Here is a 56,379-nt window from a genome sequence, read left to right on the forward strand (position 1 = left end):
GCGGTCAGTGCCAGCGCTTCGGCGATCGTCGACAACGACCCGATCGGATCGTCCGGGTTGAGTTCCGACTGGCCGGCGATGTTGGTGACCAACCGCGCCAACGGAGCATTCGCCGGGGCATCGCAAGCGAGATCGCCAGGCGTGCACGCCGACAGATAGCGCCCCGCGATGGCCTGGTACGACGTGTCCTCAACGTCGCCGACAGGGGCGATACCGCCGCCCGGCGCGTTGGTCGTCGACACCGCCACGACCTTGGACACGTTCGCGCCGCTGGTCCCCGGCACCGGGTCAGGAGAGGTCTGCCCCGGCTTACCGGGGAACAACGGCGCACCCTCAGGTCGGCCGGGATCGCCGAGATTGGCTAACAGAGCCAGCTTGTCGGCGCCGATCGCTGCTTTGCCACCGACGATGTCGTTCAAAACGATCCGAGTGACGTGAGCGCCCTGGGAGTAACCGACCAGACCGAACTTCGTGGCCGGACACGCGGCGGCCTTGTCTTTGATCCAGGACAAGGTCTTGGCGACTGCGCCCTGAACGGACTGCTCGTACGGGACCTTTCCGCCAGCCACAGCACCACCGAAGCCAGCGTCATAGGGTACATACGCACGGTCCATGTCCCCGCGCGCGGCCGTGATCGCCGGATGGAGTACCTGGGACAGGAACCCCGCGTCCTTGGACGGATCAGCGTCTGGCGACGACTGGCCGGTGCCCTGCACCGCGTACACCATCAGACCCGGGCAACCCCCCGGCTGCGCTGGCGCCGCCGACACGTTCCCGACCCCGACACTGGCCAGGGCGATAACCGCCGTAGCCATCACCGCCAAGGCCGCCCCCCAGGGCGAGCGTCGCGAGTCCTGTCCACCCCTCTGGACAGGATCAATCACCTCTACACTGGTCACCGGGCCGGCCCCCCATCGAAAGACAGGGAGCTGACCCCTCCGGCGACCACACGCGAGCCGTTCGACGGCAAATCAATCGCGCTCGCGTGCAGTCGCCAACCACCGCTCCGGAGAGGGACTGTTCGACGGCAATCTGACCGTCCCTCTCCGGAGCCTGGGACCCGTGCCATCGATCGAAAGTCGACAGCAACACGCCCAGACCAATCTGGCCCACGAGGATCGGGCTCAAGAAGGTTCGTCATGCGAGTCCTTCACTCCAAGGGTTTCCTCGAAGCTGTAGGAGCAGCCCACCCCAGACGACCGTTGTCAGCCCATACCCGCAGGTACACTGCTCAACGCCCGCCTCGATGCCCGCACATACCGCATCGAGCTGGTATTCACCCGGTCCGGACGCCGTTCGAGTCGCCAAACTTTGCAGCGTCCGGGCCGGGGTCAAACTCGTAGTCTGAGACCCTGTGTCTAATTGCTGTGCATGTGTATCTCCAGTGCATAAGCTGCTCTATTGGCGGCTCAACCCTACAAACGGCTTTCATTATCCGAGCGCCAGTCCGAACTATAACCCGATGCTAAACCGAATGTAAACCGACGGTAGCCTTGCACTAGTGACATTTGGGGAGGGGGCTGCCCCGGAACGGGTCCACGGCGCTTAGAGTGCGGGTGTGGCCGATGCTTTGCGCTTTGGGCGCCTCGTGCAGCGGCGCCGGCAGGAACTGGGACTGTCGCAAGCCGACATAAGCCTCGCCGGCGGGCCGAGTGACGCGACTGTGCGACGCCTCGAGCAGGGTTTGATGGCTAAACCGCGGTTCGTCACGTTGACTAAGCTGGACGCTCCGCTGCGGTGGTCCGCGGGAAGCGCCGCTCGCGCTTTCGAGGGAGGAGATCCGAAACCTCTGCGAGATGAGCCCACGACCGATCTGGCCGCGGGCACGAATGACCCGATCTCTTCTCGCCCCACACGTCCCCTGACGCCCTCTGCGTACGGAGTGTTCATTCGAACCGACGCGCTGGCCGAACTGACTCGGAAGGTGCGCGCTGTCGATGACCTGTCGCCTTCGCTCGCCGAGGACCAGCGCGTTGTGGTGTCGAATCTTCGTCATGCGACCGACAGATTGACCCGAGCGTGGATAATCAGGCAGGCAGAAATAGCGCGTCGCGACGGCACTCTCGCTGATCTGATCCTCGTTCTTGATGATCATCTGCGAATGCCGCCGCCGGAAGGCGAGTCCGCCTCAGACAGCGATGACCTCAACTACTTGAGGTGGCTAGCCGGCTACTCGATGTCGATGCCTCAGGTTCGGCGATACGAAACGCGTTTCGCTGAGTTCGTAGCGAGTCAGTCAGAGCAGGTTGACTGACACGGAGTCGGTGCTCTCCTCATGCGTTGCTAGGTTCGGTGGCCCTGCGGGTCGGGTTGGTCTAATACAACCTCCAACCCGACCCGAGAGCACTATCCGGCAAAACCAGTCTTTAGGCCGCGCAGTCTTTGTTCATCGCGTCGCGCCACAAGACGCCATTGGTGGTGGCAAACCGAAGGTACACCGATACTAGACCGAAATGAAGGGTAAACACCCTGCGCGTCCGTCGAACGCGGGCGAATCCGAGGCTCGCCTGCGGCGGTACGGTTTGGCAATCCCTTGCGTGACCGTTGCGTCGTTTCGTTACGTCTACAGACCTTAGACGCTCTTCGTCGACCATCACTATCGAACTGCGGTGATCGCGCGGACCGGTCGCCCCCTACCCCGCGTGACTGCTGCGACGCCGCGGGTTTGGGTGTGCAGCTCGTGCCAGCGAACCGCCGTACCGGCCGGTAGGGATGAACCGTCCGAGGGGTTGGGCGTACCGGCTTACTCTGAATCCACTGATTCAGACTGGAGGTGGGCTTCTAGAGCTGCCCTGCACAGCTGCGAGCGATTCTCGGCACCGACTTCGACAACTAAGCGGTCTATGACAGTCAGGTTGCGACCCAGCATCCGGAACGTCAGGGAAGATCGCTCCTCTTCGGGTCTGGCTTCGATTCGTACGAACAGCCCATCGTCGTGGTGCTGGCGTTTGAGCTTCTCTACTAACGCCGGCAAGCGGTCATGATTGGCGACAATCGCGTCCATCAATGTCCCGGCGATAGTTGTTTCGTTCTGTTTGTTGTGCGCCTTGGTGGCTGTGCAGAGTGGCGTGGGAAGCGAGAGGGTGACTGGCACCAGCATCTCGTCTGGGCGGGTTTCGACGCGTTTCGGGCGTCGGGTACCTCGCGAGATAGGCCGAGTGGACGCTGCCGGTTGCGGTCGATCGTGCGGTAGCGCTGGGCCGTCGGGTACAGCTGGGATCGCCGCTGGTGCTGCGGCAGGAGCAGATGGCCTACGGGGCGGCGGCCCCGGGACGCCGCCGGTCCTCGCGAGACCGGTTACAGGCTTGCGATCGGTGGCCATCAGGCGGGTGCTCCTTCGTGTGTCGGCTCTGCGGAGGAATCTTGCTCGGTCTCGCGTCGGTCGATCTCCTGGAGGATCTCCTGGGCGAGGAGGACGTAGTCTTCAGCGAGAGACGGCGCGGTGCCTGGCACACGGTCGGGCCGTCTGCCTTCCTTGAGGGCCTTCCAGTACGGCTCGGCGTTGTCGACTTGCTCGGCCAGCTCGTGGGCGAGCAAACCCTTCTCCCGTACCTGAACCGAGGTCATGGTGCTATGGCGCACAACGGAATTGAACAGCGGGGCCACTCCTCCTAGCGCTGCGTCTAGCTTGGCTCGCGCCTCTCTACGAATGGCTTTCGCAGCGACCTCGATGCCGAAAAGCACGGCGCCCAGGACCTCGATGTCGGGGTTTGTTGACCTGGCACTAACCATTTCGTCAGCGAGCTTCTGCAGGCCGTCGATGCTCGAGTCGTCCGGTTTTGTCGGGATGACGATCCAACGTGTCGCAGCCAGTGCCAACCGTAGAAGATGGGGTCGTGTAGGTGGGGTATCGATAATTATAAGGTCATAGTCAGCTGCGATGGGAGTTAACGCATCTGCAAGTTGCCTGTGTGAACCTGGCGAACGCTGAGAACGTCCGATCAGTATCGCTTCCAGATCGTCGAGTCTGCTCCCACCCGGAAGTACGTCCAGATTGGGTCGGTAGTTGACCAGACTGGGTCGTAGTGCCTTCTCCTGCATGATCGCGTCAAAGATTTGTTGTCCAGAATCCCCGGACCCATCAATCTCGTAGCCTAGGTCGCGTCCCGCGTTGCCCTGCGGATCGAGCTCAATGAACAGGACGTGCCAGCCGGCGGCAGCGGCCAAACCAGCGACATTTGTCGCCGTGGACGTCTTACCGACGCCACCCTTGCCGTTTGCGATCGTGACAACCCGAGACAGTGCGGGTTGAGATAGGTGTTGCACTGAGTCCTCCAATGGGGTGGTGCGCATGGACCGCAGGAAGGCGGTACCTCCCGGGCGCTTTGGGGTCCGCTATGCGCAGAGGATAACAGCGCACATCGGTTCGCGCGGTGTACGACACGCTACGGACGACTTTGCGTTCTACCGCGAGGTCTCCCGTGCGCGACGCCGCAGATACTCACTTGAGCTTGGCAATGATCGAGGCGTTAACAACGACGATGTACCTGGTGGGCGGGCGACATCTACGTCCTGCGTTACGTATAGACATAACTGCTTAGACAGAGCTGCCATCACCGCGCAAGGGTATGTGTTCAGTAGTTCGGTGTGTACATCGATCTTCGTGTACCGCATCAGCGGAGCCGGTAAACGGAGAAACAGTTAGACGCACAACGCTTGCAACGTGAAACAAGTTATGGCGGTGCATGCGGACATGAGTGCTCTGTGTCGCATAGGTCGCCTTGCGAGCGCACGCAAGCAGCCCAGTACTTAGCACTTCACAGCAACGTGTACTGAGTGCGACATGGGCTTTCGTAATCGGGTGGGTACGTTCGTTGCTGCAGCGCAGCGTATGGGGGTAAGGACGCTGCGGCCCATCCCGTACATCGGTGCGGCACTTCACGCTGTATGTATGGCGCGCCGAAAAGTGCAAGGTACGTCCAGGTAGACGTAGGAACGTATTTGTCGGCGTGCGGTCTGACTGGTGGCGGCCATTAACGCAGAAGGTCCGAGCAGCAACCAACGAGGGTGCACTTCCTCGGATGTCGTAGTGCGTGTTAGAAGGCCCATTGGGGGGCGTAGGGCGCAGCTCCGTGACCACAGTGTTGTCCCGATTCATCTAGACGGTCTTGTCGACTGCACTGAGCGCGTGGCTGCGCGCCTTGCAGCGTGAAGTAATGCGTGCATTATTACGACCTGAACAGGCTGTTTGTGCGCATGCGGGTCGCCATCGACGCGGTCGGTAGCCACGTTTGCGGGGAACGAAAGTCGGAAACCAGGATCGCGGATGCGATACCCAGGACGAACAAAAGCTTCGTGTCTGCGCCCGAGAGAGTTTCGCGCTCTCGACTAGGCCCTTGAAAGACCAAGGCGCCCGGTGGCATAGCCACGCAGCTCGGCTGTCGACCGAGTGGCTTGTGAACCGACAGCTCAACGAAGCGGTCCCCGCGCAGACTTGCGCGTCTGAGTGACCTGACCCGGTGGGACGGCTTTGACCATCCGCGACACGGGTGCACAAAGTCATAAAGACATGAGACCACAGCGCAGCTCGTCACGACGAGTTTCGTCCCACCAATGATGACTGGGGCTCGCGTCCGCCTTGCTCGATCGCTGGTCTACCTCGCCGCAGCCATCCGCTAACATGTGACAGCGGTCCTCGAAGTCTGTGGATTGGCCGGGCGGACCCCTTTTTGGGTCACGACACCGACATAGGCCCACAACTGAACCGGGCTCACTCAGGATGACCTGATGCTGACCGGGGAACCAGTGCCACAACTACAAGCGGCAGCTCAAGGCGGGCACCTAAACTCCGTGCTCTACGTAGATCACCGAGTCGTTTCACTCCCCCGGGGGCACCGGTGTCGCCCGCCGGCCCCTCGAGTTCGGCCGCTAGGCCCAGTGCCACCAGGCTCTCGGCACTTCGGGAGACTTGCTGAGTGATGGCTGCGGCGGGGTTCCGAGAACTGAGGCGACGTCGTCACCAACCGGATGACAGCCGTATGGGTCGGCCGTATGGGCCGGCGGGAGATGTTCGATTCTGAAGGTGGGCGATCGCGTACCGACGACCCGTTGGGCTGAGGAAGCAAGAATGAACGCTTAGTGCGGCTGACAGGAGTCCTGGCAATCGCGCTGAGACGGCAGACTTACGTAAACGACTCCAGATCGCACCGTGACGAGCTGTCACCCATTTTGGCCCTAGGGGATAGGAAAACTCAATTTCGTCGTTCTGCGGGGAACTGGGAGGCGGTTTCGATTTGCGCAGGTCAACGGTGCGCAAATGCTGTCGTGATCCGGTAACTGTAGTCACGCGCTGGCTCTCGACGCGCACCGCTGGCCGGTGGGGGAGCGGAGAACCGCGGCGGAGTAGATCTTCTGACCCAATCGGCGAACTACTGATGGCCCGCTTGAGGCGCGCCTGTGACTCAGTCGGTGCCGCTTCTACCGACAGGCCGACGGCTTGTCGATGCCTGCCGGTTAGCCCGCTCTATGTTGCTGCTGCGAGGGCTGCGCAGCACGAACTGCGTCCAGCAAGCGAGTGAACTCGCTTGCCAGAACACTCCCGTCTGAAAGCCCCAGGAGCACACCTTCCGCGCGGGCAACGGCTGTGTCTAAGCCAGCGACTGACGAGGGCTCCGGGTTGGACTTGGGTGACGCGGACGAATCGAACGCCGCAAGGTCGCGTTCGAGCATCTGCGCCATCTCGCGATGATGCTGAAGTTGCGCGGAAATTCGTCGAGCGGCGTTCTCGGCGGAGCGCCGGCAGGCATCCGAGCAATAGATTCGAGGCCGACCACGACCCGCGGTCCTACGAAACTCCTTTCGGCACTGCGGGTCAGCGCAGTACGCCGTCACTACCGGAGCTTTGGTCGACCGGTTCTCGATAGCTGCCGGAACTGGCGTGGGTGCGCCAAGGCGCCCACGCCGGCCGTCAGCGGACCGATCCATCCACCCAGTGTGGCATAAATTCGCGCGAAAATACAGCCGCACAACGCAGGTGACCTGCGGAGATGCGAGAACCGCCCTACTCGATGTCCCCTGACCCGCCGTCCAGCACCAACATAAAATCGCGCGGAATTAGCGCTCATACAATTACACCGATGTGATTCGAGCCGACGAGGGGGTGTGATGACTGCAGGACGCGCAGGCAGCACCGGTCCTAGGGTGGCCGCTGCACCGCGGCTCGATCGTCCCTGCGGAAGATCGTGCTCGAGCTTGCGCAGTTCTTCAGCCCAGCACCACGATCGGCCCCTACTCCCGACGACGGTCGATCAACGCCGGTGCCGCGCCTTCGACGCGAACCAGATCTTTCCTACCCTGCGCCACCTTCACGCTGCGCGCCTAGCATCGCCAACCCAGAAGGGAGCCTCCGAACCTTCCGAACGCTGACATCTGAATAACGCGCGAGGTCCAACACAAGGACCCCCCGATTACCAGTCGGAGGGTCCTTGATCTGAAGTTTCGAGACTGAGTTACCAGCTCGGTCTCACGGGCTCTCGCCCATCCCCGAAGGGACTGTCTTGCCGGACAGATCTCAGGGTAGCGTGCGCCCTCTAGGAGTGCCCGCAATCCCTGTGCTCCGCGTGTCGCACAACCACACGCGGGGAATCGACTGCATTCGTCCGCAGCACTCACCCACTAGTGGGTGGACATGCTGAGTGAATGGAGGCAGTGGTCGCCCCGCTCCACAGTGCGTGTCGACGCAACAAATGAACACAGATACCGATCAGCACCATGGCCAGAACGAATGCCACCGGTGCCTATCGCGACGTATCTAGCGGACCGCCATTCCCGGTACACGCTGCTCGCATTCGACCTGGATGCAGGACCGTACGGTCCCGAGGCCGTTGCTGTGGATGCCAACGTACTTACCGGCGTCCTAACCGACTTGGGTGTGAGCCACCTGCAAGTGCAGTCGGGGCCCTCAGGAGGGCGGCACATCTGGGTGCGCGTCATTGACCCAGGGATACCCGCGGAGAAAGTCGCCGACCTTGCTCGTAGGCTGCGCGCGCACCTTCCAACCCTCGACATCTCTCCGCTTACCAACCCCGTGTCGGGCGCAGTTCGGATCCCCGGGTCTGTGCACCGGTCGGGCGGCAACGCGACGCCACTATTGACCGGACGGGAACTGGGCAACGCCGTCAGGGACATGCAGGCTCGGCCGGCGCCACCCGACCTAGCTGAGTGGCTGATAGCGAGGTTCCCAACAACCGCGCGGCAAAACTCCACGCAGCGCACTACGACTATCGGCCTACGTCTGGTCGGGCAGGGGCCTGCCACACGGGTTGATCGCGCGCGAACCGAACTATCCTCAACTACGGCTGAGCGCCTAGCCACGCGGCTCACAGCCGCCGACGATCGCTCGTCACACGCGTGGTCGATCATGCTCGGGATGGCCGCTAGCGGTTGGTGTTGGACTGATGTGCTTCAACATCTGCACAAGCCTGGACTCGTCCGCTTGCGCGAAGACCTCCGCCAGAACGAGGCGCACGCCCTCACGCAATGGCATAAAGCACTGCGTACTGCTGCCGAGACAGCGTGGCCAAGAGCGCAAGGCGACCACACCGTCGACGACCCAGTCCGCACTCACATTGAGGCTGTCTTCGCTGCAGCGAACTCAGATCCCGCAACTTGGGCACGGAAGGGGTGGGCCAGTGCTGAACGGGTCCTGCACAGCCTCCTCGTTGTGTGCGCTCAGGCGCACACAACGACCGTGAACATCGACGTTCGCCGGCTAGCCGAAGCCGCTAACGTTCACGCCGCAACAGCATCGAGGGCACTTCACCGCCTCCAGGCAGAAGGCTGGATCAGACGAGTCGCTGAGGCGCAGGGGACAGAGTCGGCAACCTGGGAGCTCGCACATGTTGCGTTTGACACAGCTGCAACACAAGGGGAAACACGCCCCCCGTTTGCCAGCTCCACCCTGCGACTCCACCATGCCCACCACGACATCTGGGTTTGGCGAGAAGGTCTAGGCGGAATCGCCGAGAGGATCCATGCAGCCTGGCAGGGTGGTCACGTATCCGTGATCGGTCTTGTGAGTGCCACGGGTTACTCCAGCCGGTGCGTCCGTGCGTGGCTTCGCTACTTCCGGGAGCTGAACCTACTGACTCCCTCCAGGGATAGGTGGGACGAAGTAGCCGTCGCATTCGGATCTTACGGCGCAATGGTCCGACGGGCACAGAGCCATCTCGTCGATCGACTGGTTCGCGACTGGTGGGATGAAGAACTTAGCTGGCGAAAGCAAAGAGGGAAGCGAAGGTATCGAGGTCCGGGCAGAGTGGCAACGGATCCGCAAGCGATCGCACTGCCAATCGCAGCGCCCTCGCGGACACGGTATGGGCGGTTCCCGACGCGGCCCAACGGGAAGGTCGACTATCCGTTGGCTCGTTCGTTGGTGCGTAGTCACATGCAGACAAGTAACGCTGCTTAGGTGTCACCGCGATCATCAGGACTCTGCGTGACAGTCCGACATCACGCCACAGCGAAGTTCCCGCGGGGTCTAAAGAGATAGTGCTGGGCCGGATTGGACGCCTGCTCACGCTGGCACACCTCCGTTGGCGGGCCGTTGATGATCGGCCGGGTGTCGGGTGTCGGGCGTCGAAACTCGGGAACCTTTAGGTGACTACACAGCAACTGACGGGTGTAAGGGTCGCCGCAGCGGCCACCTCTCACCCGATTGGAGAACCAACCTATGGCAACAACTTCGACTCGTCTGCTCGCCGGCGCTGTGCTTGCAGCGGGCCTCGCGGGCCTCGGAGCGGGTGTCGCGACCGCGGCGACGGGCCCGTGGGTTTCGGACTTCGGAATCAACCATGTGCATGGTGGTGCCACCGAAAGTCAGGAGCCCTTCACCTTCAAATTCGGTGCGGAGTACGGCGATCCAGTTGGCAACGACGACTTCACTCGTCGTGGCTACGGTGATCCGATCGGTGACGCTGGGCAGTTGAAGGTTTTCCGCCCCTGACATTCGGGGTGGGTTCGGTGCCCGGACCCGCGGTGGCGGGTCCGGGCACCTCTGTCTGCGGGGAGATGACGACGACGTGTGCGATGTCGTCGGTCAGTGTGCTCGTTGGTCGGCGGTCGTCAGGATCAGGTATTGGGCCGAGGCTTGTTGGTGAGCATCGGTTTTGGTGTTGCCGATGACCTGGGCGCCGTATCGCCCGACAGTCAGTGCGCAGCTGTGTGCTTGGCTTGTTGGGTGCTTTTGGCAGGTGGCGGTGGGCAAGCCTGGTGGGTTGTCGGCGCCGGTCCAGCCTCGGGTGCGGTTGGACCCGAGGAAGCTGTCGAGATAGGTGCGCGCGCCCTCGGCGGTGTCCGCGCGGAAGACCGCCGAGTTCTCCACTGCGTTGGCATCCGAGCCGATCTTGGTCAGCACCTCGAAGTCGGTGACGGGGTCGGTGCTGGTGTGGGCGATGCCGCGTGGCCCGTACACCGCTCCGCGGTCAGGGGAGTCGGGGTTCGCCCGCAGGTAGGCCGCGGTGAACGGCAGCGCGTAGATGAGGATGGCGTCGGGGTCGATCAGCGGAGTTTCACCGTCGGGGGTGGGCGTGAACTCGTCGATGTAAATCTTCTGCTGAGTGATCGCGTTGGCCATACGCACCAACGACTCTCCGCTGCGGAACTGCGTCGTGGGGCCGTAGTACCGATCGAAGAACACATACGAGTCGTGAGCGGTGACAGCCAGGATCGCTGTGGACGCACCGAAATCTTGGATGACAGTTCGGGTGCCCGGCGCCCCGTCGAGCGGCACGATGGGCTTGTTGTCGATTTCGGCGACCGCGGCACTCATTTGCTCAGCGGCGGCGGAGGCGTCGGCAGGGTTGCGATATTTCAGGACCGCATGCCGCAGCAGGTGACGAACAGCCCCGACGTTGGCATCCCCGTTGTCGGCGGTGGTGACAAATCCGGTGATGAACTCCGCGTTGGCCGGAACGTCGGCCGCGCCCGGGACGACCGCGCGCCCGATCCCGGCAGCGTCGTCGAACTCGCCGACAGGCCATTGCCCATGTGTGAGATCGGGATTGACCTCGAACGGCGCCAGCACGAACTGCGCCATCCGGGTCGCCTCGACCCGCTCGGGGTCGGTGACCGCGCGCCCGAACGGGGCTCGCGCCCGGGTGGGGTAGTCACCGGTGTCGAGGGCATCAACCTGCACGGCAGGGTCGGTGAATGTGGCTGAGCTGGGCTGCCCGTCGACCGTGCAGCCGGCCAGCACTGCGGTCACCGCCGCGGCCGCGGCGATGGAGCGACCGAGGTAGCTGCGCGTCATCGTCGCCTCTCGTCCCGTCTACTTGGCGTTCTGGTCGGCCTTGGTGAGGATCAGATATTGAGCCGCGGCTTTCTGGTAGACGTCAGTCTTGTTGGGCGACTGCACTTCTCCGACGTAGCGGCCGACCTGCACCTTGCAGTGATAGATCGTGTACTTGCCGTCAGCGCTGGATTGGGCAGAGCAGTTGGCGGCCGGCAGCCCGGGCGGTGCGTCGATCTTCTGATCGTCGGCTTCGCTCGTAGCGGCCAGCGTGGCGGCCTGCTCCTTGGTGTCGGCACGGTAGACGATGGAACGCTCGATCGCGTTCGCGGTCGAGCCGGCCGCACGCAGGTCGTTGAAGATGCCGGCCGGGTCGGTGGAGAAGTGCGACAAGCCACGCGGCCCGTACACCGCGCGCATGCTCTGCTGTGGTCGGCCGGTGATGCCGTTTTCCATCTCGGTGTCGGTGTAGGGCAGGGCGTAGATGAGGATGCTGTTCTCGTCTATCTTTGGCGGCTGGAATCCTCCGCCGTTGCCGCGGGCGGCGTTCTCCGCAGCCGTGGGGGTGCGCGGGAATTGGTCGATCAGCGCCGACTGCAACGTGATTGCTTTGCGGGCCATCGGCTCGAGCTGGTCGGAGTGGGCGGCCAGGGAGGAGGCGAACTCGTAGATCACGTACACCCCGTGCGGGGTGTAGGTCGTGAAGTAGCTCTTGTCGTTGCGGGTGGTCTCGAGGGCGTAGGCACCCTCGACCCCCGGCAGGCTGGTGACCGGGCTGTTCTGCTGGCGGGCGCTGACCTGGGCGAGTTGCTGCGCGGCGGCGCGGGCATCAGCGGCGGTTTCGTAGCGCAGCACCATGTTGTGCAGGCCGCGCGGGTTGTCACGTTCGGTCGGCGCGGTGGTGAACAGGGACGAGAACCCGCCGAGCAGTGCGTCGTTTGCCGGGATCACCGCCGCGTCGGCGTTGATGTGTGGCACCAGGTTGCGGCGGCTGGTGATCGGTGCGTTGGATTTGTCCGGGGCGGTCAGGTCCGGGTCGACCTCGAAGGGCACCACGATGAACTGTGCCATCCGCTGGCTTTCGACCTGCACCAGTTGTGAGTCGTCGGCAACACCGAACGGTGGGCGCGGTTCGGTGGGGTAGGCGCCCGGATCGAGGGCGGCCAGATCGACCGTCGGCTCGGCGCTGCCGGTTGTTGAGGATTCGGGTGCGGGTTCGCCGCCGGTTGAGCATGCGGCCAGCATGCCCGCGGTGACCGCGGCTGCGGCCGCGAGTGGGTACCAACGCTTCATCAGGGTCTCGTTTCTCTCCTGCAGCCCCTGCGGCGGAGGACCAACGACCTCACCCGGGCCACCGCTGCACACTGGTGTTGTTCCAGTGTGTTGCTGCGCGAACCCCGAACGGTTCCCCCGAAACCCGGATCTGCACGATCCTCTTGTTCGGCTGCAGAATAGTGCGCCCGCTGTCGTGCCTGCACAGTCGGGTCTGACATCGGGCGGTCGGTGCCCCATTCGAACGGTCGAAACCACCCGTCTCGACCCCTCAGCTCGTGGGACACGCGCTTTAGGGTCGAGGCGTTCTCGATTCCCGGATGAGGAGCCCCCTCTTGATGCCTATCTCGACTCGTGGTGTGCGCGCGGCGGTGACCGCTCTGGCCGTGGTGGCTGCTGGTGCTGGGCTGCTGGTGGCGCCGGCACCAGCCCAGGCCGCCGAGAACGTCTACGGTGCGATCGCGATCTCCCAGCGCACCGGCAACACCGCCTATGCGATCAACTACGCCACCGCGTCGGCGGCCAAGCGGGCCGCCGAAGCGAAATGCCGGGCGTCGGATTGCCGGTGGGTGGTGCAGATGGCCCGCAACTGCGGTGCGGTCACCCAGCAGCCCCGCACCTTGCGGTGGGGGTGGGCCTACGCCCCGACCCGACGGTCCGCGGAGGTAGCCGCGGCGAATGAGTCCGGGCCGGGGTCCCGCACGATCATCTGGGCCTGCACCGCCGGCGCCTGACACCCACCGTTTTGCGTTGCCCTGCCGCGTCGACCAGCATGCTTTCCATGACCGGTCGGGGGAACGGCGGCACCGCTACGAGACGATGGTCGGCGTGAACGCGCCCGCAGCACCCCAGACGGGGGTTGACGCGGCCGCGGCGGCGGTCGTGGCTGAGGCGGGAAAAGTGCTGCGCGCCTACAAACACGACGCCGTCGCCGACCTCGCCGAGACGAAACTGCACCGCGCGCCGCAGCGCACCGTGGTGGTGGCCGGCGAGGTGCAGCGCGGCAAAAGTTCCCTGGTCAACGCCCTGGTCGGCTACCGCGACCTATGCCCGGTCGGCGTTGATGTCACCTCCTCGGTCGCGGTGTCGGTCACCACCACCGGTGATCTGCCCGTCGCCCATGCCGCCGAGTTGTTCTTTCCCTCCGGTCCGCGCCCGGCCGAGATCGGCGAGCTGACCGACTGGGTGACCACCGGCGGGCGCATGGTGTGTGATCGCAGCGTTGAGGAGCTGCCCACTGCGGCGGCGATCGCACTGCGCGAGGCGGCGGTGGCCGAGATGACGCTTATCGACACCCCCGGTGTCGGCGGCCTGGACCCCGGCTTGGCGAAACTGGCCGCGCACTCCACCCAGCAGGCGTGCGTGCTGGTGCTGGTCTGCGATGCCTCCGCCCCGATCACAGCCCCGGAGATGACCTTCGTCCGCGAGGCCACCGCCGGCGTCGATGCCGTCGTCGTGGCCGTGACCAAAACCGACAAACACCTGGGACGCTGGCGGGCGATCGTCGCCGAGAACCAGCGGCTGATCACCGAGCACCTGGGCCGGGTGGTGCCGGTGATCGGGGTGTCGAGTCTGCTCGCCGTCCTGGCCGCCGAGACCCCCGACCCGCAGGCGCGTCACCGCCTCGAGGCCGACTCCGGGATCGCCACCCTGCGCGCGGCGATCACCGACCGACTCGACGCCGCCGCGGCCGCCCCGCACCTCGATGCGGTCCGCACCTGTCTGGACGGGCTGCGCACCGTGCGCACGACCATCGCCGACGAGCTCGCCGCGCTAAGCGCCGGCGCTCAGGCGTTGCCGGACCTGACCGCCGAACGCGACCGGCTCACCGACCTGCACGCCCAATCCCGCCAATGGGAGCAATATCTCGCCCGGGACCTGACCCTGCTGCGGCAATCAGCGGTCGATGACCTCGAACGCCGCCTCGATGGGGTGCGCGAGAAGTGGACCACCTACATCAACAGCAACGGCATGGCCGTGTTGCGGCGCAGCGAACAGAAGTTCACCGCCGACATGCAGGTCGATCTGCAGATGGCGATGGCCGAAACCCTCGCCGGGTTCCTGCACGAGCTGCACGACACGATCATCACCCCACGCTTCGCCGACGACCCCACGGTGTGGGAACAGATCAGCGACCGCATCGTCGCCTCGATGCAGGACAAGAAGATCGAAACCCACCAGGTCACCAGCAAACGCCAAGGGCTGCTCGACCCCACCCTGTTGACCATGGGTGTGGTCGGGTCCTCCACCCTCGGCGGGCTTGTCGGGCTTTCAGCGCTGATGGGCGTCGGCGCCGTCATCGGCGCGGTGTGGGTCGGAGTGAACTTGAGCTTCCGGGCGATCCGCGCCGGCAAAACCAACCTGCTGGCCTGGCTGCGAGAAACCCTGGCCGCCACCAAGACCGCCACCGGCCGACTCCTCGATAGCGCCGTCGCCCAAGCCCGCCCCGACATCGTCATCCGCTACCGAGATCACCTGCGCGCCACCATCGAACAGCTGCAAACCACCATCACCCACGTCCAGGAGGCCGCAGCCGCCGACGCCGCCACCCGCGAGAAATCCACCCAACGCCTCACCTCGAACCTGGCCATCGTCGACAAACGCATCACCGCCGCCCAAGCACTCCTCGACGGAGACCCGACATGAGCAGCGGGACACCAGTTTCGGTGCACACCACGCTCGACCGTGGGCTGCATCAGCTGGCCGCGCTCGGCGGGGACTGCGTCGACCACGCTAATGCGATCGGCACCATCTTGTGGTCACCGCCGCGCGTCGTGGTCGTCGGCCGGCTCAAAGCGGGCAAATCCACGCTGGTCAATGCGCTGATCGGCGCCCCGGTCGCCGAGACCGCCGCCCTGGAGGCCACCAACGTCGTCACCGTCTACCGCGACGGGTCCCCGTCGCGGGCAGAGGTCCTCGCCCTCGACGGCACCCGCCACCGCGCCGCGCTGCGCCCCGGCGCCGGGATCGAGTTACCGATCCCGTCGGCCGAGGTCGCCTACGTCGACCGGTGGTTGCCCTCGGCGGCGCTGCGCGAACTCACCCTCATCGACACCCCCGGCCTGTCGACGCTGACCGCCGCCAACGACGCCGCCACCCGCCGGGTGATGATCGACGGCTTCGAACAGACCCGCACCGCCTCCATCGATGCCGACGCCGCGGTGTTCCTCTTCGACGCCGCACCCCGCGTCGATGAGATCGAGTTCCTGCACCGGCTGCCGTTCACCCCGTTGACCATGCTCGGGGTGCTCTCGCGCGCCGACTCCTTCGGCGAAGGCGCCTTCGGCCGCCGCGACCCGCTCACCCACGCCGCCGCCCACGCCGCCGCCATGGCCGGCCCACTGGCCGGGATCGTCCACACGATCGTCCCGGTGTCCGGGCTGATGGCGCAAACCAGCCACACCGGCATGCTGACCGAACGCCACGCCGCGCTGCTCGCCCAGCTCCGCGACGTCCCGCCGCTAGAGGTGCTGCGGATCTTCGACTCCGAGGACCCTGCCAGCGGGGGAGTGCCGCCGGCTGACCGGCGTGAATTGCTCGCCCTGCTCGGCGAATACGGTGCTCTCAACGGTCGCCGGGTCGCCGCCGACGGCGCCGCAGCGCTCAGCACTTGGCTGGCCGAACGATCCGGGATCGCCGCCCTGCGCCACGCCCTGACCGCGGCCACCGGACGGTTCGCCGTGCTGCACCGCGCCCACCGCATCCTGGCCCGCCTCGATCAACTGGCCTTCACCCATCCCGCCCGCGACCACATCCGCACCCTGACCGCCGGTCTACGTGCCGACCCGGCCATGGCCGCGGTGACCGTGCTCGAGGACTACCAGCGCATGCTCGACGTCGACCCCGACGCCGCGGTCACCGACGAACTGCGCACCATCCTCACCGCCACCACCCCCGCCGGCCGCGTCGGCCTCGACGGCCACCCACCACCGGCCGCCGTCACCGCCGAAGCCCACCGCCGCCTGGCCGCCGCCCAGCAACGCAGCCTGGCCACCCGGTCGGCGGCCGAGGACGCCGCCCTGGTCACCCTCATCCGCACCTACACCGCTCTGGCCGCCGGCCACTGACACCCCTCCCGCACAGGACGATCCGACACCATGACATCTGCCACCCAGACATCTGCCCCCCACGCCTGGTCGCTGGCGATCGACTTCGGCACCTCAAACTCGGCGGCCGCGCATTCGGGCGCCACCAGCCGCAGCATCGAAGCGCTCGCGCTGACCCACGCCAGCAACCTGATGCCCTCGGCGGTGTTCGTCGACACCGCAGGCACTGTCCTCGTCGGGGGTGCCGCCCTCAACTCCGCCGCGCAGAACCCGGCCGGGTTCATCGCCTCACCCAAACGCCTCATCGGTGCGCAACCGGCCGTCGCAGCCAACGGGCACACCCTGCCGATCTACGCCCTCGTCGCCGCCGTGATGCGCACCATCATCGGCCGCGGGGTCGCCGCACACGCCGGCACCATGCCCGACCGGGTCGTGCTCACCCACCCCGAAGCGTGGGCGCCCCAACAGATCCAGGTCCTCACCGACGCCGCGAGGGCTGCCGGCATCCCGGCCGAGCGGATCACCACGATCTCCGAACCACGCGCCGCGGCCGGGCACTACTCCCGCTCCCACGCCCTGCAACACGGCACCAGGATCGCGGTGTTCGACTTCGGCGGCGGCACCCTCGACATCGCCGTCCTCGAGGTCACCCCCACCAACACCTTCCAGGTCATTGCCGCCCGCGGCGACAACGGTTTGGGCGGCAAGAACTTCGACGCCCTGCTGCAACGCTGGGTCGAGGACCGCCTCGCCGACCGCGACCCCGACCACGCCGCCTGGCTGCGCCGCACCGCCCCCATCGACGCCATCCAGTCCCTGCAGGACTCCATCCAGCAGGCCAAAGAGCTGCTGTCTGAAACGCCGTCGGCCACCATCTCCGTGCCCGGCCCCAGTGAACGCACCACCCTGCAGATCACCCGCGACGAGTTCGACGAACTCATCACCCCCGCCGTCGACGCCGCCGTCCAGCTGACCCGAACCACCCTCGCCGACGCCGGACTGACCCACCCCGACCAGCTCACCGCCCTCTACCTCACCGGCGGGTCCTCCCGCATCCCCCTCATCCAGCAACGCCTCGGCGAACTCGGTCCCGTCGCCACCCTCGACGACCCCAAAACTGTTGTCGCCCAGGGCGCATTGCTCACCGTGTTGGCGGACTCGGCGCCCACACAGCCCCGCGGCATCCCCGAAGCCGCCGACCTCATGCCGACCTGGCACACCCAACCCCGCACCCTGCGCTCACCAGCCCAGCCCACCTCCTCGCGGCGACGCTGGCTGCGCATCGGCGCCGCCGCGGTCGCCGTCATCGCCGCCGCCGCGATCGTGACCACCATCGTCACCACCGCCAGCGGCAGCGACGACGACCCCACCGATGCACCCCAGGCCACCCAAACCTTGGGCACCGACACCACCGCCGCCGGGCCCACCGGGGAAGACGGCGGGCCGATCCTCACCGACCCTGACCAAATCCGCCAGCAACTGCCCGGCGCCCTGCAATCCCAGATCACCGACTGCACCAACGGCAGCTTCACCGACAACGGCGCGCTCAAGCTGGACTGCACCCTCAACGAGAACGGGACCTTCAGTGGCCTCAAGATTGCGGGCGGCCTCTCACCCTCGTTGCGGATCCACATCAACGTCGACGACAACGAAGCCGCCCGCGAGGTTCGTAACCTGCGTAACGGGGTCTACAGCGCCGGTAAGGGCACTGTCGTCGAAGACACCAACCGCCAGGCGGCCGCCGAGATCGCGCCGAGCCTGAGCGACAACGAATACGACATCAGTTACGCCAACACCGGTACCGGAGTGATCCTTTCGGTCGCCGAGCTGTCCTCGGTAGAGAATGCCCGTACCTTCCTCACCCGCTCCGGCCTCATCAACTGAGTGCGCAGAGGTGTCGACGTGATCGGGCAAGCCCACCGTGAAGGACTGGAATGACGAAGTCGATCGAGCGCGCGATCGTCCGTGCGGTCGCCAGTCGGATCGCCCAGCTCGATGACGGGCCGCGCTACGCCTCCTATGCGATCGCCGGACTGGTTCTCGCGGCCTGCGCGCTCCTGCTCCCGGACTACCTCATCGTGGTCGTATTCCCGCTGGGGCTCGTTGCTTTCGGCTTCCTCGTTGCGGCTATCGCTGGTGCTTATCCGGCAGAGAAGATCGCGTTCTGGTCGGGGCTGACCTTCGGCCTGGCGGCCGATTGCATCTGGCTAGGCCTGGTATTCGACGGGGTTCTGTGAGTCTGAAACGGCAGTTACCCACAGGCCCAGTCAAATACGTTCGATTCGAGGTCGTACTGGAGGGTGCCGGTGCCGATGTTCATCCCGGGAAGTTCGAACAGGTCGAGATAGTACGGGGTGAGTCCGTCGGGAATCCACTGGGAGGGAAAGACTGTGCCGCCGAGGTGATTGAACCACTGAAGTCTGTCGGCCCAGTCGTGGGAGTCGCCGTCGCCCCAGGTGCTGAGGTACGGAGTCTCTGTGGTGGCGTCACGTTCGACGGGGGCGATCCCGGCGTTGGGGTCGTTGCGGCGCGGCGTGAGGCGCACGAGCATCGGCGGGTCGTCGTGGTTCCACGCATGGCGGGGCAGTCCGTCGTGGGCATGTTCTCCGGGACGTCGGCGGTCTGCCGGTGGTGAGCCGATCTGAGTGAGTTCATCGGCGGTGAGCCAAATGGCTGCGAAGTAGAGATCAAGGATGTCCGTGAGGAGAATCTGCTGGGGGTGGGGGCGGTGATGGTGCAGGTCGATGATGAACGGATCGGCCGGATCGGGGGTGTCGGGTAGCGGCATGAATGCCTCGCCGGCTCCCTGGAAAAGCGCAATTCCTGGGAGGTCAGGGCCGTGTCGGCGGAAGTGGTCGGGGAGCCACAGGGTGATGATGTGCATCATCGGCATCCCCGTCGTCGGATCGCGCGGCCACTGCTGAGGTGCGATCCCCGGACCGACCGGTCCGATCCGGCCGGCGGGAACCGAATGCTGGGCCGCCCAGCTGGCCGGATCAACCCGCGAGTCTTCGGACGTGTGACCCGGGTAGGCCCACAACCCGCCGTCGCCGTCTTCGAACACCATGTCGTAGACGGTGAACCCACCGTCGGGGTCGCGCTCGAAGACGGGCTCGGTGAGAGTCGTGAACACGTGATCAGCCATCTTGCGCGTGGCCTCCTGGGATCGTCCGTGTATCGGCAGGGGGGTGACGAAGCGACCGATACGCATTGCCGGGTTGTGAGTGTAGGTGTGGGCGCGTGCAGACGATTGGCCGTCTGCACACACCCGGAGCGGGCGATACGCTGCTGGCGTGGATGCGAACGATCGAGGTTCGATGCCGTTGAGCTACCGAAATGTCCAGCCGGACGGTATGGCCGTCGAACCTCGTCCGCAAGTGATAGCCGCTCGTGCCGCCGACATTGTGGCGACCGAGCGAGGCTCGGTCGACGCCGTCGCCGAGGCTACGGCCGAGTTGCCCAGCTACGTCGCCGAAGTGACCAAATGGGACCTGGTGGCCGCCGTGGAGAAGACCGCCGACAGCATTGCGCGGAGCCGCCACCCGCTGCTCGGCGATGTTCTCGGGCCGGGTCCGGTGCCGTGGGCATGCTGGCAGGGCGAGCTCGTCGAGCCGTGGCCGATCCTTGCCGACGCTGCAGCCCATCTCGGTTCGGCGCTGCCGTCACGGCACCGGTATGTCGGGCACTGGTCGGCGACGACCGACTGAACGAGAACTGCGGGTGGACGCCGAACGTCCACCCGCAGTCATCGGTTCAGGCCACCAGGACTGGCGGTCAGGGCCAGGTGAAGTTGCCTGTGCCGCCGATGATGACGTCCTGGCCGTCGATACCGAAGTCGTAGGTCGTCAGTCCGTCGTCGCCGTGCTGCAGTTCGATCGGGGCTGCCGAGGCCAGCCCGCCGCCCATCAGCGACAGTGCACCGGCCGCCGCGACGGCCGCCACGGTGGACCCAATCGTCTTACGCACTCGCGCCTTACCTACTCGCATCTGAGTGTTCCTTTCGTCATGCCAGCTCTTTGGCTGGGCTTCGGTGTTCTGCACGTCTGCGGTCGCAGATCGTGCGAGGCGCACGGGTTGTGCGTCCATAGAATGGGTTGCTCCTGGGGTGGTGGAATGTTCCCGCCGAACAGCAGATTTGGGGCCGATTGGTTTACAGGTAGACGACGCGGCCGTAGACGGCGTTGCCGTCGTTGGCTTTCGGGGTGCTGGTCTTGAGGATGGCGTAGGAGCGGACCGCGACCGGGCCCGCGCACCCGTCGATGCTGATGTGGCCTTCGCGGGTGGTGGTCGACGCGCGTCCGGCGCCGACGGCCTTCTTGTCGAAGGTGACGGTGGTGATCTTGCCCGGTGACATCGTCACCGACAGACTCGGCTGCAGCAGGGCCTGCGGACTGATCGACAGGTTTCCACTGGGTCCGGCCGCGCTGATACCACCACCACCGCTGCCACCGATGCCCAGGCTCGCCCCGACACTGCCGGTCACCGATTCCAGCTGCACCGCGCATCCGATCATGTACCCGGCCTCGAGTTCACCGGTGATCGCTGCTCCGGCCTGCCCGGCCGGCGGCGTCAGCGTGGACACCGCCCGCATCGACATGAACGCTTCCCGCGACGTCGGCACCGAGGACAGCGGCGCGACCTTCTGCACCTTCTCGTGGGTGGAGGCGATCGAGGCCTTCCAGCCGTCGTCGGTGACCCAGCTGCGCTGATGCCCCGGCTGGGCCTCGGCGGTGCCGGCGGCGAACCCGCTCGCGACGGCGCCCATCGACACGGCGGCAACGGCAATGGTCATGGCGGTCTTGTTCATCGGAGTGTCCTCTGGTCCTGGCGCAGCGAATCGCCGCGCCCTGTGCTGGCAGTCCCGCCTCGTTCATCGGGGCGAGAAATGTGCTCTGCGTGAGCAACTGAGGATTGGTTGCCTCGGAGAACCGAGAATGTTCCCGGCAGCACGATGCAGGATCAACGCCGTTAGGCAGGCGGGTGTGTTGTCGGCGTGATCGCCGCCCGTTCGGCCCTAGGGTGGCGGCGGGGCAGCCGCTAGAAGAGCGTGCTGTGGGGGTCGACAGTAACGAGGAGTGGTTGTGGAGCTGGAGCACGTGCAGTACGAACACCGTACGGCTGATTTCATCGCTCTCACTGGCGCATTCGCATCATTCGAGCCAGAGCATTATCAGAGCTGGTACACCGGCCAGCATCGGTTGAGTATCGGCATCCAGGACACCAAGAACTACACGCTCAGCTACGAACCTGGTAAGCCGGGGTTCGACCCGCCGCGGCTTCCCGAGTTGACGTTCCTGATCCCTGATGCGCCGGCCCCGGTGGTCGTCGACCTCATCACTCACGACGCCGAGCCGACCCTGTTGGATGCTGCCGACGGCTGGGTCCATGTCGAGCAAGGTGGCGCCGAATTCGGCTACCTGCCTGTGACGATGCAGCCTCTGGTGTGGTCGTCGCCGAGCGAACACGAGCGCATCAAGCCTCTGGTGCACACGATTTTTGGTCCATGGAACATGGTTCGCGTGTCCTGCCGGGACCGGCGACCCTCCGATCCCGTCGTGCAGGTGCGTGTCGACATCTGGCCGATCCCCGGGCCGGCCGGCCTCGAGGTCATCCGCTACACGCCGACCGGCCGCAACACTCCGGCCGCGTCACACGCCCCGGCCCAGCCCGCCGAGGTGCGAGAGCGCATCGACGCCGCCGTGGCGGCCGACTCTGCGACCTCGGTGTCTGGGCCGCTCGACGCCGACCATCTGACAGGCCTGTCCCTGCTGATCCGCGGTGATTTCAGCGATCCCGAAGGGTGGACGACGGTGGCGAATGCGGCGCTGGCCCCCGATCCTGTCGACGGGTTCTCTGCCGATCTCACCCTGGTCGACGACCCCACCTACGACAACATCACCGTCGACGAGCTGGCGCACGCGATCGGGGAACCGCCGCCGTTCTACGTGTTCCTGTGCGATACCCAGACTCTGTCCCACCCCGACCACCCGATCCTGGCCATCAATCTCGACGGCGAGGACACCTCGAAACGGAGCGTGCGGGTCGTGCCCGCTGCGATGTGGTCGATCGAAAACAACCTCGCCCTGGCCAACATGGACTTCGCCGACTTCGTCGGCGCCGCCGACACCGACGGCATCTTCCGCGGATTCTGACGCCGAGGCCGTCAAGCCCACACACAGCGATGCCCGACCCCTGGGGGTCGGGCATCGCTGTGGTTGACCTCGGGCGGGGGTCAGACGAGGGCGTCGCTGTCGTGACCACCGGGGGTGGTGTCTTCGGGGGCGTCCGGGGTGTCGCTGTAGGTGCCGGTGTCGTCGCTGTAGAGGTCGAGCTCGCCGTCACCGTCGGTGTCCTGGCCGTAGACGTCAGCCTGGCCGTCGAAGTCAGTGTCAAGCGCGACGGCGTCGAACTGCCCGTCGCCGTCGGTGTCGACAGCAACGGCGTCGATGGCCCCATCGGCGTTGGTGTCGACGAGCAGGGTGTCGGGTGCGCCGTCGGCATCGGTGTCGAGGGTCTGGGTGACCAGTTGCCCGTCTTCGTAGGAATCGACCTGGGTGAGGTCGCCGTCGGCATTGAGGTGGGCGACCTCGTCGACGACGCCGTCGCTGTCGAGGTCGCTGGCGATGACGGCGCCGCCGTCGGCGGTCGGTGCCGCGGCGGTGTCGACATGGCCGTCACCATCGGTGTCGGCCTCGACCAGGACGACCTCGCCGGCTTCGTCGTAGTGGACGTCGATGGCGTTGCCGGCGTCGTCGGTGGTGTGTACCACCTGGCCGGCCGGGCCGTCGGCGGCTTCCGGGGCGGGGGCGGGCGCATCGGCGGGGGTGGCGTCGGGGTTGTAGGGCTCGTCGGGGCTGATGATGGGGGCGTCGCTTCTGGGGGTACCGGACATGGTGCGTCCTCTTTCGAACTCGGTCTGTGAGCGTGTCGGGAATCTGTTGCCACCAGGAATGAGGAATGTTCCCGCCCACGATCGCCGCGACCCCGAATCCGCGTCTATCTGGCGAGGAGGATTACATCACAGCTGTCGGGACCTGGTCGGGAACACCGAGGGTGGGCCGTAACATCTCACCTGGTGACCGGGCCGACGGCGACCTTCGTCGGCGACCACCTCACCAGAAACGGAGGTCAACACATGCAGGAGGACGAACCGTCGCCGGTTCTGGCGTCACTCGGCATCGACCCCGCCACCCTCACCACCGACCTCCCGCCGGGAGTGTGGGACAACGCGCTGCAGGCAGCCTTCGACCCGGCCGCCGTCGCCGACCCCGACACCGTCCCCGACATGGACGACACCCCGCCGGCCGACCTCGACGAGGACATCGACCTGGGTGACGACACCCCCGACAGCCCGCCCAGCGAGGCACCGGCTGATCCGCCGATCGCCCACGCCGCCCAAGACGCCGCCGAGGAAGGACAGCTCCCGCCCGCCGACGAGCCCAGTGGGAGTGTCGACCTCGCCGACGCCGGTGTCGAAGACCCGCATCCCAGTGCCCACGACACGCACGACGACATCTGAGAACCGGGTTGGGGGAGTTGATGGACGAAGCACGTCTGCTGCTGCAAGCACGTAACGGCGACCAGCACGCCTTCGCCGAGCTCGTCGGCGCTCACCGCACGCACGTGTGGGCGGTGTGCCTCAACATCTGTTCCAACCCCCACGACGCCGAGGACGCCCTGCAGAACACCCTCGTCGCGGCGTGGCAGAACCTACACAAGTTCCGCGGTGAGTCGAAGTTCAGCACCTGGCTGCACCGGGTGGCCGCGAACAACGCCCTGATGGTCGTGCGGCGCCGCAAAGCCAACACCACCATCACCGACTTCACCGACCCCGACCAGCCGATCCAACTCGTCGACGACACCCACCAGTCAGCATTTGATGATCAGATCGCGCTGCGCGACGCGGTACGCGACGCACTCGCACAGCTACCTGAGGACTTCCGAGAAGCCGTGGTCCTGCGTGAATTCGGCGATCTCACCTACGCCGACATCGCCGCCCACCAGGGCGTCGGTGTTCAGACAGTCAAATCCCGACTCAACCGAGCCCGCACCCAACTCGCCGACCTGCTACGCGACACCACCGCCGCGACAGGCCAATAGCGTCGAACGAGACATCGATCAGCGAGACTGGTCCTCGAGAAGGGCTGACGGTAGATCGGTCAGGCGTGGCGCATTCGGGTTGCGGCGGAACCGCTCCGAGTATCGGGAGTTGGTTGCGACCTGGTGCTGCTGCCGCTCGCGAACCTCGGTGGAGACCAACCCGATGCGCTGTTCGATGCCGTGGCGCTGTTTGTACTCGCGGGCGGTCAGGTCATGGGTTTCCAGATGGGTGCGGGTCAGCGCACGGAAACGCTCACCGCATTCATGGCACGCGATTGTCTCGCCGTCGTCGTCGATGTGGCCCCACCAGCCATGTCCTGACCGGCGAGGAGTCGCCGTGGTGGAAGAATCGACGCCTGAGGGGTCGGCTAGCACGCGCTCGCGTCGCCGCTGGATCGCGTGCGCGGAGCAGCGGTCTTGTTCCACCGCCCACCATTCACAGTCGGCCACAACACATTTACGCGCCTGACCGTTGCGTTCCAACAGGTAAACCAGGGCGGTGGACAGATCGTCTCCGGCCCGGCCGGCGATGGTGTCGACGGCGACCGACAGCGCAGTAGCCACGATGTGCTGTACCCGGTCGGCGGTGAAGCGCCGCTGCCACTGGCCGCCCCAGATGGTGGCCGCCAACAGGTCGTCGGAGACACCCGCGGTGCGGTAGACCCGGTCGAGGACGGCGCGCGCATCGCAGACCACCGTACGCAGGCGGGCGCCGCACGCCGCGATCGCCGCCACGATGGCGTCGCGATCGGGATGGTTAGCAGCAGCGATGGCGATGTCAGCGAAGTAACCGGCGAGGTCATCGACAAGCCGACCACGGCTGTCTTGGCCCAGGTCGCGGATCGCCGCGGCCGGGGTGAACACCGGCAGGCCGTCGACGATGTCGACGTCGTCCCACGACAACGCCGTCGAGCGGCCCAGATATCGGGCGGTCGTGGTCGTACGTCCCCCGTTCTTCGGTGCCTTGGTGATCGCGAGCTGCGGCAGTCCCTGACCGGGCTGGCCGAGGCCATGGATGGCCAAGGCGGTCGTGCCGGTGACCACACAGTCAGGACGGGGCGCCGACAGCCGCTGAGCAGGGGTCGAATCCCGTACGGCCGCTACCCAGGCCAGCTGCGCCGCAGCAAGGGCGCCCTCACCGGGACGGTCGGCTTCGCGCATCACGCCGTTGGCGACCGGAACCACCAGGCCCGCGTCGCGCAGCTTCACGTGATCGCTGCGGGTCACGCCCTGCTGCTGGAGCTGGACGCTGGTGATCAGTCCCCACTGGGCCGTCCGCAGCGCCGCGGTATCGGCCCATTTGCGAGCCAGCAGCGGGGGCAGGGGAGATGACGGTGACGGGGCGTCCAGGCGGATACCGGTGGCCGCGATCGCGGCGTCGATGGCGGCCTGATCGGGGCGGTCGGCCGCAGCCCCGGCGATAGTAGTGAAGTAGTCGGCCAGGTCGTCGCCGAATCGGGCGCCACCGTGCGCGGCGACATCGCGGATCGCCGCGGCCGGGGTGAAGACGGGCAGTCCGTCGAGAACCGCCACGTCATCCCACGACAGTTCCGCCCGGCGAGGAACGATCGCGTAGGTGGCGGTCTGCCGGTGCTGGAAGCGCCCGGTGACAGCCAGTAGCGGCAGCGTCTCGACGGGCGGAGCGGCGAGTCCATGCAGGGCCAGCGCGGTGTACGCGGTGACCACATAGTCTGGCCGCGCGGCCGAGAGCCGTTCCTCCGGAGCCGAACCCGGCGCTGCCGACACCCAGGCCAGCTGGGCTACGGCCAGCAGGTCGTCCGCCGGCGGGCGGGGTTCCCGCATCACACCTCTGGCCACCGACACCAGCAATCCTCTGCGCCGCAGCAGAAGCTGACTCGACCCGTTGACGCCGAGGCGCTGGAGTTGGGCGCTGGTAATCAGGCCCCACTGCTGGGCACGCAACGGTGCAGAATCGGCCCATCTCCGAGCCAACACCGACGACTGCGCAACCACCGGGAAAGGATAGGTCACGCCGAGCCGATGACAGATGTCAACGCCAGCCGTCGAATCAGCAGAACTCGAGGGCAACCAGCTGCCACCGATAGGCGACACGGCCCAGAGTGGATCGGCTGCCCGGCCGCGCGGCGGCACGTATCCGACATGGCTTGCGCTCGACGCGGGCGGCGAATGGCCGCACCTGGCCGTCCGTGGTGACGGAACCGAAGATCTCGGCGCCGCAGGGGTCACACAGCTGTACGTGGAGGCGATGCACCGATGGCCCGATCGAGGACCTCTGGGCCCTACTGGCTGTCGCGGCAACCGTCTTCGCGATATGAAAGGCGTCGTGACGGACCAGTACCGCGATCTGGTCCGCGATCGCCGGGGTCACCGTCTCGCCAAGACGAGACGTTCCTCGCTGGCGGCCGATCACCTCGCACACCAGCTGCATGACGGCAACCGAGAATCGGTGGGCCTCCCATACAGCCGACGACATCGCCAGTGACCGATTATCACTGTGTGCGAGCGGTTCTCGCACTCGGACGGTGCCGCTCGGAGCCGCCGCGCGCACAGAAGCGTGTGGAGACGCCGACCGCCCTCGGGTGTGCGGCGGCAGGGATCTCCCTGTCGAGGATGATCCTCGAATCAATGGCTGCATGCTGATGTGTTGCAGCAACCACCCCGCCTAGTTCCAGCCGGTGGGTTCCGTCTACTGACCCCGGCGGTATGTGACCGACCGGCGCCGCGGCGGTCCGGCGCCTTCCCCTCGCGGGTTCGCCCGGTACAGTCCCGCAGCAAGCAAGCAGATCGTGTGCCTCACGACCAGCCCAGGGGGAGACAGAATATGGCTAGCCGTCAGCGTTTCGTGGTGCCACTCCTGGTGGCATCCTGTGTCGGTCTCGTAATAGCCGGATGTTCGGAATCCGATGCCTCCCAAACCGCGGATACGCGACCGGAGTTGTCCAAGATCGACATCCCCTACGCCGAACTCAGCGCCACTGTCGATGGCCAACCACTCCCAGGCATCGACCCGTCTGAGTTCATGTGTTACCGACAGAGCAATTCCATCAGCATCACCGGACAGGACCCCACCGACGGGCAGCCTGGGCTGAGTGCCGATCTCCAGCCAGGCAATCCACCAAAACTCGTGAGGGTGTCGTTCGGACTCGATGGGGTCCTCTACACCGCCAAGCAGGGCAAGGGTTCAGTCGAAGCTGTCGACCAGGACGGTTCCCGTATCACGGTTCGCGGGACTGCGGAAAGCTGGGATCTCGCCGTACCTATCACCAAGCAATTCGAGCTCTCGGCAACTTGCAACTGACACCGCACAAGCCTTGGGTCGCCCGCTATCGCGGGCAGTGATCGACTCCGCGGGCATCACCGGCTTCCGGCGTGTCAGTGATCAGCTCTAGCACCTGGCAGCGCCGTCCCACCGACGCCGTGGGCCAGGCCTATCCGGCCGATTGGTCGGTCGGTCGGAACATCTCGGCAGCCCAGTTGCATCAGACCCTCCGAACAGCCAGCCGATCCGCGGCGGCTCCGGACGGGTAAGGACTCGCGATGCCAGGATGCGTTCCCGCGTCACCCACGCAGGTAAACATCGACCGCCGATCGACAGGCCCGATGTGACCGCGCTGTCGAAGCGAGAGCGCGTCTACCAGCGCCTCGCCGCCGACCTCGCACACGCCGATCCCTCGCCACACTCGCACGGACACCTCGGCGTAGCCGACACGCGGCGGATGTCCTCTCCCACGCGCGTTCTCGTGGACTGGTTGCGCCATATCGAGGAACGATCTGGGTTCACCGACAGCAGCGAGGTCGATCAACTCCGGATCGATCTCTGCCGGTTGCTGGCCAGCACCGGCGTCCGCGATTGCGGCGCCGCCGAGGCGCTCATCGACCAGTTTCACCTTCAGCCACCAGTGAGCGCTGAAGTCTTGACCGAAGCGGCGCAAGCGCTGCGGGAGTTGGCATCCCGCGATCATCGCGACGAACTATCGAGGCTCGCAGCAGACCGCACACTGGGCGTTTGTCGATCGGGGATCCTTGAGTTCCTGACCGAGCATGGCCAGCAAGAGGATGTGCATCTCGTTGCCGACCAAATCAGCGATCCCAGCGTGCGGGCGACAGCGATAGCCTGCCTCCGACGGTTCCGGCCGACCCCCGTCCATCTCATCGGCACGGTCGAGGCCTACCTCTACGACCCCGACAGCGCTGTCCGCGAGCAAGCATCCCGGACTGTGGCAGTCCTCTACGCCGCGGTGTTCGCGGCTAGCAGCGGCGCAATCTGATCCCGGGCATTCGCCGCGAGGCCCCTGTCGAGCGGTTCGACAGGCCGGACCGTCACGCCCTTTCAGCAGGTCGCGTGATGAACCAGTGCTGGGGCGAAGGTCTGCGGTGTCGGTGCACCGCTGCATCACCGGCGAGGGCCGTCAGGCAGGCAGACGTCACGGGTCAGTCCTGGTCGAAGTCGGTCTCTATCGCCTCGATCATCCGATCCTCGTAGGCCTCCTGGTTGATGAGACGCGCCTCGAAACCCTCTTCGGTGTAGCTGCCCTGGGCGGCCTGCTCCCCGAGGGAGATGATGCGTGCGGTGCGCTCGTCCTCGTCGAGGAGGGATTCAAGCTTCTCGCGCAGACGTCTGAGAGCGCCCTCTTCGGAATCCGCTGTCACAGACCAGTTTTCTCCGCCATACCGGCCCGTCCAGACACCGCTGTCGTCCTCGGTGAGGATGGCACGTTGGGTCACGTGCAACCGTGGTCGCGCATCCACCGATTCACCTCCCAGCCGCGGGAACGGCGGGGGTGCGTACGGTCCCGGACTTCCCTTCCGGTCACACCCCCGCCTACCCGTACAAACTACACGAGCATCGAACACCCATTCGACCCGTTGGGTTAAACTGTGAGCATGTTCGATCGCTGGCCCGACACCCGAACACTACGCGTGGTCGACCCGCCCAGGCCCGTGCTGATCGACATGGCGATCGCTGACCCGTCCTGCGGACGGTCATATGCCGCCGGCGGGGGAGTCTCGCTGCGGGTGCGAGCCTCCGGTGCCCGTATCGAACCGACCATGCCCGCGCTCCTCTTGGCGTGGTTGCAGGTCTCAAATGGATTGTGGCGCGGTATTTGTCAGATGCCGGTCGAAAGCGCCAACCACGTCTCGTCGGCCGTCATCACGATGTGGGTGCCACCCGAGGCGCTGCAACCGCGAGAGGACGCCGCCGAGCGATGACCGAGAACAACGATGCCGGGGCCGGGCCCACGAATCGCGTCGCACCCAAACGCGGCCGCGTCGCGATCGACGAGCTGACGTTGATCGTGCGGCCGCCCGGTAGGGCGGCAGACGTCCGGGTCTACACCGACGATGAGGCGACCGAGGCCCAGGCGTACGCCGACGAGGTCGGCGGACAGGTCGATCGACTCGGAGAAGCCACGAGCTGACTCCGCTGGCGCTGCGCTGCCGCCCTCCCCGGCGGGTCGGTTGCCACAGGGCCATCGTGGTTGCGTTGTGCAGGTGACCGAGTCGACGTCCGAGTAGTCAGGACTGGGTGTCGTGTTCGGGCCAGATCACCTCGTCCGGGGTTTTGTCGGTGCGCAAGCCTTTCCACGAGGGATGTCGCAGCCGGCGGGTGAGCTCGCGGTACTCGATGGTGCCGATCAATACCGGTCGCACCCACCGCACGTTTCTGATCCTGGTGGGCGAGTGCTCGGTGGTGAACGGATGCTCGGGGCGCGCTATCGCCGCCAGTCGTTCAGCGATCTCGCGGCGGTGCCGCTGGGTGAACCCGGTACCGACCTCCCCGAGGTAGACCAACTCACCCGAGGATCGGTAGCCGCCGACCAGCAGCGACCGCACCATCGCCGGGCCGCCGGTCCACCCGCACACGATCACTTCGGCGCTGAGCCGCAGAGGAACCTTGACCCACGCCGGGGACCGCTGCCCCCGCACGTATCTCGACGTTGCTCGCTTGGCGACCACCCCCTCCAGGCCAAACGTCCTCGCGAGCTCGAGCATCGGTTCGGCGGAGCTGTCAGGCCAGTACGGGGTGACCTGCGCCGCGCCGATACTGGTGAGCGAGGTGTCGAGCAGTTCGCGGCGCTCGAAGTAGGGCAGCGGTCCGACGTCGGAGCCGTCGAGCTCCAGGACGTCGAACAGATAGAACGCCGCCGGAACATCGGTGAGCAGCCGCCGGCCCGGCCGCGGGGTGTGCATGCGTCGTTGCAGAAGCGAGAACGACGGCCGCCCGTCGGCGTCGAGAGCCACGATCTCACCGTCGACCACGACGTCGCGGCCGCCACTGGCGTTCATCAGGGCGGCCGTGATCTCGGGGTAGGTCGAGGTGATCGGGCTGAGGTTGCGGCTCAACAGCAACACCTTCCCGCTAGCGACTCGGGCGATACAGCGCTGGCCACTGGAGTGCAGGCGGGTTCTGTGTCGCACTGACGAGGGCCGTGGTCAGGTTGTACCTGGTCTTGAGTGTCTCTGGCGGCGCAGAACATGTCACTTAAAATTGGCGATTACTGCTAAAGTTTGACAGTCATGGCCATATAGTGCGAGCTTATGGCAGATTTTCAAACCCGTCGAGCGGCTGCAGTTGCCGCCGAGGCGGCCGAGTCTGTCATACCCAGTGGGTTAGCGGACGTCGAAGCGATCCAAGCTGCACGCTCCGATGGGGCTGATCTTGCCGATGAGGCGGCGTTCTTTGTCGAGACGATTGCTGAGTACGGCTGGGCGCGCGACGTCTCAGGACTGGCGCCGTCGACGTTGCAGTCTCTGGTGAGGCCGGTGTTGGAGGTCTGCGACCACTACGATTGTGTGCCTTGGCATCTGACTCCTCGACAGTTTGATCAGTACTTTTCCGGGCCGGGTAAACGCCACCACTCGACGATGCGTAAGAAGGCGAGTCAGGTCGACACGTACTTCGCCTTCCTCGAGCAGCGATATGGTGGCGAGATCGCACGCAGATTCGGCGTGACGGTGCGCTCTCCGGTCGACCCGTTCAACCGCCCCCGGCACCGTGGCGACTTCGCGCTCCGCATTCCTCCCTCGCAGCGGGCGATGAAGGAGTTCTTCGCAGCGTGGCGAGCTGATCTGGTCGATTCTCGCAAGTACCCGGTTGCGGCACGCGACTACGTCATGGCCAAGATAGCGTACTTGTCGGGGGTCCGAGCGAAGGAGTTGTGCGCAGTCAAGATCGGTGATGTGCACTGGGAGCGTGGGCACTGGGGCCGGTTCGTTGTGATCGGCAAGGGTGCCCGTGGGTCGGGCCCACGGCAGCGTGAGGCATTCCTCTTCGCGGAGGGACGCGAGCTGCTCTGGTGGTACATCGAGAACATACGCGGTCAGTTCTGCGATGATCCGACCAACGCCGCGGCCCCGCTGTGGCCTTCAGAACGCCTGCCGACCGCAGTCGCAGCACTGAACGTGGCCACAGCGTCGCCGATCCGTCCTGAGACGTTCCGCAAGGCACTCAAGCGAGCATCGCGAATGCACCTACCGGGGCCGGTCGATGAGTTGTTTCCCCATCTCCTGCGCCACGCCTGTGCAACACACAACTATCAGAACGGTATGCCGCTGTGGGACGTGCAGAGGCTGCTCGGGCACCAATGGCCGAGTACCACGGTGGGCTATCTCGCATCCACCACCGCCGATCCGGAGCAGGCGGTGTTGAGTTCGACGCAGCGAGCGGTCCGACGCCTAGGAATCGAGGATTAGATGAAATGGAATCTGAGAATGGTTGCCGCGCAACGTGACATCTGGCGGCCTACGCAACTGCTGAAGGCCTTCGAGGAAGTGGGGTTTGAACCATCACTGAGTAAGGTCGTGGCACTGTGGTCGAAGTCGCCGGTCACGATCCGTCTCGACGATCTGGACAAGATCTGCGCCGCACTCGATTGCACCGTCGATGAGCTGATGCAAGCCGAACCCGTGCAGAGCCGCGTCGCCCCAGGTCATGAGCAGGACGCTGTCGGTCAGAGCAGCGCGACGAGTAGGCCTGTGCCCCGCAGGTCAGGCGGTCGATCGTTGCCGCCGAACTGACGGTCGGGCATCGGACATGGACGGCCTCCTGACGCCGCCGTCGGCTGAGTCCGGCCGCGATGAGCGAGCGGTGCACCGCTACCTACACGACGATGTTCCGCCCCAGTTTCGACACGACATCACAGTCTGGGTCCGCTCGCTACGCGGGGACGGTACCCGACCCTCGATCCCACTCCAGTGGGTCACGGCCCGAACCTACTTGTGTTTCGCGCTTCCCGCCCTTCGTAACTGGGCAACTCGCTACCAGTCTCTGCGAGAGATCACCCGACACGACGTCGTCTCCGAACTTGACGCGCACCTCGGCAGCTCGCTACACAACGTGCGTACCGCACTGCGGTCACTGTTCGGTCGGCTACAACGAGAGAACCGGATCTTCGTGGACCCGGCGAGAGGGCTCGCTGGACAGTACATAAGCCGGGTGCCGCAGCCACTGCCCAGCGATCAGCTACGTGCAGCGTTCGATGCCACCCACTCGCCGCGCGACCGCCTCATCCTGGCACTGGTTGCCGTGCACGCTTTGGGAGTGAAAGAGATGCAGCAGTTATCGATCGACGACGTCGACCTGGCTAGCGGAACGATCGTCATTGCTCGCCGCTCCGGCCGTCACACCGTACGGCTCGACGAGGCCGTGCATCGGCTCACTCAGCAATGGTTGGACCATCGTCATCGCCATTGGCCGCGAACACAAAACCGATATTTTTTCGTCAGCAGAAGTACGGCGTTGCAACCAGATTGGGCGATGAGTCCATACGGCCTTACCGCCGTTTTTCGGAGAGTCGGACTCAGCGCCAGCAAACTTCGCGCTGACCGAATCTACGACGAAGCCACTCATACCGCCGACCCGGTCGTCCTGATGAGAGTGTTCGGTATACGGGTCACATCGGCAGTGCACTACGTGCGGGCAGCGCACCCAACCCGATTTCACCTTGACCCCATATCGGAGTAGCGAACCGCCCCTCCGACACGGACGGACGACCGCCGCATCGCACCCGACATCGACCAGTTCCGCGACGTGGTCTCCGACATCAAAGCCGGGAAACCCTCTCCGGTTGCAGCAGACCCTGAGAAGCTGCGATCAACGCGCAAGCGTCTCGGCCAGCGTTGCCGCGATCGGCTGGTTCCAGCACGGTTAAGTGCGTCGACGTGGGCGACGCCCCCTGTATCGCGGTCTAAAACGCCTGTGGCGCGCCACAATTGCAGCACACGGTACTCGTCTCGAGGTCAGGTATCCAAGCGTTGCCTAGTCTCGATCTGTCGCATGCGGCCCGCGAGTAGCGCGACTGCGGCGAGCAACGTAGGCGTAATGCCGGCCACGATGAAGATGACCGGGATCGGCAAGACGAGCGACAGGGGTCCGGCGATCGCGATCGAGACTGGCATGAAGGCGATCGAGACGAAGAAGTCGAGACTTGCGACTCGCCCAATCATCTCGGGTGGCACGAGTCGTTGAAGCAGCGTGCCCCAGATAACTACCCCTGCTCCTGTGGCGGCACCGACAGCGAACAACGCGGCGAGCATCAACGGGAGGTAGCTGACGAAGCCGATCAGCACGAGCGGGAGGGCGCCGCCTCCCCAGAGGCCAATCATGAGGGTGAGGTAGCGCCGTGGCAGCTTGAGCGACGATATGACGAGGGATCCGGCTGCCCCGCCGATCCCATAGGCAGCCAGTAGCAGTCCGAACGTGGCCTCGGCGTCCTCGAATCGGTCGCGGGTAAGGAACGGTAGAAGTACCTCGATCGGTCCCTGGATGATGAGCGCGAGCGAAGATCCGAAGATTAACGTCCACAGCAACCATCGGGTGCCCGCGACGTAGCGGACCCCCGCTCGGAGATCGCCCCATATGCTGGTGTGTTCGTCGGTCGGTGTGGGTTCGGTTGCTTCTAGATGTCGGCTCAGAAATAGGGTGATGATGAACGCGATCGCGTACGAGGCAGCGACGATGACTGCGCCAATGGCGGGGAAGAATGCGCCGACGACGATTCCGCCGAGTGCGGGGCCGAGGCCCTGGCCCATAGAGGGTCGAAGGGCGCCTTCTAACCCGTTCGCGGCAAGTAATTGTTCCGGTGGCAACACCTGAGGGAGGTAGGCGCTGTAGGCGGGGTAGAAGAACGCGCTACCCGCGCCCATCGCGAACGAGGCGAGCCCAATATGCCACAGCTCGATCGCGCCCGTGAGGGACATCGCAGCCACGGCGGTCATGACCACGGCGGTGCACCCTTGCACGGTGATGATGATGCGGCGTTTGGAGAAGCGGTCGGCTATTACCCCTCCCGCGATCGAGAAGGTAAACAGGCCAAGGCTGAGCCCAGTCGCGACGGCTGAGAGAGCGAGGGGGCTGTTGTCTAGGGCGAGCACTTGAAACACCATGACGATGGTCCACATGCCGGTGCCAAAAACTTCGATGCCGACAGCGGCAAACAGTAGACGGTAGTCGCGTGTGGCCAGGGGACGCAGCGCCCTGAGTCGGTCGGACGAGTTGATGTTCATGCCCGCGCCTCGCTACCGGTCGGTGCTGCCAGCGCCATCGCGGGCCAGTCGTTGACGTCGCGGAGAAGCTGCCTGTCATGGCTGGACACGATCACCGCCGCTTCCGTGGCGCGGAGCGCGTCGGTCAGTTCGTCGACGAGCGCGATCGATAGGTGGTTGGTCGGTTCGTCGAGCAGGAGCACGTGCGGTTTGGCCGCGAGTACCAGGGCGAGGTCGAGACGACGTTGCTGGCCCATCGACAGCTCAGCGACCCGTTTGCTCGATTCGCGGGCGCGTAGGAGCCCGAGCTGCGATAACCCGATTGTCTCGCTTGGCGGGACAATCCCGGCGGATACGAGCGCGTCGACGTGAGTGGTGTAGACCTCATTGGCCCGCCGATTCAGAGGAAGTGTCGACTCTTGACGGAGGAACCCAAGGCGCACATTCGTCGGGCGACGAACGCTGCCTGTATCCGGGTGGACGTCGCCCGCGACGACGCTAAGCAGTGTGGACTTGCCGGCTCCGTTGGGACCGGTCACTACCAGGCGCCCACGGTGTGACAGCGAGAACGTCACGGAGCGGGTGAGTCTTCCGGCCACGGTTACCTCGTCGACACTCAGCAGCGTTGCTCCCGTCCGTGTTTCGAGATCGGGGAAACGGAGCTGTTGCGGCGGCTCGGGAACGGTCACCGCGTGCGCTTCGAGCTGTTCCTGTCGGCGACGCACGCTCTGTACGAGCCCGCCCGCGCGGGTGGCCCGCCCGTGTTTGTTGGTGCCCTTCTCCGGCCGCCAGCCCGATACGAGTCGGTTCTGCGCCGAGCTGAGACTGTCTTGCAGTCGCGCGAACTCGGTCTGCTGCCGGTCGAACTCTTGCTGCCACCGCTCTTGCTCCGCCTGGCGGCCGTCGCGGTAGCCGGCATAGCCGTTGCCGTACACGCGCACCCGGCCGTCAGGGGTCGGGTCAAGGTCGACGATGGTCTCCGCCACGTCGGAAAGTAGAGCTCGATCATGGGTGACGACGACCACGCCTCCGTTTCGGGCGCGTAGCTGCGCAGTCAAGAACTCGAGGCCGTTTTGGTCTAGGTGGTTCGTGGGTTCATCGAGGAGTAGGAAATCGTCGTCGGCGCCGAGTAGGCAAGCCAACCGGACCCGGTAGCGCTGACCCACGGAGAGGTCCTGCAGGCGCCGGGACAAGTCTGTTTCAGCGTCGAGTGCTTCCAACGCGATTTGCACGCGCCGCTCGGCGTCCCACGCGTCAAGGGCTTCTGCATGTTCCAGTGCGTCGGCGTATCGCTCCTCAGCCCCGGCATCGCGGGCCGAGAGTGCCAGGGCGGCCGTGTCCAGATCGGCAAGTGCGGCCAGAGGTGCCGCGATCGCTTCGGACACCGCCTGACCAACGGTCCTGTCGTCCCCGGCCGGCATCTCCTGTTCCGCGATGCCGAGCGTCCCAATCTGCTGCACTGTGCCGCTATCGGGAACGAGAGCACCGGTCAGAACGTGCACGAGTGTCGATTTGCCGCGGCCGTTCTCGCCAACGACCGCCACGCGTGATGTGGCTGTCACTGTGAGGTCGAGGTGTTTGAGGACAGGAGTGCCTCCGCGGATCACGGAGACGTTAGAAGCGATGAGTTGCGCGCCGTGACGCGCGGGTAAAGGGGCTTTCTGGGGGAGCATTCGTATCCTTCGAACGACGCACCAAGCGCCTCAGAAGGCTGCAATAGTGCGCACTATGACGGCGACCCGAGTGGGTCGAGAGCAAGCGGCCGCCGCGGTCTCGGATAGATCTACGAGCGCGGGGGGCCTTACTCAGCCGTCACAGGAAGTACAAATGCACGCTTGAATGTTAGGCGTGGCTCCCGTCAGTTGCAACAGCATTCGACCTTGTGGGTTCAGGCCCGCTGAGGGACCGGGGGACTGCGACCTGATCGCCGCAATCTTCAGCGGCCACCTCTACATGGGCAGCAGGACAATGAGCGACTACGAACCTGCCCCCACATCTGCTCTGCAGAGACACTGGCAGTCATGTTTGTCGCCCAGGCCCAGCCGGAATCGTCGAACCCGCGGGCTTCCATCGAACTTCATCTCCCAGGACCAGCCTGAACCCGACGGGGGAGGACCAGGAGTCGCGAGCATTGGCGCCATTCCCGCCATCTGCCCTCCTGATCGTCTGTTTGCCGTGTCACGACTGAGGCCGTCGACCCGATACGGGTCGACGGCCTCAGTGTGTAGGTGGACGGTGCCGGTCAGTGCGCCTCTCGGCGAGTGGCCGCACGCAGCGGCGGAAAGGGGTGAGGCCCGGGGCAATGAGCCCGCCACCGTCACACCAGTCAACGGTGACCCCGCCCGCGGTATTCCGCGCGGGCTGGCCGGTCTACTCGGCGAGCTTGGCAACCGCCTGGGCCCAGAGGAAGAACTTGTTGGTGCCCAGGTCCCGCACGGTCTTGATATTGAACGCCGCCTGAAGTTTTTCGGCGTCGCCGTCGCTGACGCCTTGCAGCGCCGCGACAGGTGCGTCGGCCAGCTCGGCCAACGACTTGTCTTCGTATGCCTTGTCGAACTTGTCCGCAATTCCAGCCATGACCACTCCTTGAGAGTTCTCGACGACAGGGTTCGCAGCACCCGGGAAGGGAGCCGCGACCGCAGCCTAAACCGCCGTCACCACGATTCGAAAGGACCGCCGTGACGGCGTGTGGGCTACCGGCCAGGGTCAGGTTCCTTGCGTAGCGAGGGTCCGTCGTGCTGGGCCACCATTGCTTGTGCCTCGTGACGGCGCCGCTTGAGCAGGCCGATCAGCAGGCCGATGAGCGCTCCGATTGCAGCGACTCCGAGGGCAATCAGGAACGAGCCGATGGCCAGGCCAACGGTGAAGCTGCTCTGCTCAACCGTGGTATCTCCAGCCTCGTCGTATACCTGCCCCGCATCCGCCAGGAGCGAGACGATGGCGAGAGTGCCGCCGAGCACGAAACCCACGAGGGCGCCCCACCAGACGTAGCGGGACCTGGTTTTCGGGGCGCTACTCATTGCGCTCTTCTCCTCGTAGGTGTGTCGATGCCGCTGGCGGTCAGCGCTATTCGCAGGCGACGCCGTCGCCGTCGCGGTCGAGCTTGCGGCTGTATCCGGGCTGGCCGGCGTAGATCGGGGCCGCGCCCGCGGCGCGGACTGCCGAGCAGTTGGCGTAGTAGACCGACGAGGGTGCCTCAGCCGCAGGTGGCGGAGTGTAGGTCGTCGTCGGCGGCGTGTAGGCCGGTTCCGGGAGCGGAGTCGCCGTCGAGGTGCGGGTGTTGGGGACCTGGCGGGTCGTCGGTGCCGGAACCGCGGCGCCGCAGCTACCGAGGACGCGGGTGATGGCGTCCTTCTCGGCCTGGGTCACCCACAGCTGGTAGGCGGCTTTGACCTCGACCTGACGGGCGACGTAGGTGCAGCGGTAGGAGCGGTTCGGCGGCAGCCAGGTCGCGGCGTCACCGTCGCCCTTCTGCTGGTTGGTGGGGCCGTCGGTGGCTTGCAGGTTGCGCGGATCGTTGGCGAAGTCCGCTCGCTGAGCCGCAGAGAGCTGCTGGGCGCCCTTCTGCCACGCATCCGACAGCGCGACAACGTGGTCGATCTGCACCGCCGACGAGGTCTGGGGGCCACGCACGAACGGGATGGTGGTGCCGGTGTAGGGGTCGGCGAGTGTTCCGGACTGCACCGCGCAGCCGTTCGAGCCGGGCTTGAGCACGACGTTGGTGAGGTCGCGGCGCAGGATGTCGTTGCGGGTGTCGCAGCCGTTGTGGCCACTGTCGACGTTCACATCATCGGTCCAGGCCTGCCCGAACAGAGCTCGGTCATACCCGGTCTTGGGTGCGCGACCCTTCACCTCGAGGGTGTCCAGCGTGGCCAGTGCTTTGTTCGCGGCCGGTGCCGCCGACACCGTGAGGACCGGCGTTGCGGTGGGCAGCGACACCACCTCCGACGCCGTCGCGGCCGACGTCGTCACAGGCAGGGTCGAGGTGTCAGCGACACGCTCGGTGGTCGTGTCGGTCGTCCCGCACGCACCCAGCACCAGGGCCAGCACAGCGGCGCAGCTGCCGACGACCAAGACCCGCGTGCGAGTCCTGCGAGATGAAGGGGTGGCCGGCGGCTCTGACGAGGAGACGGCAGGGGGGAGCGGGGGCATAGCCATTGAGCGGGAAAGCCTTTCACACAAGCGGCGACCGGCGCGCACTGGCCGATCGAATGTCAACTACCTATAGCAACCCACTCGGACAGCGTTACGCCCTCCCGGCATTTCGTCACGCTTTTGGTTGGCCCGGTCAGGCTCCCGAAGTCCGCTGCGGTGTCACCTATTTGGGGGACACCTCGATCACTTTGCTAGAAGTTGGTCCATGGGAATCATGAACGGGATGATGGGCAACGCTGGTCGTATCGACCCGCGTCAAGGGCAAGCGGAGTTCGCGAAGCTCTTGGGTGAGGGCGAGACGGTCGACGCCGGTTACCGCCTGGTTCGCGACGTGTTCCTCTTCACGAACCGACGGCTACTTCTCATCGATAAGCAGGGGATCACGGGCAAGAAGGTCGAGTATCACTCGGTCCCGTACCGATCGGTGACGCACTTCTCGGTGGAGACAGCCGGCACGTTCGACCTGGACGCCGAACTGAAGATCTGGCTATCAGGTGCCTCGCATCCGATCGCTCGACAATTCAATCGGCAGGTCGACATCTACGAGCTCCAGGCGATCTTGGCCCGCTACGTCGTTGGGTGAGGCCCCCTTACGACGCACGCAACCGGGCCTGCCGCACCGAAATTGACAGAGGCGTGGGTTAGCCCTGCTCCATCAAGCGGGCAAACTGCTCCCAGGTCAGATCCCGCGTCGGGTTCTTCGCGTCCCGCGCCCACCAGGTCACACCCCCGCGAGACAGCCCGATCTCGCCAAGCTTGACGTTATCGGCATAGACCGACAGCGATGTGTCGCCGTTGCCCACATCGACCGGTCGAGACGGCAATCGCATGTCCACCCTGTGTTGCGGCACTCGTGACCTCCTGACTAGACGACCAGACCCCTCCAACATTCAGGTCTTCGCCCTCGGCGTCAATAGCTGACCGCCGGTCCCGGTATTGGCCAAAAGCTCTGCGACCGTCCACATCGCGAGCCCACGTGAAGGCGAGTCATGGCCTGGTCGACCTGGGGTGCGCGGGATCTGTGCTGTCGATCGCGCTCCAACTGACACTGGACGGGTTTTGAATCCGTTGCCTCGGCTCCGTGGTTCTTCGGTCGAATTAGGAGCGGCCTCGCACAGTCCACCGCCAGTTCGGGAACTCGGTCTCGAGGCGGCGGACCCGGTCGGCCGACAGCCGGCCCCGACGGTAGTCGGCGCGACGGTTGGCGACCCACTGGCCGATCGCGAAGCCGTCGATCACGTCCCGCTGGCGGGGGCTGCTGGTGCCGTGCACTGCCTCATACCGATGCAGATGAGCGACGCCGGCCTCGAACGCGGCGGCCGATGCTGCGTCCTGGGGATTCCACTGCCAGTCCTGGAATTCGTTGTCGATCAGCGAGACTCGGCCAGCGGGTAGTCGGCCTGTGCGGTAGTCGGCGCGGCGGTTCGCCGCCCACTGGCCGATCGGGAAGTCGTCGATGACGTCGTGCTGGCGGGGGTTGCTGGTGCCATGGGTGGCGGCGTAGCGGCGCAGGTAGTCGATCCCGTCCGCGAAGGCGGCATCGAGCACGTTCCACCGCCAGTCGGGGAACTCGGTTTCGATGCGGCGGATCCGCTCCGGCGTTAACCGGCCGAGCCGGTAGTCGGTGCGGCGGCTGTCGACCCAGGCGCCGATCCGAAATCCGTCGATCGTTGCATCGCGAGGTGGCAAGCTCGATCCATGCGCGGCGACGTAGCGGTGCAGGTGTGCGATCCCGGCGTCGAACCGCCGATCGTCCGCACGACGGCGGCCAGCGGTCGGGGAGTCGTGCTCGCTGGGCACGACGTCACCGCCTGCTTTTCGTGGCGGCGGGTCGTACCGTCCACCGCCAGTCCGGGAACTCGGTTTCGATGCGGCGGATCCGCTCGGCCGACAGTCGGCCTTTGCGGTAGTCGGCGCGACGGGTGGCGACCCAGGTACCGATAGGGAACCCGTCGATCACATCCCGCTGAGGGACCTGGCTGGTCCCGTGGGCGGCGACGTAGCGGCGCAGGTGGGACAGTCCGGTCTCGAACGCGGCCGCGAAGGCTTCGTCCTGAGGCAGCCACTGCCAGTCCGGGAACTCGGATTCCAGACGCGCGATCCGCTCGGCCGACAGTCGGCCTCTGCGGTAGTCGGCGCGACGGGACGCGACCCAGGTGCCGATCTCGAAACCGTCGACCACATCGCCTTCTCCGGCGTTGCTCGTGCCGTGGACGGCGACGAAACGGCGCAGATGGGTCACGCCGACGTCGAACATCGCGTCCCGCACATTCCACACCCAGTCGGGGAACTCGGTTTCGAGGCGGCGGATCCGCTCGGCCGACAGATGGCCCCGCCGGTACTCGGCACGGCGGTTGACGACCCACTGACCTATCGCGAAGCCGTCGATCGTCGCGCCGCGCGGCGGCGAGTTCGAACCATGCATGGCGGCGTAGCGGTGCAGGTGGGCGATCCCGGTGTCGAAGAGACGGTCGTAGGCATTACCACGGCTGGTCGAGCCAGCTTCATGCTCGTTCGACGATGCGGGACAGCCTGTTTCAGGTCGGTCTAGGCGGGGGTCCACTCGAGTCCGAGGAGGGTCAGGGCGCGGGCCAGTTGTGGATCCGCGGCGTCGATGGGGCAGTGGTCGACAACGTCGATGCGGGGGCTGATGTCGGGGTCGGCGGCGCGTTCGTAGAGCGCCCACATGCGTAGCTGGTCGCCGTGGCGGGAGTCGAACTCGATCCCGTCGACTGCTGCGTGTCCGTGGTCGGTGAGGGCGTAGAGCCAGCGGGAGATGGCCTGGGTGAGACCGCGGGGGCGCCCGTCACGCAGAGCGGCGGTGTCGAGGTCATCGAGTCCGTAGCGGATCGCGAGCGGCCGAAACACCGTTCGCAGGGTGGCGAGGCTGTCCGGGTCGGCGGGCACTGCGAACCGTCCGGTCAGGGTGGCGTGGCCGAGCATTCGTGCCTCGCACCATGATCGCGGGACGCGGCCGGACGGCAGCGTGGGGTAGTCCTGCTCGTCTTCGTCGTCGACGATGATGTCGTCGAGCTCGGCGATCAGTTGCGGGCTGGGTCGGGCGAACGCGAGGACTTCGAGGTAGCAGGCCAGGGGAGTGTCGGCGCAGTACAGGGTGCGCCACACCCCGTCGGGGTCGTCCCAGCGGCCTGCGAAGCGGCCGTCGGTGGCGTACTCCCACGGCGTCCACTCCCACGGACTCGGCGCATACCCGACCCGATAAATGGGCGTGTCGGTTCGGATGCTGCTGGTGATCGGGCCGTGTGGGGTGCCGATCGTTGACGTGCGGGGTTGGTTCATCCCACCGCGGCGAACTGGCGGGCAGCGTTGAGTACCTGGGGGCCGACGTCGGCGAGCTCGCCGTCGCGCAGCAGCAGCGCCGGCGCCCGGTCGTCGAGGACCGGGTTGAGGCCCTGGAACCAGGCTTGGGCGACGGCGGGGGTGTCGCGTTCGGTGATCAGGCGGGCGGCGCGGTAGGCGATGCGGAGCCGTTCGACGTCGTCGGGGTTGGCGATGGTGCGGGTGCCCTCGGCCCACTGCCGCACCGCCCGGGTTTCGCTCACCCGACCCAGGTAGGCCACGAGTTTCGCGCCGAGCAGATCGCGCAACGCGGCCACGAGTTCGGGCTGCGACATACGTGCCGCTTCGGCGTAGGCGGCCAGGTCCGGCCGGGGATGCGCTGCTGTCATAGTGATCACCTCTCGGTCCCAGTATAGATCCCACGGTGTGTGACAGCTAGACACCAGAAGTAATACTCGCCTCGACCCGTTGGTGGTCGTGGTGAGACTTCGGGTGGGTGGTCGACCGTCCGCCGGCGACAGGCACACTGGGTGACCGTGACCAGCCGATTCGATGAGGGTATCGCCCATCTACATCGGTACGTCGCCATGCACGGCACCAGCAACCCGCGCCAGCGGGACGTCATCGACGGCTTCCCGATAGGCCGGTGGGTCAACACCCGCCGCACCGACTATCGCCGCGGCGTCTTGGCCGCAGAGCGAATCGCGCAACTCGAGTCCGAATTCCCCGACTGGCAGTGGAAGACCAACGCCCGGACGTCCTTCACCGCCGGCCTGAACCATCTGCGCCGCTACGTCGCCCTCCACGGCACCAGCAACGCCCGCCGCCATGACGTCATCGACGGATTCCCGATCGGTACCTGGGTCGCCAGCCGCCGCGCCGAATTCCGGTCCGGACAAATGCCACCAGGACACGTCCGCCAGATCGAAGCCGAGTTCCCCGACTGGCAGTGGACCCTGCGGGCCCGACCACCGTTCCACGTCGGCCTGGACCACCTGCACCGCTACGCCGCAGCACACGGCACTAGCTCGCCACCCCGCGATGCAACGATCGACGGATTCCCGATCGGCGCCTGGGTGGCCAAACGCCGCACCGAGTACAGACGACACCGACTCTCGCCCGACCGGATCACCCAGATCGAAGCCGAGTTCCCCGACTGGCAGTGGAACCGCCGATCCTCGCGCCGGCCGCCCGTGCCTCACGATCACGGCGCAGAGAGTTCTGCGACTTAGTACTAGCCGTGCGGCGGTTGGTCTAAGGCTCGAAGTACGTCAAGCAGTATCCAGCCGGTGTCGGCTTCGCGGCGAAGTACTCGACCTGTCCCTCTGTGCATTCCGGAGCCGCGGCCACCTTGGTCTCGACCTTGAAGTAGTTCGTACCGCCCGGAACCAGCGTCACCCGCGAACAGTCGACCTCGTTCACCTTGGCTAACGGGTTTGGCACATCCGTTGGCGGTTCGGAGTAGCAGAGCCCCTGCTGGTACACCTGGGCGAGGCACAGTACTTCCTCGATGCGTGGGCGGGCGCCGGCGTACGGGCGTTCCTCGTACCAGAACGCGGCGTAGTCGATGCCACAACCGTTTCGGGTCTGCACCCGTTCCGCGACTGCATAATGAAACCCTCGGTAGCTGCAGTCGACCGTCTCGACCTCGAGCTCCCCGGCGAGTTCGCCTACCGTCAGACAGTCACCCACCCTCACCTCGGTGGTGTCGGCGACGTTGTTTTCGAAGTCGCTGGGGTCCTCGAGGGCCACGCTCACCGCGATCATCAAGGCGAGCACCGTCGCGAACCCGAGGAGCCCGGCTAACAGCCATAATCCCTTGCGGCTCTTCTTCGGTGGCCGACCACCGGGATGCGGCGGGTACACACCGCCCGGATAGGGTGCAGGCGCTCCGTACGGGACTCCCCGTCCCGGAAAGCCGGCGTTTGGCGGATCCTGCCCGGGCTGTCCGGGCGGGCCCTGGAACCCGTAACCGGGATGGCCAGGACCAGGTGGTGGCATGGTCACGCGCGTAGCCTAACCCGCCGCACGACACCGCTCGCCAGGGAATCCACAGGGCGAAAACGGACGTCTTCCCTGACTCTTCGACTCGCCGGTCGACGGATAGTCGGCGGTCGCAGACCTTGAGGTGGACAGTTACGGGTACTGTCTGCGATAGGTTCTCTGCTGCAGATCCCTGCTGGTTGCCGTCGGCGCGGGTCTGCTGAGAATCGCACGTTCACAATCGAATCGAAAGGTTGACTGATGCCGTCCAGTCACTCTCGCTCCACGCTGCCCATTCGCAGCCTCCGCACCCATCTCCTGGTCGCCGGTTCGGCGCTTGTCGTTGGGTGCGGATCCATTCTCGGCGCCGGCGATGCCGCTGCCGGGACCTCCCAAAATGGGTACCCGCTCATCACTCAGGCCCAAACCACCCAATGGGCCGTTAACGGGGTCAATTTCTGGACCGCCCCCGGTAAGCCCACCGAACTGCTCCGCGAGTTCGTCACCTGGTTCGACGCCAACGTCGAGCCGATCACTCTCGGCAACGGTGACGACTGGTCATGGGCCGAACCGACACTCGTCCCGCCGACCAATACGGCCTACTCCAACCACGGCAGCGGCACCGCCGTGGACCTCAACCTCGAAATCCACGGCGGTCAGGGCTTCTCGGGCACCTTCACCCCCGAGCAAACCGGAAAGATCCGCGCCAAGCTAGCCAGCATGGGCGGCCAAATCGTCTGGGGCGGAGAATGGTCCAGCCTCCCTGACGATCCGCACTTCGAGGTCAGTTAGCTACTCCAACCCGGACTCTGCTGTGCGGGCGTCGACTCTCGCGTCAGACAGGGGCTCGGCGCCCGCACGAACGTTGCGGTTTCCGGTGACAGGCAACGGCGGTGCTTCGTCCTCGACCAGCCTGCGTCCTGTTCCAAAGGCTGGCTCACTGAGCCCTGCAATCAGTCAATCACGTTGTGTAGCAATCAAAGATCGTCAGAAGGAGATCAGTATGACCATCACCAACAAGGTGCGCGCCGTCGTTCTTGCCGGGGTCGTCACCGCCGGAATCAGCGCATCCGCACTCGTCGGCGGTCTCACCGCGGCACCCGCGCAGGCGACCACCCACACCTACAGCGGTGTCGTGGAATGCACCGCGTGGCGCAACACAATCCTCACGCAGAACCCCAACCTGGGCGCAACAGCCTGCGCCCAGGGCTTCAAAGGCTGGCAGTTCGACACTTACCAGGCTCCGGCGAAACAGCCGCAGCTCACCTGGTGATCCACACCCGAACGTGTACTGCCCCCCGCGAACTGCATCGGTTGGCGGGGCGCAGTCGTACGGCGTTGCAGTTCCAACCAGTGCTTGAGCCCTACTGAGATGCGTTGAAGTCAATGCGTCGGCCGACGCAATGTTCATAGTCGGCCATCGCCGCTTTCAGCTCGTGAAACAGGGGATACAACCGCTCGAACTCGTCTTCATCGTTCAGGGCTTCGCGCACCTGCCGGTCCAGCTCTTTCACCCGGAGGTACGCCTGATCTCGGCGGGTCCGCGTGAAGTGGTCCATGTACTGGCGCTCAACCGCCTCACAGAGGGAAGTCTGGCCACTCTGCTGAACTGCCGGTTTTCAGATTCAAGCTTCTCGGCGTGCTCTAGAGCGCCTAGAGGAGGGGCATCTCACCCCGCGCGATCTAGCGGCCCTCGGTTTGAGGACGCGCCGTCTCAATAGGCTGGGCCTCACCACCGGCGCGGTCGCTTTCTATCAGGAGAACGCGAATCCTAACTGCCCCTCGTCCCCTTCGTCGACGCCTGGGCGTGCTCTTGAGTAGTCCGGCTTGCGTTGGGGGTCCTTGTCTCCGACGGGCCATGCCGCTCCAGCCGACGCGAGCATGTCGCGAGACACCAACGGGGCGGCCATGATCTCGTCCAGCAACTCCAACTGCGCTTCCTCTAGATCAACCAGGCGGGTGAGAACCGACAGTAGGTCGAGAAGCTCGCTGGTCCACTCTGGTGGCCATGACGACACGTGCAGATCGTCCAGCGGGCTCGTCTTTTTCCCGCCCGGCTCGGCCTTGCGGTAGCCGAACCACGACCGGAGGACGTTCTTTCCGCCTACGGTGTACTCCCACACTTCGGGAACGACCGGTCCGAAGGCGCCGCCTCCGAGCCGCACCTCGCCCGTCATCTCGTCGAACGTCATCTCAGTCGGCATCTCGGCGACAGCGACCAGGTTTGTCACTCGACGAGCATCCTCGATCGAAAGGCGCACGTCGTTGGCCGGCCGCCCGAAAGACGGCTCTGCGAACACTGCGCCATAGGTGTGCAACCACACCACCGTCATTCCGAGCGTGACAGCCCGCTCGAACAGATCCGGCCTGCTTGTCACAGGGACACGGATGCCGGGCGTGGTCAGCTCGTCTTCGAACCGCTCGGTGAACCCAGAATGGGAGACTGTGGCCGCAACATAGGCGACCATGTCTTCGGACGTGACTGGCCGCCCGACCAGAGTGGACATTGCGCCTAAAAGCCCGACGGCGACGTTCGGCCGCCCGCCAGGATGAAGTAACGGCAGTGCTCGGCCACCTCGATTGTTGAAGTGGTGCTTATCCGGGATCAGGCTGGTGAAAACTACCCCTGGACCGTCACTAATTCCTTCCGCATGCTGCTCCACCGTAAATACCTGGCCGGGGATTCTGGCACTCCATAACGGTGTCCGCGCGCGATCAATTAAGCGAGCATCCGCAAGAATCTCCTGGCGATCGAACGAGCGGAAACCGACTTTTACCAGCTTGGCGACCCGTGAATGGGTGGGCTTCTCGTTTGAGATCGCGTGCTCAGTGCGTTTTTCGGTGTCTAATCCGGGCAGTGGCGATCGCCCGGTATCAACGTGGGACGTCGATGTCGTCTTAAACAGCGACTCTTGAGCAACCGCATCAGCGGATAGGAGCACAGAGAGTCGCTCGCGGAGGAGGGCGGAGGAGGGTCCATAGATCCAACTTCGGCCAGGGGTTACTCCGGGTGATGACCAAGGGAACAGATCGTTGAGCGCAGGAAACTCGTCCCAGTCGGTATCCGCAGCAGGTGTAAATGGGGCTTGCCAAGTTGTGCGTGTCTGACGCCAAGCATCTCCTTCCAGGCCTAGTGCCGAAAGGCTGAGGTACTTTTCCTTTTTGCGGCCGTGTAGTGCGGTGTAGTGGACCGTGGCGGGAACGCCGAAGTCGCAGTCTGCACGACGGGTGAAGATCGCGATCGCGAGTGGTTGCTGCACGCCAGGAAAGACGCGTGTCGGAACCTCTGGCTGCATGCCCTCGGGGGATACGTCAATGATCCAGCCCTCGCTGGTGGTGCGGCGCAGATACTCGCGCATGCCTCTAAAGCCCGGTCCGCGGAGATAGGCAGAAGTGGTGATGTAGCAGACCACCCCGACATCGCCGTTAGGCTGATCAGCGTTTGCGTCAAAGACCTTCCAGGTCGCCCATCGCCAAAAGTAGATGGCGAGGTTCTTTAGTACGTACTCGGTCCGCCCATTGCCCTCGGCCCGGAAGTCGTCCAAGGGGCGATAAGTTCCGCCCTTTTTAGACTTCTCACTCTCGCTGCCATTCTCAATCCAGCCGCCGCGTCCCTGCGCCCGATCGTCGTACGGCGGGTTGCCGATTATGACGGTGACCTTGGACTTGGCCTTGATCTTCGCTGCTCGAGACCGGGAGCGGCTGATCAGCTCAAGCCCGGAACCGAGCTGGGTCTGCTCGGCGTTGGGATCATCGAGAGTGTCGGTGACGTACAGCCCCAACCCGGAGGGAGGAAGGCTGGCTCCGAGGTCTGTCAATAGGTCGGTGGCTCGAAGTTCGGCAACGGCAAACGGTCCGGTCTGGAGTTCAAAACCCACTAGTCGCTCGGCGAGTTGACTCACAGCCCCTGCCACCGCCCCGCTCCCGTCTCGGGCGGTGACTCGTTCTGCCACGTGCTCGATAATTGTGTGCAGGAACGTGCCCGTACCCATCGCAGGGTCAGCTATGACCACGTCAGGATCGGCGAAACCCGCAGACCTGCCGAGGCGCGTCTCCAAGACTTCTTCAGTGAGGCGGACCATTTGCTCGACCACCTCCCGGGGGGTGTAGTACGAACCGGATTTCTGCCGAAGTTGCGGGTCGTAGACGTCGAGGAAAGTTTCGTATAGGTGGAGGTAGGTGTCGCGGCGGCCGGCGCGGACCTTCGGCCATTGCACAGCGTCGATCACCCTCACCAGCAGGTCGATGGTGACCTTGAAGTCCTCTGCGACGTAGTCGGTCAATAACTGAAGCGCACGGGCCATGAGGGAGTGCTGCCCGGAGAGCTTCGTGCCCACTGCGTGCAAGCCGCCGGCATCGGCGAGCGTGATGCCTTCGGTACGGGCGAGGAGAAGGGCGAACGTGACGGTTTGTGCGTAACCGTCGGCAAACGTTTCATCGCTCGCCGTGGGAAACAGTAAGTGGCGCCAGTCTCGGGCGAGTCCGTGAAAGGGCTGGTCCTCGCGTCTAGCTCCAGCTTTAATTTTGCGATTCTCGGCTTCGAGCTGATCCAGTACCTCACCGCGCAGTAGTCGGGTCAGTGGCGCGATCGCTCGAACGAGCGCAATGACACTAGTAATGGGCGCCGGCTTCCACCGCAAGAAGTTGGTCAGGACATGCTCGAATTCGGCCGGCGCGGTGAGTTTGCCCCCGGCTGATCGAAGTGGGCCGCCGGAGAGGTGGACTGGATTCCCGACAGGTTCGCTGTCGCGGTACAACCGCCACTCTGTGCCGTTCGTGTAGATCAGATTTGGCAGATCCTTCTGCCGAGTCCACTGCCGGAGGTTGTGTCCTCGCATGGACTCCGGGTCCAGGTTGGCGCCCGGTTTCTTGACTTCGACGTATCCGGTAATCGCACCCCCAACACTGATGGCGTAGTCGGGACGCACTCCACGGTCGTCGTCGCGGACCTCGTCATGGGGGACGACGTCTAGCTTCAGTTGAGTGCCTGCTGCGGCCAGGAGCTGCTCAATCGGTGCTCGAATGGCAGCTTCCGCCTCACCAGGGCCTGCGAGCTTCGCCTTGCAACGATCGCCAAACGTCGCCACGGCGTCGGCGAGCCATGAAGCTGGCACTGTTTTCTCTTTCGTAGGCGTTGAGGGCACTGCTGATTGTCCGTCACTTCTCGGGAGCCATCTCCTGGACGCACCGATCAGTTGCTTTTCAAGTGGCGAGTTGATGTGAAGACGGACTGCTACGGGCGGGCGCTGCGCACGCTGGCAACTCGAGATACGGAACTGATCCAATCGGCGGCGTCTGGGTCGATCCACCGAGCGAGAATGTCTAGGTCAGAGTCGTAGCGGTCGAGTCGCTGGGCCTCGATTGCGGCGCTGGTGTCGACAAGAGGTTCCAGGTGGGCAATGCGATTACGGAGCTTGTGGATTCGCTCGACGGGCTTCGCGAAAGCTGCTCGATTGGTGCCATGCGGAAAGTGAGGCAGCCCGGCCGCGCACAGGTCGACCCACACGTTGGGCGCATGCCGACGAGAGAGAAGAAAGCGCCAGAAGCCGAAGCTCAGCTCGGCTACGACACCGCCAGCCGTCTCTGGGCGTCGCTTGCTTGCCAGGAGGTCTCGCGCATCCATTATCTGCTTGGTGGTCTTCGCGCTGAAGTTGTACCTGGGGTTGAGGTACCAGGGCTGGCCGCTGGATGAAGATCGGAGCGAGGCCGCGATACGGTTCCGCAGCAAGACCTCGGTGTGGCCGATGACCTCGAAGTATGCTGCGGACAGCCGAGAGTTCCAGGAGTAGAACGCCACAGGGTCAGGGTGGCCTGAATAGGTGGTCAGGCGGGCAGCCGAGAACCACCCTTCCAGGTGCTGAGGAGTGGTCACCACGCGATGACTCCCATTCTGTAAGTGGGTTTGCTAGCATCTAGACCGAAGACCCCGGATCGGTCCCTGCCACGGCACACCACCGGGGTTACTGCATTTTCGGAACCTTACTGGTGTGGGTGGGGGGGCGAGATTTTAGCCGTACTTCGTTCGGTACTCGCTGTCTTCCAGAAGCAACTGTCCGAGCTGAACGGCCTGTGGCCTAGTGCGAGACTGACTTCATGACCGATGACTCTTCGAAGAGCGTATTTTCGCGCGAGCTAGCAGAAGCTGTCGGATACGTCGTCTTGGAGGCCGCTGACGCCGAGGACTCGATCGCCGAGCTGGTGGTTCTACGTACCGGAATAGAAGCTTCCGACAAACGCTGGTGGCGCAGTGGCACCTCATTGGCAGAGGCGCTAGAGGCGATCGGCGACGACGAGTTGTGTCCAATCTCCGACGGACTGCGCGAACTGCTCCCTCATCGCAACCGTGTGGTGCACGGACTGTTCCTCGAAGGAAACGGGATGCGGCTGGCGATGCTTCGCAGCAAAGTTACGGAGCCCTCGTTCGAGGTGACCGCCAGTTGGTCTGACGATGCTCTAGCCGACCTTGCACATCGATTCCGGGTCCTTGACCGCATGGCGGACGACGCAATTAGCGACGCGATGGGATTGGAACGCAGCCCCGGTTCACCGTTGCCACCCCGAAAGGCCCCAGTCGTCTTGCCTGACCGTGTGTAGCGGATGCACGACACGACTCGGAGTACTCGTCTCACGGCGAATGCGCGCTATCGGCGCTTTCGCCCCTTAATCTCTTAGGATGGCTGAAGCCGCCTCCCTCCCGCTCACAGATCAGATCGGTCGGTTCGGCGTCTTCTACGTTCGCTCGCTCCTAGCTCAGGCCGGCGTAGCTCACAGCGAGACCTCCGGAGGCGAGGATCACCTCGCTGTGGACGTCTTCGTAAACTTTCCGTCCGGCGCCTGCGTCGTTCAGGTCAAGGCCGGCACTAAGGCCCGCAACAAAGATGGGAGCATCACCGTTCCGGTCAACGAGGACTGGAAGACGAAGTGGGCCGCCAATGCGCTTCCCGTATATCTGGTGTACGTCCACCTGGAGAAAGCGCCGCCGCCCGACTGGATCGGCCACGAAAACCTCCAGACAGTGGTTCACGCCAAGGCGTTGTGGGCGCAGGTCAACCATGTGAGTGGGAAGAGTGTCGGACTCCCACGGCACAATCAGCTCACCGCGGACACGTTTGCCCTGTGGGCTGAGGCGTTCGATGACCCGGTGGCATGGGGAAGGGCGGCGATCGCATGACTACGACGCTCCACGATCTCACCGCCTCCTACCTGTCCTCGACGGGGTGGCTGCCCCCTGAACAGGTCGGCGACAGAGGCGGACTGTGGCTCGACCCTTCCTCGCAGTTCCTGCTGCCCGTCCCTAATGACCTGTCCCGAGAAAGCGTCGACTGGAACATGGTCGTCGAACGCATTGCCCAGGTCCGAGTCGTCCCCGTTGAGGAGGTTGTCCGCGAGATCGAGCGCCAGTCGACCGACGTGGTCGAGCTGAGAGCGGCCAACGACATCGCCATTCGCGGGAGCATCTCGTACCTGGCCGGATCTGTACTTGTGCAGTCGGGCTGGACGATGCTGCGCTCGACCGCAACTACCTCACTTGGGCAGCGTGCACGGATCCGCAACTACAGCAAGGTCGGCGACGAGCTCGTCGCGTCGGCGCGGATGGGACATACCCGTGAGGGCTCGTACATCATCCCCATACTCCTGCCGATTGCCGCGCCGGTCACTGAGCAGACCGCTGAAGAAGCGTTCCAAGGAATGGAGATCAGCGAACCGCCGGAACCGGCCCAGCGCCGCGTGATGCGCACGTTTGCAGAGGCCTTAGTCACCATTGATGCAGTCGTGATCCAGCCGGAACGGGAGCCGCGCGGGAGCATCGACGCCGAGCTAGTTCGCTCTGGGGTGAGCAGTCAGTTCGCCAGCGCGCTGCACCGAATCCTGGTTCAGGAATCTGTCGCAGAGTTCAGCGCCGAGTTCGATTGGGCGCCGGGCGGTGGGCCTGCGCCCAAGGTGGCCAACAGCATCAGCATCCCGGCCGCGGCCAGCGAGCGGGTTGGCAAAGTCGCCCAGCGGCTCAAGGCGCACGCCGTCCCGCGAGTAGAGCAGCAGTTCGTCGGACCGATTCTCGGCGTGCAGCGCGACCACGATGCCGACACCGGATCGGTGACTGTCGAAGTTATCCGCAACCACAAGCCCGCAACCGTCACTGTCAACGTATCCGCAGGCACCCTCGACGATGCCTGGGGGTGGGCTCGCGACCGCAGAACCGTCGTGGTCAACAGTAAGGTCCGCCTCACCCACAGCGGGCTGCAAGCCGTAACCAATGACGCCGTCACCCCGCTGATGGTTGACGTCGATCGCTCGTAGGATCAATACCGTCTCCCCCGGAGCGGTCCGCACCTTCGTCTATCAGGACCCCAACGGACCCGTCGCTCAACGTGCCGCCGCCACAAAGACGGGTCTCTCCGATATCGCCGCAGAGGTAGCCGCGCAGCAGAACATCGCGACCGGCCGAATGGCTGAGCCGCGCGAGATAGCCGCCGTGATCGTATTCCTCCTATCGGAAGTGGCCGGCAACATCACCGGCTCCGACTACGTCATCGACGGCGGCACAATCAAGACCACCTGAGCCGAACCGAACGCGAGCCTGCTTGCTGGCCAGCACGAGACCACCTCGAACATGCTCGGCCTGGGAACGTCGGCCCGCTCCGCCGCCCCAACCAGCTCCCGCTGATCCGCCGACTCAGTCCGCCTGAATGACAGTCGATGGTGGGAGTCACGACGCCGTTCTAAGGGCAGCCGGGTTGCTGCGCGTGAGTGTGAGCGCGCCCGACCATTCGACAAGGGCGGACCAGACCAGACGCCGAAATCACCGCCAGGAGAGCCATTTTCGTCGGTAACCTGACATAATATCTGTTACCGGCGCTCGAAACCGATTGCGGTAGAGTGCAAGTCGTCCTTTGGATGACATAACTGCGTCGAAGGCCCGAGTTCAGATTAGGCGGCAAGACGTGTCCGCAGGCGATCGATGTCCTCCTGCGGTAAAGCTGCCCAGGTGAGTCGTATCGCGACCGTCAGAAACCCCTCGACTGCATGGTGGTACTGCGCAACGAGGACCTTCTCGGTGTCGTCGCCAGTGTCGGCGTGCTTGAGCTTCTGAAGTCCGCGGCGGGCTGTGACGATAGCGATAGCGACGGCCTCATGAAGTGCGGTGTGGCCGTCAGGCTTGAGGTCGGCCCCGCCGTGAACGAAACACAGAGCCTGCCCCTTCTTGGTGGGTCTTTGCTTCCCCGACTGAGGATCGGTGTACCACTCGTTCTCGAGGCCGGTCTGATCGAGCCACCGCAGCACCTCGTCGTCCTCGAACGCCGATCGCAGCAGCCAGTCAATCAGCTCGACCAGGGAATTGGCGGCCTGCGACACGCCATCGTCGGACACTTCCAAAGCAGTTCGGGCTCCGCGAAGCTTGCGTACGAGCCGTGTGTTGAGTTCGGCCAGCTGGGCCTGCAAGGTCCCTGATATCAGAGGGCGAACCTGCTCGAGGATCTCGTCGAGATCGGCCGGTTCGTCACCGCCGGCTGATCCGAACGCGCTAAGGAGTGACCAGTCGAAGTCGGATGCAACAAGATCCTCCAAGAAACTGTCCAGTTGCACCACGAAGCGAAGTGCCGAGGCGACTAGGCCGCCGGGAAGATCCCGAAGCGCAGCCATCTGGTCAGGACCGAGAACCTGGACGAGGTCGTCAAAAGCCGCCGCGTACGGGCGGATCATCCTGACGAGGCCGCGTAAACCGTGGGCGACGACAGTGCTGTCCTCCCGGAGCGCCACACCGAGCCGGGCATAGCTCTTCGGTCCAACTAGCCGTTCGGCGAACCGTTTCCAGTGGCCGTCTCGAGTGAGTCTTTTTGCCCAGCGCGGTAGACCTTCCGCGGAGAGCTGTTCCAGCTTCGCAGGCATGTCATCAATCTGGTCCGCGAGGACTGACGGCATAGCCCCATCAAGAGGGGCAAAGAACGCGCGCACAGTATCGAGACGTTCGTCCAGAGGCCGCGAGTCCTCGGCAGTAAGTACGAAGGTTGTGCGTACTACTGCATCAACGAGATCAAGCACCCAATTGTCAATGCCAAGCAGGGCGCGTTTGCGCGGCGGAAGTTCCCTTAGCTCCGAGGCGATCCGGGATTGGGGCACGAACTGCGAGGTCTGTTCGCCGACGCCTGCGTCTCCACTCGTCATGCTCACCATGCCTCGTCCTGTTGCCGCCGTGCCTGTGCGTGCGAGCGCTGACTAGCCGCGCGACGACCGAGGATCGTTACCGGGCGCTACGGTGTCCTGCGCCCGGATCTGACCGTTGACGCCTCGCACTTGTAGCTCACCTCCACCGTCGTTCTTCAGGATCTGTCGAGCCCTATCGATGCCAGCATCCTGCGTCGGTGTCACCGCACTGGCGCGGTCAGAACCCGGTCGTTTGACTTCCCAGTTGCCGTCATCACGCTGCTGAACGATCCGCTTGTTGGTCATGGCCATTCCTTCCTGTAAGTACTGCCAGTATCTCGAATCTGCTGTTCATTTCCTTCAAGACACGCTGATCTTGGGGTCACAATCGGTGTCAGCTACTACATGTGGGGCCTGACCTCAGGGATGGTGGATCGAAGGGCCGTGACGAAGCTGAGCTACGACGAGGCGCGAGGTGGCCGGTCTGTGATGTGTGGGCTAAGAAGCAGACGTCCGTTCGTGGCAGCGCGCATGGGTCCCGGTGTCCAGTTCCCGTTCTGGGTGTCGGTGGTGATGGTCAGTTCGGCGTCGGTCTTCGGGAGTATCGGGGTCAGGCTCTGGAGCATGCCCCAGTCCTTGGCCCAGTCGTTGCGCAGGTACGACGGGTAGACGCGGGGGCGGAGTTCGTTCTCGATGATGCCGAGCGGGCCACCGAAGTCGCCGTCCATCCAGCGTTGGGAGTTGACCCGTTCGCCTTCGTGGTTCGGCGTGATCCGCCACTCGGGCGTCTCGAGCACTCCGCATTTCACCTGGGCGGGACGCTGACATAAGGTCTGGCCGACCACCGGGAAGCGGCGGGTACACACCTCGCGGATATGGCGCAGGCACCCCGTCGATCGTAGGCACTGCCACGGGCGGTGGAATAGCCAAGTGCTCGCGTAACGGTGCGTCATGGCCTGTTTCGGGGCGGTTTAGGCGGGACGACTCGACATGTTCAGCCGTTTCAGCGTGGTCGCGGTGTGGAGGGGGGCGGCGGGTTCTGGTCGCCTGGTTGTGGGATGGGGAACGTCAGCGACGGACTGGGCGGGTCGGGCGGGGCGAGCGTGTTCTGCGGATTGGCGCGCAGGGCGGAATCCGCGGCCGCTAATGGCGCGGATGTCCTATCGCGTGCCTGCTGCTCGGTGATGGGCTTGTGGCCATATACGGGCACGACGGTGTACCACTGTTCGGACTTGAGGAAGCGGGTCGCGAACAAGTACCACTGCCCGACCTTGAGTGGACTGTCTCCGTCGACGGAAATGTAGACGCCGTCTTTGGTGCCGCCCTGCTGGTTGACGGTCACGCTCTGGGGGACCTCACCTTTGAGCGAGGTGGCGGTGAGCACGCTGTACTGGGTCTCGGGAATCGGGCTCAGAGCTTTGGTGCCGGCGCCAGACTCCACACGCCCGGTGAAGACGTGGGTGGAGTTTGCCATGAGATTGCGCAGGTCGGTGGTGTCGGTCACTGAGTCAGCCTCAACGGTGGAAGTTGCGGTCGCGGGCTCGGTGGGCGGGATGCCTTGGTTGACCTCCGTCTGGCCGCACCCGGCGAGGCCGAGGACGGCCACCGCGGCAGCGAAAGAGATGGCTGCTCGACATGAGTGGTTGGCTGACATCAGAAGCCCCATTTGTTGTGGTAAAGGTCGCG

57 protein-coding genes and 1 pseudogene are annotated in these 56,379 nt (G+C 65.0%); 27 read left to right on the forward strand and 31 right to left on the reverse strand.

Annotation, left to right across the window (positions count from 1 at the left end; translation table 11 throughout):
• The coding region (locus AS181_RS19700) for a cutinase family protein (protein ID WP_175404359.1) at positions 1-716 on the reverse strand (716 nt) is incomplete at its 3' end.
• An 842-nt stretch (positions 717-1,558) separates the two neighbouring features.
• Here AS181_RS19700 and AS181_RS19705 point away from each other — a divergent pair.
• On the forward strand, positions 1,559-2,254 hold the full coding sequence (locus AS181_RS19705; RefSeq protein WP_231742572.1) for a helix-turn-helix domain-containing protein: 696 nt from the start codon (positions 1,559-1,561) through the stop codon (positions 2,252-2,254).
• Between the two features lie 489 nt (positions 2,255-2,743).
• Here AS181_RS19705 and AS181_RS19710 read toward each other — a convergent pair whose 3' ends face one another.
• The gene (locus AS181_RS19710) at positions 2,744-3,094 is read right to left on the reverse strand and encodes a hypothetical protein (RefSeq protein WP_139114226.1); all 351 of its coding nucleotides are present in this window, start codon (positions 3,092-3,094) and stop codon (positions 2,744-2,746) included.
• A 227-nt stretch (positions 3,095-3,321) separates the two neighbouring features.
• Positions 3,322-4,293, reverse strand: coding sequence for a ParA family protein (locus AS181_RS19715; protein WP_058253231.1), 972 nt, complete (start codon positions 4,291-4,293; stop codon positions 3,322-3,324).
• Positions 4,294-8,368: 4,075 nt separating this feature from the next.
• On the opposite strand from AS181_RS19715, the gene AS181_RS25775 reads away from it, so the two are divergent.
• Both AS181_RS25775 and AS181_RS19725 read left to right on the forward strand, forming a co-directional pair.
• Positions 8,369-9,409, forward strand: a complete 1,041-nt coding sequence (locus AS181_RS25775; RefSeq protein ID WP_368072899.1) for a helix-turn-helix domain-containing protein — start codon at positions 8,369-8,371, stop codon at positions 9,407-9,409.
• A gap of 261 nt (positions 9,410-9,670) precedes the next feature.
• The gene (locus AS181_RS19725) at positions 9,671-9,943 is read left to right on the forward strand and encodes a hypothetical protein (RefSeq protein WP_139114228.1); all 273 of its coding nucleotides are present in this window, start codon (positions 9,671-9,673) and stop codon (positions 9,941-9,943) included.
• A gap of 93 nt (positions 9,944-10,036) precedes the next feature.
• Here the strand turns inward: AS181_RS19725 and AS181_RS19730 are convergent, their stop codons facing one another.
• Both AS181_RS19730 and AS181_RS19735 read right to left on the reverse strand, forming a co-directional pair.
• On the reverse strand, positions 10,037-11,248 hold the full coding sequence (locus AS181_RS19730; RefSeq protein ID WP_058253234.1) for a DUF7373 family lipoprotein: 1,212 nt from the start codon (positions 11,246-11,248) through the stop codon (positions 10,037-10,039).
• Positions 11,249-11,266: 18 nt separating this feature from the next.
• Positions 11,267-12,520 (reverse strand): DUF7373 family lipoprotein, encoded by a 1,254-nt coding sequence (locus tag AS181_RS19735; RefSeq protein WP_058253235.1) that lies wholly within the window; start codon positions 12,518-12,520, stop codon positions 11,267-11,269.
• 317 nt (positions 12,521-12,837) lie between these two features.
• Here AS181_RS19735 and AS181_RS19740 point away from each other — a divergent pair, with 317 nt between their 5' ends.
• The 5 genes from AS181_RS19740 to AS181_RS19760 all read left to right on the forward strand — a co-directional run bounded on the left by AS181_RS19740 (position 12,838) and on the right by AS181_RS19760 (position 18,782).
• The gene (locus tag AS181_RS19740) at positions 12,838-13,233 is read left to right on the forward strand and encodes a DUF4189 domain-containing protein (RefSeq protein ID WP_058253236.1); all 396 of its coding nucleotides are present in this window, start codon (positions 12,838-12,840) and stop codon (positions 13,231-13,233) included.
• Positions 13,234-13,318: 85 nt separating this feature from the next.
• On the forward strand, positions 13,319-15,145 hold the full coding sequence (locus AS181_RS19745) for a dynamin family protein (protein WP_058253237.1): 1,827 nt from the start codon (positions 13,319-13,321) through the stop codon (positions 15,143-15,145).
• Complete coding sequence (locus AS181_RS19750) at positions 15,142-16,566, forward strand: GTPase (protein WP_058253238.1); 1,425 nt, start codon at positions 15,142-15,144, stop codon at positions 16,564-16,566. Before AS181_RS19745 ends, AS181_RS19750 begins: the two co-directional genes overlap by 4 nt.
• Positions 16,567-16,596: 30 nt before the next feature.
• Positions 16,597-18,429 carry an Hsp70 family protein gene (locus tag AS181_RS19755; protein ID WP_058253239.1) on the forward strand — a complete coding sequence of 611 codons (1,833 nt, stop codon included), beginning with the start codon at positions 16,597-16,599 and terminating at the stop codon, positions 18,427-18,429.
• 50 nt (positions 18,430-18,479) lie between these two features.
• Positions 18,480-18,782: a hypothetical protein gene (locus AS181_RS19760; RefSeq protein ID WP_058253240.1), complete on the forward strand. Its 303-nt coding sequence runs from the start codon at positions 18,480-18,482 to the stop codon at positions 18,780-18,782.
• Positions 18,783-18,796: 14 nt separating this feature from the next.
• On the opposite strand, the gene AS181_RS19765 is transcribed toward AS181_RS19760, so the two are convergent.
• Positions 18,797-19,690 (reverse strand): hypothetical protein, encoded by an 894-nt coding sequence (locus AS181_RS19765; protein WP_139114229.1) that lies wholly within the window; start codon positions 19,688-19,690, stop codon positions 18,797-18,799.
• A 148-nt stretch (positions 19,691-19,838) separates the two neighbouring features.
• On the opposite strand from AS181_RS19765, the gene AS181_RS19770 reads away from it, so the two are divergent.
• Positions 19,839-20,252 carry a hypothetical protein gene (locus tag AS181_RS19770; RefSeq protein ID WP_139114230.1) on the forward strand — a complete coding sequence of 138 codons (414 nt, stop codon included), beginning with the start codon at positions 19,839-19,841 and terminating at the stop codon, positions 20,250-20,252.
• A gap of 67 nt (positions 20,253-20,319) precedes the next feature.
• Here AS181_RS19770 and AS181_RS24985 read toward each other — a convergent pair whose 3' ends face one another.
• Both AS181_RS24985 and AS181_RS19775 read right to left on the reverse strand, forming a co-directional pair.
• Positions 20,320-20,511: a hypothetical protein gene (locus AS181_RS24985; protein WP_139114231.1), complete on the reverse strand. Its 192-nt coding sequence runs from the start codon at positions 20,509-20,511 to the stop codon at positions 20,320-20,322.
• Between the two features lie 184 nt (positions 20,512-20,695).
• Entirely contained in the window at positions 20,696-21,352 is a 657-nt protein-coding gene (locus AS181_RS19775; RefSeq protein ID WP_058253243.1) for an MspA family porin, read from the reverse strand.
• A 391-nt stretch (positions 21,353-21,743) separates the two neighbouring features.
• On the opposite strand from AS181_RS19775, the gene AS181_RS19780 reads away from it, so the two are divergent.
• A complete protein-coding gene (locus tag AS181_RS19780) occupies positions 21,744-22,697 on the forward strand; it encodes a DUF6924 domain-containing protein (RefSeq protein WP_139114232.1) in 954 nt (317 codons plus the stop codon).
• 80 nt (positions 22,698-22,777) lie between these two features.
• Here the strand turns inward: AS181_RS19780 and AS181_RS19785 are convergent, their stop codons facing one another.
• Positions 22,778-23,437 (reverse strand): hypothetical protein, encoded by a 660-nt coding sequence (locus AS181_RS19785; protein ID WP_058253245.1) that lies wholly within the window; start codon positions 23,435-23,437, stop codon positions 22,778-22,780.
• A 183-nt stretch (positions 23,438-23,620) separates the two neighbouring features.
• On the opposite strand from AS181_RS19785, the gene AS181_RS24990 reads away from it, so the two are divergent.
• Together AS181_RS24990 and AS181_RS19795 are read left to right on the forward strand one after the other, a co-directional pair.
• The gene (locus AS181_RS24990; protein ID WP_058253246.1) at positions 23,621-24,064 is read left to right on the forward strand and encodes a hypothetical protein; all 444 of its coding nucleotides are present in this window, start codon (positions 23,621-23,623) and stop codon (positions 24,062-24,064) included.
• Between the two features lie 20 nt (positions 24,065-24,084).
• On the forward strand, positions 24,085-24,645 hold the full coding sequence (locus AS181_RS19795; protein ID WP_058253247.1) for an RNA polymerase sigma factor: 561 nt from the start codon (positions 24,085-24,087) through the stop codon (positions 24,643-24,645).
• Positions 24,646-24,663: 18 nt separating this feature from the next.
• On the opposite strand, the gene AS181_RS19800 is transcribed toward AS181_RS19795, so the two are convergent.
• Positions 24,664-26,619, reverse strand: a complete 1,956-nt coding sequence (locus AS181_RS19800) for a MucR family transcriptional regulator (protein ID WP_139114233.1) — start codon at positions 26,617-26,619, stop codon at positions 24,664-24,666.
• 55 nt (positions 26,620-26,674) lie between these two features.
• On the reverse strand, positions 26,675-27,055 hold the full coding sequence (locus AS181_RS19805) for a hypothetical protein (RefSeq protein WP_058253249.1): 381 nt from the start codon (positions 27,053-27,055) through the stop codon (positions 26,675-26,677).
• A 507-nt stretch (positions 27,056-27,562) separates the two neighbouring features.
• Here AS181_RS19805 and AS181_RS19810 point away from each other — a divergent pair.
• Positions 27,563-27,925 carry a lipoprotein LpqH gene (locus AS181_RS19810; protein ID WP_058253250.1) on the forward strand — a complete coding sequence of 121 codons (363 nt, stop codon included), beginning with the start codon at positions 27,563-27,565 and terminating at the stop codon, positions 27,923-27,925.
• A 247-nt stretch (positions 27,926-28,172) separates the two neighbouring features.
• A complete protein-coding gene (locus AS181_RS19815; RefSeq protein ID WP_139114234.1) occupies positions 28,173-28,895 on the forward strand; it encodes a hypothetical protein in 723 nt (240 codons plus the stop codon).
• A gap of 163 nt (positions 28,896-29,058) precedes the next feature.
• Here AS181_RS19815 and AS181_RS19820 read toward each other — a convergent pair whose 3' ends face one another.
• Complete coding sequence (locus tag AS181_RS19820; RefSeq protein ID WP_231742575.1) at positions 29,059-29,277, reverse strand: hypothetical protein; 219 nt, start codon at positions 29,275-29,277, stop codon at positions 29,059-29,061.
• Between the two features lie 234 nt (positions 29,278-29,511).
• Here AS181_RS19820 and AS181_RS19825 point away from each other — a divergent pair, with 234 nt between their 5' ends.
• Both AS181_RS19825 and AS181_RS19830 read left to right on the forward strand, forming a co-directional pair.
• Entirely contained in the window at positions 29,512-29,838 is a 327-nt protein-coding gene (locus tag AS181_RS19825; RefSeq protein WP_058253253.1) for a hypothetical protein, read from the forward strand.
• A complete protein-coding gene (locus AS181_RS19830) occupies positions 29,835-30,047 on the forward strand; it encodes a hypothetical protein (protein WP_058253254.1) in 213 nt (70 codons plus the stop codon). Before AS181_RS19825 ends, AS181_RS19830 begins: the two co-directional genes overlap by 4 nt.
• Before the next feature lie 97 nt (positions 30,048-30,144).
• On the opposite strand, the gene AS181_RS19835 is transcribed toward AS181_RS19830, so the two are convergent.
• On the reverse strand, positions 30,145-31,047 hold the full coding sequence (locus AS181_RS19835; RefSeq protein WP_156422437.1) for an ATP-dependent DNA ligase: 903 nt from the start codon (positions 31,045-31,047) through the stop codon (positions 30,145-30,147).
• Positions 31,048-31,167: 120 nt separating this feature from the next.
• Between AS181_RS19835 and AS181_RS19840 the strand changes: the two genes are divergently transcribed.
• The 3 genes from AS181_RS19840 to AS181_RS25205 all read left to right on the forward strand — a co-directional run bounded on the left by AS181_RS19840 (position 31,168) and on the right by AS181_RS25205 (position 33,592).
• Positions 31,168-32,322 (forward strand): tyrosine-type recombinase/integrase, encoded by a 1,155-nt coding sequence (locus AS181_RS19840; protein ID WP_058253255.1) that lies wholly within the window; start codon positions 31,168-31,170, stop codon positions 32,320-32,322.
• A complete protein-coding gene (locus AS181_RS19845) occupies positions 32,323-32,646 on the forward strand; it encodes a helix-turn-helix domain-containing protein (protein WP_058253256.1) in 324 nt (107 codons plus the stop codon). It abuts the gene before it with no gap.
• Between the two features lie 418 nt (positions 32,647-33,064).
• Positions 33,065-33,592, forward strand: coding sequence for a tyrosine-type recombinase/integrase (locus AS181_RS25205; protein ID WP_175404361.1), 528 nt, complete (start codon positions 33,065-33,067; stop codon positions 33,590-33,592).
• Positions 33,593-33,867: 275 nt separating this feature from the next.
• Here AS181_RS25205 and AS181_RS19850 read toward each other — a convergent pair whose 3' ends face one another.
• The 5 genes from AS181_RS19850 to AS181_RS19870 all read right to left on the reverse strand — a co-directional run bounded on the left by AS181_RS19850 (position 33,868) and on the right by AS181_RS19870 (position 39,264).
• Positions 33,868-35,133: an MFS transporter gene (locus tag AS181_RS19850; RefSeq protein WP_058253257.1), complete on the reverse strand. Its 1,266-nt coding sequence runs from the start codon at positions 35,131-35,133 to the stop codon at positions 33,868-33,870.
• The gene (locus AS181_RS19855; protein WP_058253258.1) at positions 35,130-36,785 is read right to left on the reverse strand and encodes an ABC-F family ATP-binding cassette domain-containing protein; all 1,656 of its coding nucleotides are present in this window, start codon (positions 36,783-36,785) and stop codon (positions 35,130-35,132) included. The genes AS181_RS19850 and AS181_RS19855 overlap by 4 nt, the downstream gene beginning before the upstream one ends.
• Before the next feature lie 697 nt (positions 36,786-37,482).
• Complete coding sequence (locus AS181_RS19860) at positions 37,483-37,689, reverse strand: hypothetical protein (protein WP_044508856.1); 207 nt, start codon at positions 37,687-37,689, stop codon at positions 37,483-37,485.
• Between the two features lie 116 nt (positions 37,690-37,805).
• The gene (locus AS181_RS19865) at positions 37,806-38,081 is read right to left on the reverse strand and encodes a hypothetical protein (RefSeq protein WP_139114235.1); all 276 of its coding nucleotides are present in this window, start codon (positions 38,079-38,081) and stop codon (positions 37,806-37,808) included.
• A gap of 97 nt (positions 38,082-38,178) precedes the next feature.
• Positions 38,179-39,264, reverse strand: coding sequence for a GmrSD restriction endonuclease domain-containing protein (locus AS181_RS19870; RefSeq protein ID WP_420871722.1), 1,086 nt, complete (start codon positions 39,262-39,264; stop codon positions 38,179-38,181).
• A gap of 208 nt (positions 39,265-39,472) precedes the next feature.
• Here AS181_RS19870 and AS181_RS19875 point away from each other — a divergent pair, with 208 nt between their 5' ends.
• Positions 39,473-39,850 carry a PH domain-containing protein gene (locus tag AS181_RS19875; protein WP_058253261.1) on the forward strand — a complete coding sequence of 126 codons (378 nt, stop codon included), beginning with the start codon at positions 39,473-39,475 and terminating at the stop codon, positions 39,848-39,850.
• Positions 39,851-39,908: 58 nt separating this feature from the next.
• Here AS181_RS19875 and AS181_RS24995 read toward each other — a convergent pair whose 3' ends face one another.
• The 5 genes from AS181_RS24995 to AS181_RS19895 all read right to left on the reverse strand — a co-directional run bounded on the left by AS181_RS24995 (position 39,909) and on the right by AS181_RS19895 (position 42,956).
• Positions 39,909-40,097: a hypothetical protein gene (locus tag AS181_RS24995; protein ID WP_139114236.1), complete on the reverse strand. Its 189-nt coding sequence runs from the start codon at positions 40,095-40,097 to the stop codon at positions 39,909-39,911.
• A 268-nt stretch (positions 40,098-40,365) separates the two neighbouring features.
• Positions 40,366-41,067: a helicase associated domain-containing protein gene (locus AS181_RS19880; protein ID WP_058253262.1), complete on the reverse strand. Its 702-nt coding sequence runs from the start codon at positions 41,065-41,067 to the stop codon at positions 40,366-40,368.
• Between the two features lie 4 nt (positions 41,068-41,071).
• Positions 41,072-41,830: a helicase associated domain-containing protein gene (locus AS181_RS19885; protein WP_082652989.1), complete on the reverse strand. Its 759-nt coding sequence runs from the start codon at positions 41,828-41,830 to the stop codon at positions 41,072-41,074.
• Positions 41,815-42,567: an RES domain-containing protein gene (locus AS181_RS19890; protein ID WP_058253263.1), complete on the reverse strand. Its 753-nt coding sequence runs from the start codon at positions 42,565-42,567 to the stop codon at positions 41,815-41,817. Before AS181_RS19890 ends, AS181_RS19885 begins: the two co-directional genes overlap by 16 nt.
• A complete protein-coding gene (locus tag AS181_RS19895) occupies positions 42,564-42,956 on the reverse strand; it encodes a hypothetical protein (RefSeq protein ID WP_058253264.1) in 393 nt (130 codons plus the stop codon). Before AS181_RS19895 ends, AS181_RS19890 begins: the two co-directional genes overlap by 4 nt.
• 147 nt (positions 42,957-43,103) lie before the next feature.
• Here AS181_RS19895 and AS181_RS19900 point away from each other — a divergent pair, with 147 nt between their 5' ends.
• Positions 43,104-43,799 carry a helicase associated domain-containing protein gene (locus AS181_RS19900; RefSeq protein WP_058253286.1) on the forward strand — a complete coding sequence of 232 codons (696 nt, stop codon included), beginning with the start codon at positions 43,104-43,106 and terminating at the stop codon, positions 43,797-43,799.
• A gap of 22 nt (positions 43,800-43,821) precedes the next feature.
• On the opposite strand, the gene AS181_RS19905 is transcribed toward AS181_RS19900, so the two are convergent.
• Complete coding sequence (locus AS181_RS19905) at positions 43,822-44,568, reverse strand: LppU/SCO3897 family protein (protein WP_442902802.1); 747 nt, start codon at positions 44,566-44,568, stop codon at positions 43,822-43,824.
• Positions 44,569-44,811: 243 nt separating this feature from the next.
• Between AS181_RS19905 and AS181_RS19910 the strand changes: the two genes are divergently transcribed.
• Entirely contained in the window at positions 44,812-45,342 is a 531-nt protein-coding gene (locus tag AS181_RS19910) for a M15 family metallopeptidase (RefSeq protein ID WP_058253266.1), read from the forward strand.
• Between the two features lie 211 nt (positions 45,343-45,553).
• Positions 45,554-45,823 carry a hypothetical protein gene (locus AS181_RS19915; RefSeq protein WP_058253267.1) on the forward strand — a complete coding sequence of 90 codons (270 nt, stop codon included), beginning with the start codon at positions 45,554-45,556 and terminating at the stop codon, positions 45,821-45,823.
• Positions 45,824-45,914: 91 nt separating this feature from the next.
• On the opposite strand, the gene AS181_RS19920 is transcribed toward AS181_RS19915, so the two are convergent.
• The 3 genes from AS181_RS19920 to AS181_RS19930 form a co-directional block, all read right to left on the reverse strand.
• On the reverse strand, positions 45,915-46,064 hold the full coding sequence (locus AS181_RS19920) for a hypothetical protein (RefSeq protein WP_175404362.1): 150 nt from the start codon (positions 46,062-46,064) through the stop codon (positions 45,915-45,917).
• A 240-nt stretch (positions 46,065-46,304) separates the two neighbouring features.
• Positions 46,305-49,664 (reverse strand): type ISP restriction/modification enzyme, encoded by a 3,360-nt coding sequence (locus AS181_RS19925; RefSeq protein WP_175404363.1) that lies wholly within the window; start codon positions 49,662-49,664, stop codon positions 46,305-46,307.
• A gap of 119 nt (positions 49,665-49,783) precedes the next feature.
• Positions 49,784-50,422 carry an Abi family protein gene (locus AS181_RS19930; RefSeq protein WP_166501780.1) on the reverse strand — a complete coding sequence of 213 codons (639 nt, stop codon included), beginning with the start codon at positions 50,420-50,422 and terminating at the stop codon, positions 49,784-49,786.
• A gap of 221 nt (positions 50,423-50,643) precedes the next feature.
• Here AS181_RS19930 and AS181_RS19935 point away from each other — a divergent pair, with 221 nt between their 5' ends.
• The 4 genes from AS181_RS19935 to AS181_RS19950 all read left to right on the forward strand — a co-directional run bounded on the left by AS181_RS19935 (position 50,644) and on the right by AS181_RS19950 (position 53,110).
• Complete coding sequence (locus AS181_RS19935; RefSeq protein ID WP_058253271.1) at positions 50,644-51,144, forward strand: hypothetical protein; 501 nt, start codon at positions 50,644-50,646, stop codon at positions 51,142-51,144.
• 79 nt (positions 51,145-51,223) lie between these two features.
• Complete coding sequence (locus AS181_RS19940; protein WP_058253272.1) at positions 51,224-51,721, forward strand: DUF4365 domain-containing protein; 498 nt, start codon at positions 51,224-51,226, stop codon at positions 51,719-51,721.
• Entirely contained in the window at positions 51,718-52,848 is a 1,131-nt protein-coding gene (locus AS181_RS19945; RefSeq protein ID WP_139114239.1) for a hypothetical protein, read from the forward strand. The genes AS181_RS19940 and AS181_RS19945 overlap by 4 nt, the downstream gene beginning before the upstream one ends.
• Positions 52,829-53,110, forward strand: coding sequence for an SDR family oxidoreductase (locus AS181_RS19950; RefSeq protein WP_058253274.1), 282 nt, complete (start codon positions 52,829-52,831; stop codon positions 53,108-53,110). Before AS181_RS19945 ends, AS181_RS19950 begins: the two co-directional genes overlap by 20 nt.
• 368 nt (positions 53,111-53,478) lie before the next feature.
• Here AS181_RS19950 and AS181_RS19955 read toward each other — a convergent pair whose 3' ends face one another.
• The 4 genes and pseudogenes from AS181_RS19955 to AS181_RS19970 form a co-directional block, all read right to left on the reverse strand.
• Entirely contained in the window at positions 53,479-54,723 is a 1,245-nt protein-coding gene (locus tag AS181_RS19955; protein WP_058253275.1) for a hypothetical protein, read from the reverse strand.
• A 42-nt stretch (positions 54,724-54,765) separates the two neighbouring features.
• Entirely contained in the window at positions 54,766-54,999 is a 234-nt protein-coding gene (locus tag AS181_RS19960; protein ID WP_231742581.1) for a DUF2188 domain-containing protein, read from the reverse strand.
• Positions 55,000-55,151: 152 nt separating this feature from the next.
• A pseudogene (locus AS181_RS19965) lies at positions 55,152-55,520 on the reverse strand (arabinosyltransferase C-terminal domain-containing protein); the annotation flags it as partial.
• 176 nt (positions 55,521-55,696) lie between these two features.
• On the reverse strand, positions 55,697-56,197 hold the full coding sequence (locus AS181_RS19970) for a hypothetical protein (protein ID WP_231742582.1): 501 nt from the start codon (positions 56,195-56,197) through the stop codon (positions 55,697-55,699).
• Positions 56,198-56,379 lie beyond the last annotated feature (182 nt).

The organism is Gordonia sp. SGD-V-85 (assembly GCF_001456905.1).
Taxonomy (GTDB): Bacteria; Actinomycetota; Actinomycetes; order Mycobacteriales; family Mycobacteriaceae; genus Gordonia; species Gordonia hongkongensis.

Excerpts from the sequence above, each read along its gene's own strand:
- AS181_RS19715 (WP_058253231.1), bottom strand. The coding sequence starts at position 4,293 with ATGCGCACCACCCCATTGGAGGACTCAGTGCAACACCTATCTCAACCC.
- AS181_RS25775 (WP_368072899.1), top strand. The coding sequence starts at position 8,369 with ATGGCCGCTAGCGGTTGGTGTTGGACTGATGTGCTTCAACATCTGCAC.
- AS181_RS19725 (WP_139114228.1), top strand. The coding sequence starts at position 9,671 with ATGGCAACAACTTCGACTCGTCTGCTCGCCGGCGCTGTGCTTGCAGCG.
- AS181_RS19730 (WP_058253234.1), bottom strand. The coding sequence starts at position 11,248 with ATGACGCGCAGCTACCTCGGTCGCTCCATCGCCGCGGCCGCGGCGGTG.
- AS181_RS19735 (WP_058253235.1), bottom strand. The coding sequence starts at position 12,520 with ATGAAGCGTTGGTACCCACTCGCGGCCGCAGCCGCGGTCACCGCGGGC.
- AS181_RS19740 (WP_058253236.1), top strand. The coding sequence starts at position 12,838 with ATGCCTATCTCGACTCGTGGTGTGCGCGCGGCGGTGACCGCTCTGGCC.
- AS181_RS19745 (WP_058253237.1), top strand. The coding sequence starts at position 13,319 with ATGGTCGGCGTGAACGCGCCCGCAGCACCCCAGACGGGGGTTGACGCG.
- AS181_RS19750 (WP_058253238.1), top strand. The coding sequence starts at position 15,142 with ATGAGCAGCGGGACACCAGTTTCGGTGCACACCACGCTCGACCGTGGG.
- AS181_RS19755 (WP_058253239.1), top strand. The coding sequence starts at position 16,597 with ATGACATCTGCCACCCAGACATCTGCCCCCCACGCCTGGTCGCTGGCG.
- AS181_RS19760 (WP_058253240.1), top strand. The coding sequence starts at position 18,480 with ATGACGAAGTCGATCGAGCGCGCGATCGTCCGTGCGGTCGCCAGTCGG.
- AS181_RS19765 (WP_139114229.1), bottom strand. The coding sequence starts at position 19,690 with ATGGCTGATCACGTGTTCACGACTCTCACCGAGCCCGTCTTCGAGCGC.
- AS181_RS19775 (WP_058253243.1), bottom strand. The coding sequence starts at position 21,352 with ATGAACAAGACCGCCATGACCATTGCCGTTGCCGCCGTGTCGATGGGC.
- AS181_RS19785 (WP_058253245.1), bottom strand. The coding sequence starts at position 23,437 with ATGTCCGGTACCCCCAGAAGCGACGCCCCCATCATCAGCCCCGACGAG.
- AS181_RS19795 (WP_058253247.1), top strand. The coding sequence starts at position 24,085 with ATGGACGAAGCACGTCTGCTGCTGCAAGCACGTAACGGCGACCAGCAC.
- AS181_RS19805 (WP_058253249.1), bottom strand. The coding sequence starts at position 27,055 with ATGCAGCTGGTGTGCGAGGTGATCGGCCGCCAGCGAGGAACGTCTCGT.
- AS181_RS19815 (WP_139114234.1), top strand. The coding sequence starts at position 28,173 with ATGCGTTCCCGCGTCACCCACGCAGGTAAACATCGACCGCCGATCGAC.
- AS181_RS19825 (WP_058253253.1), top strand. The coding sequence starts at position 29,512 with ATGTTCGATCGCTGGCCCGACACCCGAACACTACGCGTGGTCGACCCG.
- AS181_RS19830 (WP_058253254.1), top strand. The coding sequence starts at position 29,835 with ATGACCGAGAACAACGATGCCGGGGCCGGGCCCACGAATCGCGTCGCA.
- AS181_RS19840 (WP_058253255.1), top strand. The coding sequence starts at position 31,168 with ATGGCAGATTTTCAAACCCGTCGAGCGGCTGCAGTTGCCGCCGAGGCG.
- AS181_RS19845 (WP_058253256.1), top strand. The coding sequence starts at position 32,323 with ATGAAATGGAATCTGAGAATGGTTGCCGCGCAACGTGACATCTGGCGG.
- AS181_RS19850 (WP_058253257.1), bottom strand. The coding sequence starts at position 35,133 with ATGAACATCAACTCGTCCGACCGACTCAGGGCGCTGCGTCCCCTGGCC.
- AS181_RS19855 (WP_058253258.1), bottom strand. The coding sequence starts at position 36,785 with ATGCTCCCCCAGAAAGCCCCTTTACCCGCGCGTCACGGCGCGCAACTC.
- AS181_RS19860 (WP_044508856.1), bottom strand. The coding sequence starts at position 37,689 with ATGGCTGGAATTGCGGACAAGTTCGACAAGGCATACGAAGACAAGTCG.
- AS181_RS19870 (WP_420871722.1), bottom strand. The coding sequence starts at position 39,264 with ATGCCCCCGCTCCCCCCTGCCGTCTCCTCGTCAGAGCCGCCGGCCACC.
- AS181_RS19875 (WP_058253261.1), top strand. The coding sequence starts at position 39,473 with ATGGGAATCATGAACGGGATGATGGGCAACGCTGGTCGTATCGACCCG.
- AS181_RS24995 (WP_139114236.1), bottom strand. The coding sequence starts at position 40,097 with ATGCGATTGCCGTCTCGACCGGTCGATGTGGGCAACGGCGACACATCG.
- AS181_RS19890 (WP_058253263.1), bottom strand. The coding sequence starts at position 42,567 with ATGAACCAACCCCGCACGTCAACGATCGGCACCCCACACGGCCCGATC.
- AS181_RS19895 (WP_058253264.1), bottom strand. The coding sequence starts at position 42,956 with ATGACAGCAGCGCATCCCCGGCCGGACCTGGCCGCCTACGCCGAAGCG.
- AS181_RS19905 (WP_442902802.1), bottom strand. The coding sequence starts at position 44,568 with ATGCCACCACCTGGTCCTGGCCATCCCGGTTACGGGTTCCAGGGCCCG.
- AS181_RS19910 (WP_058253266.1), top strand. The coding sequence starts at position 44,812 with ATGCCGTCCAGTCACTCTCGCTCCACGCTGCCCATTCGCAGCCTCCGC.
- AS181_RS19915 (WP_058253267.1), top strand. The coding sequence starts at position 45,554 with ATGACCATCACCAACAAGGTGCGCGCCGTCGTTCTTGCCGGGGTCGTC.
- AS181_RS19935 (WP_058253271.1), top strand. The coding sequence starts at position 50,644 with ATGACCGATGACTCTTCGAAGAGCGTATTTTCGCGCGAGCTAGCAGAA.
- AS181_RS19940 (WP_058253272.1), top strand. The coding sequence starts at position 51,224 with ATGGCTGAAGCCGCCTCCCTCCCGCTCACAGATCAGATCGGTCGGTTC.
- AS181_RS19945 (WP_139114239.1), top strand. The coding sequence starts at position 51,718 with ATGACTACGACGCTCCACGATCTCACCGCCTCCTACCTGTCCTCGACG.
- AS181_RS19955 (WP_058253275.1), bottom strand. The coding sequence starts at position 54,723 with ATGGTGAGCATGACGAGTGGAGACGCAGGCGTCGGCGAACAGACCTCG.
- AS181_RS19960 (WP_231742581.1), bottom strand. The coding sequence starts at position 54,999 with ATGACCAACAAGCGGATCGTTCAGCAGCGTGATGACGGCAACTGGGAA.